The organism is Paenibacillus tritici (assembly GCF_018207515.1).
Lineage (GTDB): Bacteria > Bacillota > Bacilli > Paenibacillales > Paenibacillaceae > Paenibacillus_AQ > Paenibacillus_AQ tritici.
Genome location: NZ_CP073365.1, coordinates 1,556,806 through 1,614,476 on the forward strand (window position 1 = coordinate 1,556,806; position 57,671 = coordinate 1,614,476).

48 protein-coding genes and 2 pseudogenes (2 of these 50 only partly in view) are annotated in these 57,671 nt (G+C 54.5%); 42 read left to right on the top strand and 8 right to left on the bottom strand.

What is annotated here, in order from left to right; all coding sequences use genetic code 11:
- The 16 genes and pseudogenes from KDC22_RS06705 to KDC22_RS06780 form a co-directional block, all read left to right on the top strand.
- On the top strand, positions 1-86 hold the final stretch of the coding sequence (locus tag KDC22_RS06705) for a PH domain-containing protein (RefSeq protein WP_173130666.1). It extends 292 nt beyond the left edge of the window; the window shows 86 of its 378 coding nt (coding positions 293-378); its start codon lies off the left edge, out of view; its stop codon occupies positions 84-86.
- Between the two features lie 231 nt (positions 87-317).
- Positions 318-1,895, top strand: coding sequence for a gamma-glutamyltransferase (ggt, locus tag KDC22_RS06710; RefSeq protein WP_211722467.1), 1,578 nt, complete (start codon positions 318-320; stop codon positions 1,893-1,895).
- 76 nt (positions 1,896-1,971) lie between these two features.
- Positions 1,972-2,553 (top strand): annotated as a pseudogene (locus tag KDC22_RS06715) (amidase family protein); the annotation flags it as partial.
- 669 nt (positions 2,554-3,222) lie between these two features.
- On the top strand, positions 3,223-3,510 hold the full coding sequence (locus KDC22_RS33330) for an amidase family protein (RefSeq protein WP_281425109.1): 288 nt from the start codon (positions 3,223-3,225) through the stop codon (positions 3,508-3,510).
- 1,421 nt (positions 3,511-4,931) lie between these two features.
- Positions 4,932-6,506, top strand: a complete 1,575-nt coding sequence (locus KDC22_RS06725) for a PucR family transcriptional regulator (protein ID WP_211722468.1) — start codon at positions 4,932-4,934, stop codon at positions 6,504-6,506.
- A gap of 23 nt (positions 6,507-6,529) precedes the next feature.
- Complete coding sequence (locus KDC22_RS06730; RefSeq protein ID WP_211722469.1) at positions 6,530-7,153, top strand: NTP transferase domain-containing protein; 624 nt, start codon at positions 6,530-6,532, stop codon at positions 7,151-7,153.
- A gap of 243 nt (positions 7,154-7,396) precedes the next feature.
- A complete protein-coding gene (locus KDC22_RS06735; protein ID WP_246553337.1) occupies positions 7,397-8,575 on the top strand; it encodes a BMP family ABC transporter substrate-binding protein in 1,179 nt (392 codons plus the stop codon).
- 113 nt (positions 8,576-8,688) lie between these two features.
- Positions 8,689-10,221, top strand: coding sequence for an ABC transporter ATP-binding protein (locus KDC22_RS06740; protein WP_211722470.1), 1,533 nt, complete (start codon positions 8,689-8,691; stop codon positions 10,219-10,221).
- Between the two features lie 44 nt (positions 10,222-10,265).
- Positions 10,266-11,333 carry an ABC transporter permease gene (locus tag KDC22_RS06745; protein ID WP_246553670.1) on the top strand — a complete coding sequence of 356 codons (1,068 nt, stop codon included), beginning with the start codon at positions 10,266-10,268 and terminating at the stop codon, positions 11,331-11,333.
- Positions 11,334-11,372: 39 nt separating this feature from the next.
- Entirely contained in the window at positions 11,373-12,302 is a 930-nt protein-coding gene (locus KDC22_RS06750; RefSeq protein WP_173130690.1) for an ABC transporter permease, read from the top strand.
- 52 nt (positions 12,303-12,354) lie between these two features.
- Positions 12,355-12,873: a 2-oxo-4-hydroxy-4-carboxy-5-ureidoimidazoline decarboxylase gene (gene uraD, locus KDC22_RS06755; RefSeq protein ID WP_173130693.1), complete on the top strand. Its 519-nt coding sequence runs from the start codon at positions 12,355-12,357 to the stop codon at positions 12,871-12,873.
- A gap of 78 nt (positions 12,874-12,951) precedes the next feature.
- On the top strand, positions 12,952-13,404 hold the full coding sequence (locus KDC22_RS06760; RefSeq protein ID WP_211722471.1) for a hydroxyisourate hydrolase: 453 nt from the start codon (positions 12,952-12,954) through the stop codon (positions 13,402-13,404).
- Between the two features lie 38 nt (positions 13,405-13,442).
- Complete coding sequence (gene allB, locus KDC22_RS06765; RefSeq protein WP_211722472.1) at positions 13,443-14,840, top strand: allantoinase AllB; 1,398 nt, start codon at positions 13,443-13,445, stop codon at positions 14,838-14,840.
- Positions 14,804-16,132 (top strand): Zn-dependent hydrolase, encoded by a 1,329-nt coding sequence (locus KDC22_RS06770; protein WP_246553338.1) that lies wholly within the window; start codon positions 14,804-14,806, stop codon positions 16,130-16,132. The genes allB and KDC22_RS06770 overlap by 37 nt, the downstream gene beginning before the upstream one ends.
- A gap of 112 nt (positions 16,133-16,244) precedes the next feature.
- On the top strand, positions 16,245-17,477 hold the full coding sequence (locus KDC22_RS06775) for a pyridoxal-phosphate-dependent aminotransferase family protein (RefSeq protein WP_211722473.1): 1,233 nt from the start codon (positions 16,245-16,247) through the stop codon (positions 17,475-17,477).
- A 399-nt stretch (positions 17,478-17,876) separates the two neighbouring features.
- Entirely contained in the window at positions 17,877-19,685 is a 1,809-nt protein-coding gene (locus KDC22_RS06780; protein ID WP_211722474.1) for an adenine deaminase, read from the top strand.
- 132 nt (positions 19,686-19,817) lie between these two features.
- Here the strand turns inward: KDC22_RS06780 and KDC22_RS06785 are convergent, their stop codons facing one another.
- Positions 19,818-20,156, bottom strand: coding sequence for a hypothetical protein (locus KDC22_RS06785; RefSeq protein WP_211722475.1), 339 nt, complete (start codon positions 20,154-20,156; stop codon positions 19,818-19,820).
- A 442-nt stretch (positions 20,157-20,598) separates the two neighbouring features.
- Here KDC22_RS06785 and KDC22_RS06790 point away from each other — a divergent pair, with 442 nt between their 5' ends.
- On the top strand, positions 20,599-21,054 hold the full coding sequence (locus tag KDC22_RS06790; protein WP_173130714.1) for an IDEAL domain-containing protein: 456 nt from the start codon (positions 20,599-20,601) through the stop codon (positions 21,052-21,054).
- An 80-nt stretch (positions 21,055-21,134) separates the two neighbouring features.
- Here the strand turns inward: KDC22_RS06790 and hemH are convergent, their stop codons facing one another.
- The gene (hemH, locus tag KDC22_RS06795) at positions 21,135-22,187 is read right to left on the bottom strand and encodes a ferrochelatase (protein WP_211722476.1); all 1,053 of its coding nucleotides are present in this window, start codon (positions 22,185-22,187) and stop codon (positions 21,135-21,137) included.
- A gap of 483 nt (positions 22,188-22,670) precedes the next feature.
- Here hemH and KDC22_RS06800 point away from each other — a divergent pair, with 483 nt between their 5' ends.
- Complete coding sequence (locus KDC22_RS06800; RefSeq protein ID WP_211722477.1) at positions 22,671-24,950, top strand: FMN-binding protein; 2,280 nt, start codon at positions 22,671-22,673, stop codon at positions 24,948-24,950.
- 224 nt (positions 24,951-25,174) lie between these two features.
- Positions 25,175-26,131, top strand: coding sequence for a 3'-5' exoribonuclease YhaM family protein (locus tag KDC22_RS06805; RefSeq protein ID WP_211722478.1), 957 nt, complete (start codon positions 25,175-25,177; stop codon positions 26,129-26,131).
- Positions 26,132-26,343: 212 nt separating this feature from the next.
- Here the strand turns inward: KDC22_RS06805 and KDC22_RS06810 are convergent, their stop codons facing one another.
- Positions 26,344-27,774 (bottom strand): TerD family protein, encoded by a 1,431-nt coding sequence (locus KDC22_RS06810; RefSeq protein WP_211722479.1) that lies wholly within the window; start codon positions 27,772-27,774, stop codon positions 26,344-26,346.
- A 145-nt stretch (positions 27,775-27,919) separates the two neighbouring features.
- Between KDC22_RS06810 and KDC22_RS33335 the strand changes: the two are divergent.
- Together KDC22_RS33335 and KDC22_RS33340 are read left to right on the top strand one after the other, a co-directional pair.
- A pseudogene (locus KDC22_RS33335) lies at positions 27,920-28,393 on the top strand (TerD family protein); the annotation flags it as partial.
- Positions 28,394-28,618: 225 nt separating this feature from the next.
- The gene (locus KDC22_RS33340) at positions 28,619-29,284 is read left to right on the top strand and encodes a vWA domain-containing protein (RefSeq protein ID WP_246553672.1); all 666 of its coding nucleotides are present in this window, start codon (positions 28,619-28,621) and stop codon (positions 29,282-29,284) included.
- 510 nt (positions 29,285-29,794) lie between these two features.
- Here KDC22_RS33340 and KDC22_RS06820 read toward each other — a convergent pair.
- Complete coding sequence (locus KDC22_RS06820) at positions 29,795-30,334, bottom strand: GNAT family N-acetyltransferase (protein ID WP_211722480.1); 540 nt, start codon at positions 30,332-30,334, stop codon at positions 29,795-29,797.
- Positions 30,335-30,610: 276 nt separating this feature from the next.
- Between KDC22_RS06820 and KDC22_RS06825 the strand changes: the two genes are divergently transcribed.
- The 11 genes from KDC22_RS06825 (at position 30,611) to KDC22_RS06875 (ending at position 41,579) form a co-directional block, all read left to right on the top strand.
- Entirely contained in the window at positions 30,611-31,504 is an 894-nt protein-coding gene (locus KDC22_RS06825) for a LysR family transcriptional regulator (RefSeq protein WP_211722481.1), read from the top strand.
- A 109-nt stretch (positions 31,505-31,613) separates the two neighbouring features.
- On the top strand, positions 31,614-32,495 hold the full coding sequence (locus tag KDC22_RS06830; RefSeq protein ID WP_211722482.1) for a transporter substrate-binding domain-containing protein: 882 nt from the start codon (positions 31,614-31,616) through the stop codon (positions 32,493-32,495).
- A gap of 33 nt (positions 32,496-32,528) precedes the next feature.
- Positions 32,529-33,311, top strand: a complete 783-nt coding sequence (locus tag KDC22_RS06835) for an amino acid ABC transporter permease (protein ID WP_173130735.1) — start codon at positions 32,529-32,531, stop codon at positions 33,309-33,311.
- The gene (locus KDC22_RS06840) at positions 33,311-34,021 is read left to right on the top strand and encodes an amino acid ABC transporter permease (protein WP_173130737.1); all 711 of its coding nucleotides are present in this window, start codon (positions 33,311-33,313) and stop codon (positions 34,019-34,021) included. The genes KDC22_RS06835 and KDC22_RS06840 overlap by 1 nt, the downstream gene beginning before the upstream one ends.
- Positions 34,018-34,770, top strand: a complete 753-nt coding sequence (locus KDC22_RS06845; RefSeq protein WP_173130739.1) for an amino acid ABC transporter ATP-binding protein — start codon at positions 34,018-34,020, stop codon at positions 34,768-34,770. The genes KDC22_RS06840 and KDC22_RS06845 overlap by 4 nt, the downstream gene beginning before the upstream one ends.
- Positions 34,771-34,781: 11 nt before the next feature.
- Positions 34,782-35,804: an LLM class flavin-dependent oxidoreductase gene (locus tag KDC22_RS06850; RefSeq protein ID WP_211722483.1), complete on the top strand. Its 1,023-nt coding sequence runs from the start codon at positions 34,782-34,784 to the stop codon at positions 35,802-35,804.
- Positions 35,804-37,003, top strand: a complete 1,200-nt coding sequence (locus KDC22_RS06855) for an amidohydrolase (RefSeq protein ID WP_211722484.1) — start codon at positions 35,804-35,806, stop codon at positions 37,001-37,003. Before KDC22_RS06850 ends, KDC22_RS06855 begins: the two co-directional genes overlap by 1 nt.
- On the top strand, positions 36,969-38,150 hold the full coding sequence (solA, locus tag KDC22_RS06860) for an N-methyl-L-tryptophan oxidase (RefSeq protein ID WP_343222031.1): 1,182 nt from the start codon (positions 36,969-36,971) through the stop codon (positions 38,148-38,150). Before KDC22_RS06855 ends, solA begins: the two co-directional genes overlap by 35 nt.
- 261 nt (positions 38,151-38,411) lie before the next feature.
- Entirely contained in the window at positions 38,412-38,903 is a 492-nt protein-coding gene (locus KDC22_RS06865) for a DinB family protein (protein WP_173130745.1), read from the top strand.
- A gap of 79 nt (positions 38,904-38,982) precedes the next feature.
- Entirely contained in the window at positions 38,983-40,320 is a 1,338-nt protein-coding gene (locus tag KDC22_RS06870) for an LLM class flavin-dependent oxidoreductase (protein ID WP_211722485.1), read from the top strand.
- Positions 40,317-41,579: a M20 metallopeptidase family protein gene (locus KDC22_RS06875; RefSeq protein WP_246553340.1), complete on the top strand. Its 1,263-nt coding sequence runs from the start codon at positions 40,317-40,319 to the stop codon at positions 41,577-41,579. The genes KDC22_RS06870 and KDC22_RS06875 overlap by 4 nt, the downstream gene beginning before the upstream one ends.
- A gap of 76 nt (positions 41,580-41,655) precedes the next feature.
- Here KDC22_RS06875 and KDC22_RS06880 read toward each other — a convergent pair whose 3' ends face one another.
- Entirely contained in the window at positions 41,656-42,660 is a 1,005-nt protein-coding gene (locus KDC22_RS06880; RefSeq protein WP_211722486.1) for a LacI family DNA-binding transcriptional regulator, read from the bottom strand.
- A gap of 263 nt (positions 42,661-42,923) precedes the next feature.
- Here KDC22_RS06880 and KDC22_RS06885 point away from each other — a divergent pair, with 263 nt between their 5' ends.
- The 7 genes from KDC22_RS06885 (at position 42,924) to KDC22_RS06915 (ending at position 53,262) form a co-directional block, all read left to right on the top strand.
- Positions 42,924-44,678: a cache domain-containing sensor histidine kinase gene (locus KDC22_RS06885; protein WP_246553342.1), complete on the top strand. Its 1,755-nt coding sequence runs from the start codon at positions 42,924-42,926 to the stop codon at positions 44,676-44,678.
- Positions 44,679-44,681: 3 nt separating this feature from the next.
- Positions 44,682-46,307, top strand: a complete 1,626-nt coding sequence (locus KDC22_RS06890) for a helix-turn-helix domain-containing protein (protein WP_211722487.1) — start codon at positions 44,682-44,684, stop codon at positions 46,305-46,307.
- A 75-nt stretch (positions 46,308-46,382) separates the two neighbouring features.
- Positions 46,383-47,312 carry an ABC transporter permease gene (locus KDC22_RS06895; RefSeq protein ID WP_211722488.1) on the top strand — a complete coding sequence of 310 codons (930 nt, stop codon included), beginning with the start codon at positions 46,383-46,385 and terminating at the stop codon, positions 47,310-47,312.
- A gap of 12 nt (positions 47,313-47,324) precedes the next feature.
- Positions 47,325-48,203: a carbohydrate ABC transporter permease gene (locus KDC22_RS06900; protein WP_211722489.1), complete on the top strand. Its 879-nt coding sequence runs from the start codon at positions 47,325-47,327 to the stop codon at positions 48,201-48,203.
- 83 nt (positions 48,204-48,286) lie between these two features.
- A complete protein-coding gene (locus KDC22_RS06905) occupies positions 48,287-49,861 on the top strand; it encodes an ABC transporter substrate-binding protein (RefSeq protein ID WP_211722490.1) in 1,575 nt (524 codons plus the stop codon).
- A 24-nt stretch (positions 49,862-49,885) separates the two neighbouring features.
- A complete protein-coding gene (locus KDC22_RS06910) occupies positions 49,886-51,625 on the top strand; it encodes a glycoside hydrolase family 66 protein (protein ID WP_211722491.1) in 1,740 nt (579 codons plus the stop codon).
- A gap of 5 nt (positions 51,626-51,630) precedes the next feature.
- A complete protein-coding gene (locus KDC22_RS06915) occupies positions 51,631-53,262 on the top strand; it encodes a glycoside hydrolase family 13 protein (protein WP_211722492.1) in 1,632 nt (543 codons plus the stop codon).
- Positions 53,263-53,370: 108 nt separating this feature from the next.
- Here KDC22_RS06915 and KDC22_RS06920 read toward each other — a convergent pair whose 3' ends face one another.
- Together KDC22_RS06920 and KDC22_RS06925 are read right to left on the bottom strand one after the other, a co-directional pair.
- Positions 53,371-54,039, bottom strand: a complete 669-nt coding sequence (locus KDC22_RS06920) for a PspA/IM30 family protein (protein ID WP_173130751.1) — start codon at positions 54,037-54,039, stop codon at positions 53,371-53,373.
- Between the two features lie 54 nt (positions 54,040-54,093).
- A complete protein-coding gene (locus KDC22_RS06925) occupies positions 54,094-54,312 on the bottom strand; it encodes a PspC domain-containing protein (RefSeq protein WP_211722493.1) in 219 nt (72 codons plus the stop codon).
- A gap of 299 nt (positions 54,313-54,611) precedes the next feature.
- On the opposite strand from KDC22_RS06925, the gene KDC22_RS06930 reads away from it, so the two are divergent.
- Positions 54,612-55,241, top strand: coding sequence for a YfbR-like 5'-deoxynucleotidase (locus tag KDC22_RS06930; RefSeq protein ID WP_173130758.1), 630 nt, complete (start codon positions 54,612-54,614; stop codon positions 55,239-55,241).
- Between the two features lie 41 nt (positions 55,242-55,282).
- Here KDC22_RS06930 and KDC22_RS06935 read toward each other — a convergent pair whose 3' ends face one another.
- Positions 55,283-55,792: a CPBP family intramembrane glutamic endopeptidase gene (locus tag KDC22_RS06935; protein ID WP_211722494.1), complete on the bottom strand. Its 510-nt coding sequence runs from the start codon at positions 55,790-55,792 to the stop codon at positions 55,283-55,285.
- Between the two features lie 244 nt (positions 55,793-56,036).
- Here KDC22_RS06935 and KDC22_RS06940 point away from each other — a divergent pair, with 244 nt between their 5' ends.
- On the top strand, positions 56,037-56,774 hold the full coding sequence (locus KDC22_RS06940) for a hypothetical protein (protein ID WP_211722495.1): 738 nt from the start codon (positions 56,037-56,039) through the stop codon (positions 56,772-56,774).
- Positions 56,775-56,959: 185 nt separating this feature from the next.
- Positions 56,960-57,671, top strand: the 5' portion of a protein-coding gene (locus tag KDC22_RS06945; protein ID WP_211722496.1) for a PP2C family serine/threonine-protein phosphatase. The gene runs 98 nt beyond the window's last position; the window shows 712 of its 810 coding nt (coding positions 1-712); the start codon lies at positions 56,960-56,962; its stop codon lies beyond the right edge, outside the window.

Here is a 57,671-nt window from a genome sequence, read left to right on the forward strand (position 1 = left end):
CGGCGCTGCCGCTGAAGAAAACCTTCAACAAATCCGTCAATATCTATGAGGTCCAGGCTGTGCTGTCACAATATATCCTGAAGTAGCGGGGAGCGGACAGCCGGTCGGATATGAGAGGGAGGTCGTCGCAACTCTATATAACAGATGGATTGAATGGTTACCAGACCTGGAACTACTTCCATCCTGAAATTTGTGCATAGCTCACAAAAAAAGCAGCGGCAAATTTACGGTCCCGCTGAAGTGATTGACAGGGGTTTCGGGCGTGCTGTTAAATGACACTAACTTGAACGGCAGGGAAAGGGAAAGGCGGTGGCGGCATGACGAGAGGACCTGTGATCGGAACGGCAACCATGGTGGTCAGCCCGCACTATCTGGCATCTGCAGCGGGGGCGCGGATCTTGGAGAAAGGCGGCAACGCCTATGATGCGGCCGTTGCAGTCAGCGCTACGCTGGCTGTGGTCTACCCGCATATGACCGGGCTCGGCGGCGACGCCTTCTGGCTGACCTACAGCGCCGGTGAAGGGCGCGTGCGGGCCTACAACGGCAGCGGACGCTCGGGCTACGCCGTCCGCCGGGACTGCTATGCGGGGGAGGAGGCCATCCCGCGCCGGGGGGTACGCAGCGCCATTACGGTACCCGGAATGGCGGACAGCTGGGAGGCCGTCCAGCGGGAGTATGGACGGCTGACGCTCGCCGAGGTGCTGGAGCCGGCTATCGGCTACAGCGCCGGGGGATTCCCGCTGTCGCCGGACCAGCACGGGGGCAGCCTGCTGGCCGGAGCCGCGCTGACTCCCGAAGCGGCGGCGGTCTATCTTCCCGGCGGCCGGATTCCGGCGGCGGGCGCACGGTTCGTGCAGCGGCAGCTGGCCGGGACGCTGCGGACTTTGGCGGCGGGAGGCCGGGATGCTTTTTATAAAGGGAGCATTGCTGAAGAGATAAGTGAATATATGCTGGCTTCCGGCGGCTATCTGACCCGGGACGATTTCGCTGATCACCATGGGAGCTGGGTAGAGCCGCTCAGCACAGATTACCATGGATATACGGTCTATCAGGTTCCGCCCAACTCGCAGGGGTTCACGGCGCTTATGGCGCTTAACATATTGGAGCATTATGACTTCGCAGACATCGCGCATGGGTCGTATGAATATTATCATCTGCTTGTGGAGGCGCTGAAGCTGAGCTTCCGCGACCGGGACCGGGTGCTTACAGACCCGGACTTCAGCAGCATTCCGCTGGAACACTTGCTGGGCAAGCCCTATGCGGCTGAGCTGGCAGCAATGATCTCCCCCCGGCAGGCGTCTGTAATAAACAGTGAACCGGTCGGCCGGGATACGGCTTATGCTGCTGTGGTGGATGGGGAGGGCAATGCGGTTTCGTTTATTCAGAGTCTGTATTTTGAGTTCGGGTCAGGTGTGGTAGCCGGGGATACGGGCATTCTGCTGCAGAACAGAGGGTCCTTCTTCTCGCTTGATCCGGCCCACATCAATCGGCTGGAGCCGCATAAGCGCACATTCCATACGCTGATGCCGGCGATGGCCTGCCGGGAGGGCAAGCCTGCCTACCTCTATGGCACACAGGGCGGTGAAGGGCAGCCGCAGACCCAGACCCTGCTGCTCACGCGGATGCTTCACTACGGCATGGACCCGCAGACTGCGGTGAATGAACCCCGCTTCGTCTGGGGCAGAACCTGGGGAGATCCGACCCAGGAGCTGAGAGTCGAGAACCGGGTGGAGGCCACAGTGCGGGCGGAACTGACGGAAGCAGGGCATCTTGTCCGCGAGGCAGGGAGCTATGACGGTATAGTGGGTCATGCCCACGCCATCTCGGTGGATGACAACGGCTACCGCAGCGGAGGCACGGACCCGCGTTGTGACGGAGCGGCCATCGGGTGGTAGGCGGCTGGATTCGCTCGCAGCGAAGCGGGAGAGACAGAATAACCCGGCCCGGCCGGGAGGAAAGGCAGGGAGCAGCATGGCTCTTCATAATCTGCACGGTGCATTCCGGGTACCGGAGCTTGAGGTTCCCGGCAGCGGACACGGGGTTTTGCACGGTCTAACCTTCACGGTAAAAGACGTCTTCGCAGTAGCCGGGCACCGTTCTTCCGCCGGCAACCCGGACTGGCTGCGCAGCCATGAACCGGCGGCTGCACATGCAGCCGCTGTCCGCAAGCTGCTGGAAGCGGGAGCTACGCTGCGGGGGGCTGCCCACACCGATGAACTGATGTACAGCCTCGGCGGTGAGAATTATCATTACGGCACACCGGTGAATCCGCGCGGGGAGAACCGGATTCCCGGCGGTTCCTCCAGCGGGTCTGCGGTGGCGGTGGCCTGCGGAAGTGTGGATTTCGCCCTGGGTACGGATACCGGAGGATCGGTGCGTGTTCCTTCGGCTTATTGCGGCGTCTTCGGCTTTCGTCCGACACACGGCGCGGTGTCACTGGAGGGAGTGATTCCGCTGGCACCGGGTTTTGACACGGTGGGCTGGATCGCGGGAAGTACGGAGCTGCTGCTGAAGGCAGGCCTCGTTCTGCTCGGGCCTGTGGACAGCGGCGGAGCCGGGGCTGCCTGTAGCGGGGATAACCGCATGGAGCAGAGCAGGGGAAGGATGAACAAGTCTGCTGGTGAGTACATGGATGCGAAAGGAAGTGAGTACGCCGGTAATCGTACGAATGCGAATGGAAGTGAGTACGCTGGTAATCGTAAGAATGTGAATGGGAGTGAGTACGCCGGTAACCGTACGAATGAGAATGGAAGCGGGTATGCCGGTGACCATACGAATGAGAATGGAAGCGGGTATGCCGGTGACCATACGAATGCGAATGGAAGTGAGTGCGCCGGTAATCGTACGAATGCGAATGGAAGTGGGTGCGCCGGTAATCGTACGAATGCGAATGGAAGTGAGTGCGCCGGTAACCGCAGGCCCGCCCGTCTGTTCATCCCGCCGGAAGCATGGGCATTAGCTGAGCCGGACAGCGCGGCCTTCCTGAAGTCGGGCCTGGATAAGCTCCAGGAAGGGGCCTCCTTGCAGGCCACTGAAGCAGTGATTGCCCCCGAAGGCTTGAAGACCTGGATGGATGTCTTCCGGGAATTGCAGGGTGCCGAAATCTGGGCAACCCATGGCGAGTGGATCGGACGGGAGCAGCCGGTCTTCGGGCCGGATATTGCCGCCCGGTTCGCTTGGGCGGCGGGGCTGGCCCGGGCGGATCACGGCCCGGCCCATGCCATGCGCAGCCGGATGGCTCAGCGGCTGCGGGCGCTGCTCGGGAATGACGGCTGTCTCGTCATTCCGACTGTGCCAGGGCCGGCTCCGCTGCGCGGGGCTGCGCCGGAGCAGCTGGAGCGCAACCGCAGCGGAGCCATGATGCTTAGCTGCATGGCCGGACTGGCCGGGCTGCCACAGGTTACGCTTCCGGTGGCCGGACCCGGCGGATTGCCGCTGGGACTCTCGGTCATCGGCGGGCCTGGACAAGATCTTGAGCTCCTGTCGTGGATACAGGAGATATGGCGGTAGCTGCTGTGCAGGCAGCTTAAGGATCAGCGGGGCCTGAGCCAGGCGCTGCAAGTATTGTTGTTACAAGTGGATAACTTGTAAGGAATAATCATCTAAGCTCTAGTTCTCTGTACGCAGAGAATTAGGGCTTTTTATTGAAATATAAGAATTTATAGGTTGCACACGATGGTGAAGCCGTTTCTACTTGCACAGCACTCTTATTGTGGATGAGAATTGGAAATCCAAAAGATAAATGACTCGGAGCTGCTTAAAGTCGGCTCACATAGTGGGAACAAAGGGCTAATCCTTCTGATTCTTCCGAGTGTGGTTGGAGAGTGATGAAGAGCATTAATGCACCTGAATTCACCGGACGCGGGCCAAATGAGCCAATGAAGAGCATTAATGCACTAGAATTCACCGGACGCGGGCCAGATGAGCCAATGAAGAGCATTAATGCACTTGAATTTACCGGACGGGGCCCAAATGAGCCAATAAGGAGCATTAATGCACCTGAATTCCCCGGACGCGGGCCAGATGAGCCAATAAGGAGCATTAATGCACTTGAATTTACCGGACGGGGGCTAAATGAGCAAATGAAGAGCACTAGTGCCCCTTGTTAGGCGAAGACCGCCAGAAGTCGGCGAATGGAGAATGGTTTGGAAACGGCACCGTCCTTTAAGAGGACGGCGAAGCCGTTTCTGCTTGTGTGGGAAATTATAATATCTGTCTGTTGTGGATAAGAGGGGCATAGCGTGTGCCGGATGTATGCGGAAAACCGAATACAATGTGCGGGTGCGAGGGTGCGTGTGCCGGATGTATTCGAAAACAAACATGTCTTTCAAGGCACAAATCCAGCATGAAAATGAGCAGTGCGCCTAAAAACAGAACGTCGTCTGTTCATCTATTTAACAAATGTTAACGGAAAACTGAACACAATTAGACCGGGTGGGCAGCGTAAGCCAAATGTAATCGAAAAACCGAACACAATTGGACTGGGAGCACCGCGTAGGCCGAATGTACGAAAAACCGAACACAATTGGACTGGACTTGCCACGTAGGCCGTGCGTTTATCACAGGTTGTGCCAAATGTATGCGGAAAACCAAATACAATGTGCGGGTGCGAGTACGCGGTTTAGACTGTCTGCCCCGGAAAGGGGCAGACGGGTAGGGGCAGGTAGCCATACGAAAATGGTCGGGACCGCAGAGGTTCTTACATTATCTATCCGCAGGGTGATATGGTTCCTTAGCATTCATTCGGAATTGGTTATCCGATAACAGCCCATAAGCCGATAAATCCACCGTTAACGTAATATTACCTAACACCAATAAATAATAATCTAACATCCATCTTCCCAATGGGGTTCATTTTATCTATAATGTTACATAAAGTAACATTATAGACCGTAAGCAACATTATGAAACCACAAAAGGAGGGATGGCCTATGCATCTTACCGTTGAAGAAGCGTTGTCCATTTATCCTTTATCCGAAGCCAAGCTTATCGCAGGGTCCAGGGGGAAGCACCGGATTGTGAAGTCGATCAATGTGATGGATGCACCGGATATCTCCGACTGGATCAAAGAAGGGGAAATGCTGCTGACCACAGCCTATCTGATCAAGGATAGCCCGGGGGATGCCTCGGCACTGCTGCAGACGCTGAACCGCCGCGGCTCGGCGGGGCTGGGGATTAAGCTGGGCCGGTTCTGGGATGCCGTGCCGCAGTCGCTGATTGCCGAAGCGGAGCAGCTGAATTTCCCGCTCATCGAGCTGCCGTTCCAGTTCACGTTCTCCGATCAGATGAATGGCCTGTTCCGTGCGGAACTCTCACGCAGCGTGGGTGTCCTCCAGAGCATGATGGAGAAGCAGCGGCTGCTGATGCGCCTCGCTTTGCGTTCCGGACGCAGCCGTCCGCTGCCGGACTCCGTCTCTGAGGTGATCGGTTATCCGCTGGCAGTTATCAGCGCCCGGGGGACGGTGGTCTTCAACAATTCGGGATACTCCGAGAGCGAGCTGCTGGAGGGATGGCCCTGGCAGCCCCGCAACCAGCGCTTCCGGCTCGGCGGGGGCACGGGCTTCCGGATACCTCTGCTCCAGGCAGGGAAATGCCAGGGGTATCTTCACTACTGTGATATTGATCCCTTGCTGCTGCCTGTGGAGGAGAGTCTGTTCGTCCAGGGAGCGGAGCTGATCTCTTATCACATTCATGCCGGGCTGGAGGATTATTTCGAGCATGCCGGACACCGTGAATTCAGCGGGCTGCTGCGGCGTTACCTGAAGGACGGACTGAAATCTGCAGAGCTGTCGCAGGCAGCGCTCAAGCTCGATATTACGCTGCTTCAGTCCCCGTTTCAGCTTGTGCTTACCGAGGTGACCGCTGCGGGAGAGGCCCGGCAGGGAGAGCTGCTGCGTCTGAAGGAGGAGTATTCGGAGCACCCGGCGCTGCAAGGGCAGGGGGCGATTCACTGGATGATGGAAGAAGGGCTGCTCTCGCTGTATCCGGCCGGACCTTATCAGCCGGAGCAGTTCCGGGAGCTGATTCGTGAATGCTTCGGCAGCCTGAAGTCCGATCAGGGGGAGGGTCCGCGGGCTGCTGTCAGCAGCGTGAAGGTGAGGCCGGAAGAGCTGAAGGAAGCTTTTGCCGAGATTACAGAATGTATAGGAATGTCCCGGCAGTGGGGGGCGCACGGAAATGTGGTGCATTACCGCCAACTGGAGCTTGATTTGCTGCTCAGCAAGATTCCGGCAGCGACCATGGAGCGTTATTACAGTGGCAGCCTGCGCGGATTGCTTAGCAGGGAGCCGGAATACGTCAAGGAGATGCTCCATACACTGGAGGTTTATCTGGAGAATGACGGCCATGTGAACGAAACGGCCAAGAAGCTGTTTATTCACCGCAATACGGCGACTTACCGGATGGAGAAGCTTAGCGAGCTGCTGGATGTGGATTTCAAAAAAATCAATGATCTCATGAAGCTGAAGCTGGTATTCCTGTTCCGCAGCATGCTGGAGCGTGAATAACGGGCCATCCGCAGCAGAATGCCATGAAAAAGGAGTGGAGAACAATGAAGGTGGCCGGAATCTATCTGGCGGCAAGCCGGAGCATAGGTGCAAACGTCTCTGCAGGTTCTCTGAACCGGACGGGGGACAGTTCCCCCGGTGCAGCAATGCTCCGTGAGCTGGAGAACTGCGGGCTGGAGCCGCTGGTGGTGGTCGTCCGGGCCAATGATCCATTAAGCTGGCTGCCGCCTCCCGAGAACCTGGAGAACACCCGGCGCATTGAGACTTGTCTGACGGCACACCTGGGCTTGTCGTTCTCGCTTCGCTGCGGTCTGAATGCTGTCTCACCGTTTCAGCCTGATGCCGTAGTCATTGCGGATGCAGATCAGCCGCTAATCGAAGCGTCCTATGTCCGCCGGTTAATCCATACCTTTGAGCAGGAGCAGGGGCTTGATTATGTCGCAGGTACCCATGAAGGGCTTCAGATGGCGCCTGTTCTGTTCGCCAGATCGTTGTTTGGCGGACTTCAGGAGCTGGACGACGGGGACGGTATAGCGGCCATTATACGATCTCCGGAATACAAGGGCATGACATTGCAGGAGGAGGCTTCCCAGATGTTCACGGAGGCAGAGCTGCCGGGAAGCATCGGAGAGCTACGGTGGAAATAGGGTGCGCGTCGGGGCGGCAATGAGCAGTGAATTCTTTATTTTTCGAAAATGTTGTTAGGTAACCTCACTCATATTACGAATAATTTGAAGTAAATTCGTGCATCAAGCACAAAACCGGCCACGGTTCTTATCACGCAATACAAAGCTATGTTATATAAATTTACGTAACTGCTGCGCCTCAGTATAGTAGAGATACATTAATGGCTATAGCCATTAGGAGAGATCTTCTGGAGGAGGAGTATTATGAAAAAAAGGGGTCAGGGAGCATTTACATTCAGCTTGATAACCATGTTCCTGCTGGCGGTGATCTTAAGCGGGTGCGGCACGAACAATACAGCATCGAATACGAATGCAGCGGCAACGGAGGCGCCTGCGGCAAGTACGGCACCGGCAGACAGCGGGGCAGCGGCAACAACAGAGCCGGCAGCAGAGAAGCCGACGGTTGCTTTTGTCTATATCGGACCTCCGGGTGACGGCGGGTATACGTATCAGCATGATCAGGGCCGCCTGTATATGGAGAAGGAGCTGGGGATCAAAGCGGATTTCGTGGAGAATGTACCGGAAAGCGCCGACGCCGAGCGGATCATCACGGAACTCGCACAAAACCATGATATTGTGTTCACCACAAGCTTCGGCTATATGGACTTCACCTTGAACGTAGCCGGTAAATTTCCCAATGTGAAGTTCCTTCATGCCTCCGGTTACAAGACAGCCGAGAACATGGGAACTTACTTCGGCAAAAACTATCAGGCCAGTTATCTGTCCGGGATCGCGGCAGGCAAAATGACGAAGAAAAATCATCTGGGTTATGTAGGAGCCTTCCCGATCAGCGAAGTGATCTATAATCTGAACGCCTTCACCCTGGGGGCGCAAAGTGTAAACCCTGATATCAAGGTGGATGTGGTATGGACCAACACCTGGTATGATCCGGCGACTGAACGTCAGGCGGCTATCAGCTTGCTTGACAAAGGCGCAGATGTCCTGCTGGCCTACCAGGATTCACCGGCTACGCTTCAGGCGGCGGCGGAACGGGGCGCTTTTGCCGGAGGAAATGACTCGGATATGGGGAAATATGCACCGGATAACTATCTGACCAACCCTGTATGGAACTGGGGCCCTTATTACGTCAAAGCCGTTCAGTCCGTCATGGACGGAACCTGGAAGAGCGAGCAGTACTCCGGCGATATGGCGGACGGCATGGTTGAGCTTGCACCGTTCGGCAACAAGGTCCCGGAGGATGTGAAGCAGCTGGTGGAAGAGGCCAAGACGAGAATCATCAGCGGTGAGCTGGAGGTATTCACCGGCCCGATCTCGGACAACAAAGGCAAGGTCGTGGTTCAGGAGGGGCAGAAGCTGACGCTTGAAGAAGTGCTTGCCATGAACTGGCTGGTCCAGGGCGTGGAGGGCTCGATCCCGCAATAACCGCAGCTTCAGCTTCATATATTCATACAGCACAGCCTTACGGGTGGGGCGGGGTCCGCGGGTCGGAGCCTTCCCCACCCGTACTATAACTATCAGGAGAGGAGCGTCCCGCCATGCAGGACCCTTCGGTTGAAATGCGCGGAATCGTGAAGAAGTTCGGTGCTGTAACGGCCAGCGATCAAGTTGATTTTTCGGCAAATGCGGGTGAGATTCATGCGCTGCTTGGGGAGAACGGAGCAGGGAAAAGCACAGTCATGAGCATGCTGTCAGGGGTGTACAGGGCGGACGCCGGAGAGATTCTTATTCACGGCCAGCCGGCCAGAATCCGCTCTCCGAAGGATGCGGCACATCTTGGGATAGGCATGGTCTTTCAGAACTTCAGACTGGTGCAAAGCCTCACGGCAGCGGAGAATATCGTGCTTGGCGAAAAGTCGTCTTTCTGGCGTGGCAGCAAGTGGATGAGGAACAAGCGTGAAGAGATTGAGGCGCTCGGTGAACGGTTTGGATTGAAATTCCCTGTAGACCGTCCGATCTGGCAGTTGTCCGTCGGTGAGCAGCAGCGGGTTGAGATTGTCAAAACGCTGTACCGCGGCGCAGACATCATTATTCTGGATGAACCCACCTCGGTGCTGACGCCGGGAGAGGCGGAGCAGCTGTTCGCGACCCTCCGGGTTATGAAGCAGGCGGGGAAGACAGTCATCATGACCACGCATAAGATGAAGGAAGTCATGGCGTCCTCGGACCGTATCTCTGTTATGCGGAAGGGAAAAATGATTGCTGCGCTGAAGACGGGCGAGACGGATGAGCTGGAATTAGCCCGGCTTATGGTAGGGCGGGAGATCGCCATCAGCCGTCAGGAACGGGAGGCCACGGCGGGGCTGCCTCTGCTGGTTGTCCGGAATCTGGAGGTCGCTGCGGATCATGGACGCAACGCGCTGGACGCTCTGTCGCTTACCGTGCATGAAGGGGAGATTGTCGGTGTGGCCGGAGTAGCGGGCAACGGGCAGAAGGAGCTGGCGGAAGTGTTGACTGGACTTCGGACATGGAGGACAGGCGAGATTATATTTGACGGCAGTCCTGTAAAAACAGCCTCGGTCCGGGCGGCCATTGATTCAGGCATTTCGCATGTGCCGGAGAACCGGATGAAGAGCGGTCTGGCCGGACGGCTGGGTTCTGTTGATAACCTGCTGTTCAAGTCCTACCGCAGTGAGGAGCATTCCAGATTCGGCTTCCTGAAGGCGGCAAGGAACCGCTCCTGGTCGCAGGAGCTGGTCCGCCGCTTCAATGTGAAGACGCCGGAGCTGGATACTCCCGTACAGCAGCTGTCCGGCGGGAATCAGCAGAAGCTGCTGTTCGCCCGCGAGGTCAGCCATCAGCCGAAGCTGATGGTGGCCGTCCATCCGACCCAGGGGCTGGATGTCGGCGCAGCGGCCGGGGTCCATGAGCTGCTGATGGAGCTGCGCGGCTCCGGCAGCGGTGTGCTGCTGATCTCTGAGGATCTGGATGAGCTGCTGCAATTATCCGACCGTATTCTGGTGATGTACAGCGGATCAATTATAGGGGAGAGTGATCATGAGCATGCGGACCGGGAAGTAATCGGCCTGATGATGGCTGGTATCCGAAGCATGGAGGGGAGCGCCGTATGAGTCCGAAGCCTGGAAGTGATTCTGTAGTACTGAAGCCCTTGCCGATGCGCAGCGGGCGGTGGTATTCCCTCAGGCTGGAATACGATTCAAGCCGTACCCGCTCCCCCTGGTGGACACCGGTTCTGTCTGTTATTCTGGCACTTCTGCTCTGTGCAGGCTTCATTGCGGCGAATGGCATGAGTCCGCTGGTTGTGTATGAGAAAATGCTCCGCGGGGCGTTCGGAACCTCCTACGGCTTCACCGAAACAATGGTCAAAGCCATTCCGCTGCTGCTGTGCGGACTTGGCATCGCGGTGGCTTACCGGATCTCTGTCTGGAATATCGGGGCGGAAGGCCAGCTTACAGTAGGCGCTATGGCGGCTACTGCGGTAACGATCTATTTCCCTGATCTGCCCTCCTTCTGGTCCATTGTGCTGATGCTGGTCTTCGGCACAGCGGCCGGGGCGCTGTGGGGTCTTATGACGGCCGTCCCGCGAACCCATTTCGGAGTCAATGAGCTGATCACCTCGCTGATGCTGAACTATGTAGCTCTGCTGGCGCTGGATTATGTAGTGTTCGGCCCCTGGAAAGACCCGAAGGGCTTCAACTTCCCGGGTTCACCGGTGTTCACGGCGGCCCAGTCTCTGCCGGTGCTTGGCAGTACCCGGCTGCATATCGGGCTGGTGTTTGGTCTCGTGGCTGTCCTTCTCTATTATCTGATGATCCGGTTCACCCGCTGGGGATATGAGCTGCGCCTGATCGGGGCCAATCCTACAGCGGCCCGTTATGCGGGGATTCATCTCAAAAAGCATATTATCATCGTCATGCTGATCAGCGGCGGCCTTGCCGGGATCGCCGGAATGGCTGAGGTCTCCGGGGTTACCCATAAGCTGATGCAGGGCATCTCCCCGGGCTATGGCTATACGGCGATCATCGTCGCCTGGCTCGCCAAGCTGAACCCGCTGGGCCTCATTGTGACCTCGATCCTGTTCGGCGGCCTGATTGTCGGCGGCTACAGTGTTCAGACGATCGGACTGCCTTCGTCGATCTCGGAAATGCTGCAGGGCGCGATCCTGTTCTTCCTGATTGCCGGCGATATGATTCACCGTTTCCGTATCCGCCGGAGCGCATAACAGCATTCTCGTGCAGCTCGTACAGAAGGGGGTTCACTCATGGATTTCACAACACAGTTACTCATTGCCGCCATCTCCGCCGGAACGCCGCTTCTGCTGGCCACCTTGGGAGGCATTTTGACTGAACGGGCCGGAATTATCCAGCTCGGTGCCGAAGGGCTGATGCTGATGGGGGCAGTTACGACTTGTATCGTCTACATCCGCAGCGGAAATCTGCTGCTTGCCCTGCTCTCGGCTGTGGCTATTACCGCCCTTCTGGGCGTAGTCCATTCGTTCTTATGTGTCACGCTCCGGGCGAATCAGACGATGTCGGGCCTGGCGATGACTTTATTCGGCAGCGGGCTTAGCGCCTATATCGGCAAGCCCATCAGCGGAATTCCGCTTCCCGGCACATCGCCCAAGCTGGATCTGGGCGTGGTAAAGCAGGTGCCGGTGATCGGAGAGATTGTTGGACGGCTGGATGTTTTGACCTGGTTCAGTCTGCTGCTTGTGCTTGTGCTGCATCTGCTGATTCACCATACCTCATGGGGCCTGCATCTGCGGGCAGTCGGCGACAATCCGGCTACGGCAGACGTCATGGGTATCCGGGTGCAGCTGATCCGCTACAGCTATGTTACTGCCGGGGCTGCGCTGATTGGCCTGGCCGGTGCGGACATGGTGCTGGCCTATGCGCCGACCTGGAATGAAGGCCTTACCGCCGGGCGGGGCTGGATTGCTGTCGGTCTGGTTATTTTTGCCAGATGGAACCCGCTCCGCGCCCTCTTCTGCGCTTACTTTTTCGGAGCCCTTGACTCCATCGGCTTCCGTATTCAGCTCCTTGGGAGTGCGGTGCCGCCTTATTTTCTCAAAATGATTCCTTATGTCGTAACCATTCTTGTATTGATGTATCTGGGTTACCGCAACCGCAACAAGCCTTCCGGTACACCGGAATCGCTGGGAACGCCTTATATACGGGAACAGCGGTTCTAAGGACGGAGGGCGAGGGCGGTATGATGCAAATTAGACGGATGGAGGCGGGTCTATGAATACACCGGTGCACAGATTAACACTGCAACAGATTAACGCTATGGAAAAGCTGGAATTCGTAGAGAGTCTCGGCGGCATCTTCGAGCATTCTCCCTGGGTGGCGGAAGGTGTGTATGGGAGGCGGCCGTTCGAACACTTGCAGCATCTGCATACTGAGATGATGGATATAGCACAGAATGCGGAGCCGGACCGGCAGCTGGCCCTGCTGAAGGCCCACCCTGATCTGGCTACAAGACTTGCGGTCAGTCCGCTGTCGGCGGCAGAGCAGCAGGGGGCCGGACTGGACCGGCTGACGCCGGAGGAATTCAGGCAGCTTACAGAGCTGAATGCTGCATATACGGAACGATTCCGCTTCCCGTTCATTCTGGCTGTACGGGGCAAGGATAAAGACGATATCCTGAACGCCATCCGTGAGCGGGTAGGGCGTTCCTTGGAGGAAGAGCAGGCTCAGGCGCTGCGGGAGATCGGGAAGATTACCCGCTTCCGGCTGGAGGATCTGCTGGGAACGGGGTAGCTAGAGCCTGAGAGCATGAGCGATCATCTGATTTCACCTCTGCTGCATATTCTAAATCACTCACAGGAGGGATGCGCTATGAACGGGCAACTGACTACGCATGTGCTGGATCTGTCACGGGGCATACCTGCTGCGGGCTTATCGCTTCAGCTCTGGCGGCTGGGGGACGGGGAGCCAGAGCTGAAGCGTCAGGCGGTCACGAATGCGGACGGCAGGCTGGATGCCCCGCTGCTGGCCGGTGATGAACTGGAGGCCGGATGTTATGAGCTGCTGTTCATGGCCGGTGATTATTTCCGGGGCGCTGAGGCTGGGGCAGGAGCGGGTTCCGGTGCCGGTGTCGGTGTTGGTGTTGGTGTTGGTGCCAGTGCCAGTGCCAGTGCTAGTGCAAGTGCCGGAGAACGGGGTGCTGAGGCCGTGAGCCTGTTCCTGGAGCATATCCCGATCCGCTTCAACATTCTGGACCCGGCAGCGCATTATCATGTACCGCTGCTGGTTGCGCCAGGAGGATACAGCACTTACCGCGGCAGTTAAGCTGCTGCCTATATCCCTGGACCGGAGGTGATCTATTCATGAAGGAAGAAGTCTATGAGCTTATCATCAGGAACGGGGAGGTGGTCCTTCCCGGAGAGGTCCGCAGGCTGGATATCGGAGTGAAGGACGGCAGGATCGCTGCTCTGGGCGAAGCGCTTCAGGCTTCACCAGACACCAGAATCATCAATGCCGAGGGACAATATCTGTTGCCCGGCATGATTGATATGCATGTTCACTTCAATGAACCAGCGCTTGGACACTGGGAAGGCTTCCGCAGCGGATCGGCAGCCCTTGCGGCCGGCGGCTGTACCTGTTATGCCGATATGCCGCTGAACGGGAATCCGCCGACTGTGAATCTGGAGGCGTTACGGCTGAAGGCGGAAGCCGCAGCAGGGAACTCGGCGGTGGATTATGTCCTGTGGGGCGGGCTTGTGCCCGGCAATCTGGAGGAGCTGGACGGACTTGCGGCTGCGGGCGTTACGGGGTTCAAGGCTTTTATCTCGAACCCCGGAGGTGAGGGAGAGGGGCGGTTCCGTGAGGTGGACGATGGTACGCTGTACCAGGGAATGCTGCGGATTGCCGCAACCGGCGGAATCCTCGCCCTGCATGCGGAGAGCGAAGCTATAACCTCAGTGCTGGGAGCGGCTGCCATCCGTGAAGGACGCCGAAGTGCGCGTGATTTCGTGGCTTCGCGTCCCCCGGAAGCGGAGCTGGAGGCTGTGGCCCGGGCGCTGTTGTACAGTGAGCGGACCGGCTGCCGGCTGCATTTCGTCCATATCAGTACAGCGGCAGCCCTGGAGCTGATTCATGACGCCAAACTGCGCGGCCTGGATGTTACCGCTGAGACCTGCCCCCATTATCTGATTCTGGATGAGGGCAGCATGGAGACGCTGGGACCGCTGGCCAAATGCGCTCCGCCCCTGCGCAGCAGCACGGAGCGGGAGCGGCTGTGGGCAGCGCTGGCTGCGGGCCGGGTGGATCTGATTGCCTCAGATCATTCCCCCTGTCCGCCGGAGCTGAAGCTGGCGCCGGGGTTGTCGTTCATGGAAGCCTGGGGCGGAATTTCCGGTGCCCAGAGCAGTTTGGAATTGATGTTCCATGAAGGTGTCCGGGTGCGCGGCCTGCCGGTCACGCAGATATCCGCGCTGCTGTCCGGGCAGCCTGCCCGGCGGTTCGGGCTGGAAGAGCGCAAGGGCTCCATTGCTCCGGGGCTGGATGCCGATCTGGTGCTGCTTGATCCTGATGCAGCGTATACGCTGCGGGCGGAGGACTTATTGTACCGGCACCCGCATAGCCCCTATGTCGGAATGACCTTATCCTGCAAGGTAACCACAACGATCTGCCGAGGCAAGGTAGTCTACACAGCCGGGGAAGGAGTTGTTCAGGGCGGCGGGGGAGAATGGCTGCGTATTACCCGCAGCCGTCCGGGTCTATGATGCGCCAGGACCCGCCTGTTCCGGCAGGAGAGATGCTGAAGCTGCTGGATGAACTGGCAGCCTTCAGTGCTCCCGGTCCCGGAGTTACCCGGCTGCTGTATACACCGGAGTGGTGTGGGGTTCAGCATTTTTTGCAGGAAAGGATGACTGGACTCGGGCTTGAAGTCAGGATGGATCAGGTGGGGAATGTCTACGGTAGACTGGCCGGATCAGAAGCAAGTGACAAGGTCATTCTTACCGGTTCTCATATCGACACGGTGGTGAACGGCGGACGGTATGACGGTGCCTATGGAATCGCTGCTGCTGTTACCGCGCTGCATTACCTGCAGGCGACCTTCGGGCAGCCGCTGCGGACGCTGGAGGTGGTGTCCTTCTGTGAGGAAGAGGGCAGCCGCTTCCCTTTGACATTCTGGGGTTCAGGCCATGTGACAGGACTGTATAGCGGGAGCGAAGGTCTGGATTGCGCAGATGCTGAGGGGATAACGATGGGGGCGGCAATGGCTGCCTGCGGTCTGGGCGGGATAGCAGTGTCAGGCGCTGAAGCCGCCGCAGGCCTGGAAGGAAGCTATCGCTTCAAGGATAGTCCGGTACGCAGCGATGTCGCTGCTTATGTGGAGCTGCATATCGAACAGGGCATCATTCTGGAGCGGACATCCCGTAAGATTGGGGTGGTGCAGGCTATCGCCGGTCAGCGGAGATATCTGGTCAAGGTCTGCGGGACGGCGAATCATGCTGGGACAACACCCATGGGCTTAAGGCAGGATGCACTCGCGGGCAGTGCGGAGATGCTGCTGGCGCTGGAGCGGTCCGCTGTAGCGGAGGGTGATCCGCTGGTGGCGACAACCGGACGGCTCGAGGTATCTCCGGGTACGCCGAATGTGATTCCCGGGGAGGTGCAGTTCACACTGGATATCCGGCATAGCGAAGCCGGGACGCTGGAGCGCTTCTGCGCAGCTATCCTGGCGGAGTTCGCAGAGCTTAGCGGAAGACGCGGTCTGACGCTTGCGGTGCAGCAGCAGCTGGATACCACCCCTGTTCCCATGGATCAGGAGCTGTGCGCGACGCTTGAGGAGATCTGTCTCGGGCAGGATAAGCCGTACCGGTGTATGGTCAGCGGAGCAGGGCATGATGCCCAGCTGTTCGCTTCGCTCTGCCCGGCGGCAATGATCTTCGTGCCCAGCCGGGGAGGCATCAGCCATTCTCCCGGGGAGTATAGCTCGCCGGAGGAGCTGGCTGCTGGATTGGAAGTGCTAACGGCATTATTATATAGATTAGCTTATATAGAGAACTGAAGCTTGGTGGTTCTTAAGAGGCTGGAGCCTTACGGCTACTGAAGAGGTCGAGGCCTGAGAATTCAAGAGACGCCAGTCTCAGGAGATTGAATGTGACAAAGGGGAGAAAGTGATGAAGCGGTACGAAGATCTGTCGCCGTCCTTGCGGTGTATTATGACTCCCGGCCCCGTGGAGGTCGATCCGCGTGTGCTGCGGGCCATGTCTTATCCGGTGCTGGGACAATTCGATCCCGAATTCACAGAGCTCATGAATGAGACGATGGAGATGCTGCGGGGGCTGTTTGCCACAAGCAATAAGTGGGCCTATCCGGTGGACGGCACCTCGCGTTCCGGGATTGAAGCGGTGATGGTCAGTCTGATTGCACCGGGAGACCGGGTGCTGATTCCGGTCTTCGGCCGTTTCGGCCACCTGCTTCATGAGATAGCAGAACGCTGCGGCGCTGAGGTGTTCACGATCGAGCAGACCTGGGGCAGCGTCTTCCCGCCGGAGGAAGTGATCGCGGCGATCCGAAGCTTCAAGCCGGATGTGGTGGCGATGGTTCACGGGGAGACTTCTACGGGCCGTGTTCAGCCGCTGGCTGAGATCGGGCGGGCCTGCCGGGAGCAGGAGGCGCTGCTGATTGTGGATGCGGTGGCGACCATCGGCGGAGTGCCTGTGGAGACAGATGCCTGGATGCTGGATGCCGTGGTCGGCGGGACGCAGAAATGCCTGTCCATCCCTTCCGGCATGGCTCCGATCACGTATAATGACCGTGCCGAAGCCAAGCTGCTGAAGCGCAAGCAGGTGGAGCGCGGGCTCCGTTCCGGCGCCGGCACTGCAAGTGAGCTGCCGGTTGTGCGCAGCAATTACTTTGACCTTGGTATGTTACAGGATTACTGGAGCCCCCGGCGGCTGAATCATCATACGGAGATGACCTCCATGCTCTATGCCCTGCGGGAAGGCCTGCGGCTGGTTCTGGAGGAGGGGCTGGAAGCCCGGCATGACCGGCACCGGTTCCACGAGCGGGCGCTGGTCGCCGGTCTGACAGCTTTGGGCCTGGAGTTATACGGGGATGCGGAGAGTAAGCTGACTGTAGTCACCTGTGTCCGCATTCCTGCGGGAATCGACGGAGAGTCCGTCCGTTCCATGCTGCTGGGCCGCTTCGGGATTGAGATCGCCAGCTCCTTCGGTCCGTTGCAGGGCTTAATCTGGCGCATCGGTACCATGGGCTTCAGCTGCCGGGAGAATAATGTGCTGCGTCTGCTCGGTGCATTGGAGGCTGTGCTGGTGCGCCATGGATACGCAGTAGCTGCCGGAGAGGGCGTTCAGGCGGCACTTGACGTATATGAGTCAAACGTAAGATAATCATAAAATGTGGTTACCGGCCCCGGCGGCCGGACGGAGAACCCCGGGGAATAAGTTCTGGGCAACGGCTTGCGACCCGTGAGGGGCGTCAGGGCCGTTTTTGCTAAAATGATAAAAAACTATATAGATTGAACTTGAAAATTAACCAGACAGGGAAAAGTGGCGGAGGAGAATTTTGGCACTGTAGGAGCATCAGCGACCGCCTGAAAGCTTTCCGCAGGAAAGCTAGCATCGTAAGCATCAGCAGTCACCGGATTTCCACCGCGAACAGTGGTATTAATTAAGAAATCTGGGGACGGGCAGCGGCCGGAGGGCCAAACATTCTCTGGAGTCACGGCCATCCCGGAACGTAAAACTATCAAGTACAATCTATACAATAACCGGAAGGGAGTGCACATAATGACATTTACACGACAACCATTGGCTGACTGTGTGCCAGAGCTGGTAGCAACAGCGCGGGGCGACCAGGCGGCTACACTGGTGATTACGGGCGGCAAGCTGGTCAATGTATGCTCCGGGGAGATTCTGGACGGCATGTCTGTTGCGGTGCAGGGCGGACGTATTGCCTATGTCGGCAAGGATGTCTCGCATACGATTGGTGAAAATACGAAGGTGATTGATGCGGCAGGCAAATACATTGCCCCCGGCCTGATTGACGGCCATTGCCATATCGAGAGCACCCAACTGACGGTGACTGAGTTTGCCCGTGCCGTGCTGCCGCTGGGGACGACCGGAGGTTTTTTTGATGCCCATGAGATTGCTAATGTATTCGGGCTGAAGGGAATTAAGCTGATGCTGGACGAGATGCGGGGAACGCCGTTGGCTGCCTATATGCAGGTGGCCTCCTGTGTACCTTCAGCGGGTGCCGAATTTGAAACGACCGGAGCATCCATCGGACCGGAGGAAGTAGCAGAAGCATACACCTGGGGCGAGGATGTAATCGCACTCGGCGAGGTGATGAATTTCCCGGGCGTAGTCTACGGCGATGAGAAAATGCTCGGCGAGATCCAGGCAACGCTCCGGGCGGGACGTTATGTCGATGGGCATTTCACCTGGCCGGCGAGTGACTGGAGGCTTCCGGTTTATGCGGCAGCTGGCGTGACCGGTGATCATGAGTGTGTGACAGCGGAGGATGTAATCGAACGCGTACGTCTGGGGATGTATGCCAAAATGCGCCGCGGCTCCGCCTGGCATGACGTCGCCAAAACCATCACCGCGCATACCGAGCACGGGCTGGACCCGCGCCGGATGATGCTGGTGACGGATGACCGCAGCTCCGAATCGCTGCGCGATGAAGGCCATATGGATTTTGTCGTGCGTCACGCCATCTCCCAGGGCGTGAAGCCGGTCACTGCTTTTCAGATGGCAACGATCAATACAGCTGAACGCTTCGGAGTAGCCCGTGATATCGGCTCAATTACTCCAGGCTCCTGTGCGGATATCATTCTGCTGGACGGGAATCTGGCTGATGTCCATGTCGTCCTGACGATTGCGGCTGGAGAAGTCGTGGCGGAGAACGGAAGGATGACGGCGAAGCTGAATCCGTTCACGTACCCGGATGAAGTGCTGGCCTCGGTACATCTGCCGCAGCCTCCGGTACCCGCAGACTTCGTGATTCATGCGCCGGTTGCCGACGGCGTTCTGGCTACACGGGTCATTCAAGTCATGGAGAACCATGTGGAGACCGGGGAACAGATTATGCTGCTGCCGGTGGCCGATTCCAGGCTGGTGGTTGAAGACGGCCTGTGCAAAATCGCAGTTCTGGAGCGCCATAAGGGAACGGGGAATAAATCGGTTGGAGTGGTGCAGGGAATCGGCTTCCACGAGCCTGCGGCTATAGCGATGACAGTAGCCCACGACAGTCATAATGTGCTGGTCATCGGCAACGATGATACGCTGATGGCTGAAGCGGCGGCTGCGGTGGCGGAAGCGCAGGGCGGTGTTGCCGTGATCACCGCTTCCGGGACCACGCTGTTCCCGCTGGCGATTGCCGGACTAATGTCCGCAGAGCCGTTCGAGATTGCGGCCGCCCAGTCTGCTGCTATCAGCAAAGCATTATATGATGCGGGCTGTACACTGAACTATGCTTTTATGACCTTGTCCCTGCTTGCGCTGGCGGTCATCCCGACACTGCGGATCTCCGATAAGGGTCTGGTTCGGATCTCGCCGGAAGAGGGCATTCAACTGGTGCCGCTGTTCGTCAGCTAACAAAGCCTAATCCGGGATTCGTGCCGGGGGACATGTGCTTATTCACGGCAATGTACGGCAATACACAGCAATACACAGCAATACACAGCAATACACAGCAATACATGGCAATGCAGCGCAATGCACAGTCATTCAGTCTTTGAGACTGGATGGCTTTTTTGTGCAACTATAAGAATTTATAGGTTTCACATGATAACTTATCCTTATATTCTCGCTGAAACCCACACCTTCCTTATAAAAGGACGGCAAAGCCGTTTCCGCTTGGCCCATGCTCCGTAACCCACTGGAGACGATTGGAACAACCTGACCGGATGCAGGATGGAATTCGGAAGCAGTTGGATTTTGTCCACTTGCTGAAGAGTAAATGGTCGCTGCTATAACAGCAGTTGTATAAATGGCACTTAAATGATCACCTTTCACCCATAGCAGCGAAAATGAACGGCAGCAGATGCTGTTTTTCCACTTGTTCAATCATATTCCTCGGAAAACGACGAATTAAGATACGTTTATCCATTTGCTTCCTGCGGGAGGGGGCTCAGTGCCTCGAATCCTCGATTCTGGTGCCCTCGAATCCTCGAATCCTCGAGTCTGGTGCCTCGTGCCCTCGAGTCTCGTGCCTCGTGCCCTCGAATCCTCGAGTCTCGTGCCTCATGCCCTCGAATCCTCGAGTCTCGTGCCTCGTGCCCTCGAATCCTCCTGTCCTCAGTACCCATTACCTCAAAAAAATAAATAAATTAACCGATTTCCAGCAGCCTGAAACAGAATTTTTAAAATTTTAATTGAAAAGCATTAACAATAACTAAGAAAAAGTCGATAATACTATAAATTAGTTAAAATTATTGTCGAATCATGAAATCACAGCATATGCAGCATATAGAGGAAAGTCCGAATATGAGGAACGGGGTGCATGAGAATGATGAGATTAGAAACACAAGACATCTTGAATATCACCAGGAAGCAAATTGCCGGTATTTTTAAAATGGAGCCGGTTGAACTGAAATTTGTCAATGATTTTCAGGGTGAGCAGTATCTTCTGACCAATGATAAGCTGCATCTCAGCAACCAGCATTATTGGGCGAAGGTAATGGATTGTGTCTTCGATAGCCATGTCAGACCTGTCCTGATGTGCGAGGTGCTCTACTTCCTGCGGAATGAGTTCCTGGAGAGCGATATCAAGCTGATGTTCTCTTATGATTTTGCAGAAGGTGCGGATGGGGCGGCGGCTGCTTCGGCAGAGATCTGCTTCAATGATTCGCCGGAGCTGCAGCCTGAGGAAATTGCTGAATTGATTGATTTTGCCCTGACTTTGCAGGATAAGCAGTGGTTCGAGGAACTGACTGCCAAATATAAACAGCTGACTGTTCGATAATCATATACCAACAATAAACCGCCCGGTTCACAGGATCAAGATACCTGTAGACCGGGCGTTTTTTTTATAAAAATTCGTTATCAGACCGGTTGGACAGCCGTCTTCTCAGTTACTGCGGAAGGGAGCCAGCCCCGGGCAGTGCCGCTTATCAGTCCGGCGAGGAAGCTGATCCACTCTTCCGTGTCATTCAGGCACGGGGCCACCTCCAGATTCTCTGCGGCTCCGCCGCCTGCGGCGAAGAGTTCCCGGCCTTCTACAGCCAGCTCATGCAGCGTTTCGAGGCAGTCCGTGACCAGTCCCGGCGAGAAAATCAACGGCCGCCGGATTCCGCGTCCGCTAAGCTCTTTCAGGGTATCGGCGGTAGACGGGCCTACCCAGGTCTCCGGCCCGAAGCGGGACTGGAAGGAGAGCTGCCAGCGTTCCGGGGGCCATTTCATAGCCTCTGCCAGCAAACGGGCCGTCTCCTGGCACTGCTGCGGATACGGGTCTCCGGTCTCGGCATAGCGGCGGGGAATTCCGTGGAAAGACAGAACATAGTAATCAGGCTCTTCACTCATTGCACGGATCTGCCGCAGCAATAAGGATCTCATCGCTGCGATGTAGCCGGGCGCATCATGGTAGGCTTCTACATACCGCAGCGCCGGTACGAACCGCTTGGATACCTGACCGGAACGGCTGTGCCGTCCCAGGGCGGCGAAGCTTGCAGCTTCATAGACAGAAGCAGTTGTAGTCGAGGAATACTGCGGGAATAAAGGAAGTACAATGATCCGGGTAATGCCCGCAGCTTCCAGCTTGCGGAAGGCTTCAGACATACCCGGCTCACTGTACGCAAGTCCCAGCTCCACTTGATAGCTGCTGCCCAGCAGGATCTGTAGCGCATTCTGCTGGGCTCTGGAGTGGACGAGCAGAGGGGAGCCCTCTTCCATCCAGATCTCCTGATACAGCTTCGCGGACCGGCGCGGCCGGGTGCGCAGAATAATGCCCCGCAGCAGCGGCTGCCAGAGCAGCGGAGGATAATCAATAATTCTGCGGTCGGACAGAAAGCGCTTGAGATAGGGACGGACCGCCTTGGCACTAGGGGCGTCGGGGGTTCCGATCTGAGCGAGAATAACACCTATAAGCGACTGATTCATGAGTAGCTGCAGCCCCTTTCCGTGAACATGACATCGTTTAAAAGTATCATATATAAGCAGAAACATACAATATAATATATCGCACGAATATCATATGAAGGAGTAAATGGGAGATTATGAGAGGCAGAGGAAATATATATTTTAGTATAGTGCAAAAAAGTGATGTTTCTTATAGGGTATGTGATTTTATGTACAGAGAAAAGAGTTTCAATTTTGTTACCATCAAGCCAGAAATGTTCACCAGCCGCTTGAAGTCCACTTATGTGAATTAATTCACTTCACTATGTGAATTGTTTCACCTTTTGAAAGATTGTATATATAGATGAATCTTTTCTTACACGGGATGGGCCCAGCAGGAATGGCAAAGGGGGAATGTACTTGTCAGGAGGAGTCGGCTACTCTTCATAATGAGCAGGAATTGAACGAAAGCGAACGGGTTGAAAAATGCTACATATTACTGGGGATATAAAGGAGAATACGCATTTGAAAAAATTAATTTCTTTGACTGTAAGCGCAGCCTTGCTGCTCGCGCCACTAGCCTACACGATTAACGCACCGGCTTTGAACCTGAAGGTGGATGCGGTTTCAGCAGCCTCGGAAGAAGCTCCGGCAGCGACTGCGAAGCCCGCTCCGAAACCGGCAGCCACTCCGAAGGCAACAGCCAAACCGGCTCCTACTCCGAAGGCAACAGCCAAACCGGTACACACTCCGAAGGCAACAGCTAAACCGGCGGCTACTCCGAAAGCGACAGCCAAACCGGCAGCTACCCCGAAGGCAACAGCTAAGCCTGTAGCAACCACCGCCCCGGCGGCATCCCCCAAGGCAACAGCCAAACCGGCCGCAACAGCTAAGCCTGTAGCAACTGCAGCACCGGTTACTGTGCACGAAGCCGTATATCAGGATGGAGTATATGTAGCCTATGGAGATGCGTACTCCAAAGGTACAGAAGGTGCTAAAGTTACTATCAAAGACGGCAAGATCGCCGACATCGAGCTGCTGAGAACCAGTCCCAAAATCATCGACCGCAATGCCCGCGAGAATTACAGCGGAGTCTGGACGGCCTATGGCCTGATGAAAGACAGACTCGTAGGCAAAACCAGAGACGGCGCTGCTGCTGTTGACGCTGTATCCGGCGCCACCCGCACCAGCAACGGCTGGAAATTGTCGGTGGACAGAGCGTTCGCAAGATCGCTACAGGATAAGCCGGCTGCTGCCGCTTACTTCTCCGGTGTCCACATGGGTGTAGATCCTGAAGCCAAATATGCCGTGTTTGCTACTTATGAGGCCAACAAGCTTACGGATGTTAAGCTGTACCCGCTGAGTGCAAACGGTGATTTCGTGGATGAGAAGACTTATACTGCTGAACAGACAGCAGCGATTGCAGCTATCACACCTGCACTGCTGGCCAAAGGTTCTGCTGCACAGCCGGTAGCCGGTTTCGAGGCCGAATCCATAGCCGCAGTTAATGCTTTCTGGGATGCGGAGCAAAATGCCAGCGTCCATAACACGGCTGCTTATATCGACGGATTCTATTCTTCCTACGGTACGGCAAGAAGTGTAGGCGTGGAAAGAGCGGATGTTGTAATCCGCAACGGCAAGCTGGTTGATGTGAAGCTGTTCAGACTTGGCAACAACCTGATAGACAGAGGCGCAACCGCTTATGCGGAGGTTGTGAAGGCGAATGCCCCGATGACAGCCAAGCTGCTGGCTAACGGCTCTTATTTTGCCAAATATGACAAGAAGGTAGACGGAATCTCCGGTGCTACCGAGAGCAGCCACGGCTGGAACCAGGCGGTAGAGCGTGCTTTTGAGAAAGCCTTGAAGGTTCCGGGTGAAGGTCAGTACTTCGACGGCAAATTTGCCGGTGTAGATAATCAGTCGAAGGTTATGGTGCTGGTTGATGTCGAGGCTGACCAAGTAACGGGAATCAAGCTGAGCCTGTTCGGTACAGACGGCAAGCTGATTGCTGACGACAAGCGTACCGAAGCACAGAAATCCCTTGTAGACCAGCTGACTGCCGGTTTGCTTGCAAAAGGCGTAGACACTGCTGATATTGCCGGTCAAGAAGCGGTATCTGCCGCAGCAAAAGCAGCTCTGACTGATGCTTTGACCAATGCGTCCAAATTACAAGGCACTTATAAAGACGGTACCTTCACCGCTTACGGTAATGCTTATGATAAAGGCACCAACAAAGCTGATGTTACGCTGCGTAACGGCAAGATCGTAAACGTTGCTCTTTCCCGTGTGGGCATGAACATGGCCGATCTGGGCAAAGCTGCTTATGCTGAAGTTCAAAAGGCTATTCCGGTGTTGACCGCCAGCTTCCTTGCCGCAGGTACAAGAGAAGGTGCGCAAGGGGTTGATGCAGTATCGGGCGCTACCAGCAGCAGTGATGCACTGAAAGCTGCCGTTGACAGAGCTTATGGTAAAGCGGAAATTACAGAAACGGATAAAGCGGCTTACTTCGATGGCATTTTCATCGGTGCAAGTGCTGACAAGACTGTAAATGTTATGGTTACGACTGAATACAATGTGCCGGTAACTATGGCTGTGTACTACCTTGATGATAAAGGCAAAGTAAGATACGGCCTGAACGATGATGAGCTGCTCGTGAAATACGAGATCGAGAACACCTCGAATGGCAAAGGATTGCATAAGTACGGATACCGTGCAGCAGCCTTCGGAGTGAATGATGCCCAGAAAGCCATCTCCGCCAAAGTCATCGAAGCGATTAAGGCAGCGCTTGAAGCCGCAGGCAAATAATTAAATCCATTCACCAGGGGTTGTCCTTGACCATGCAAATGGCGGGGACGCCCCTTTTTCTGTTGTTAGATGAATTATAGAGACTTGGCAGCCGGAGCGGGACATAAATTGGATTGGTGATTGCATAGTAATTTAAAGGGATTTGGGAAGTGAATGTCTAAACCTTAATATACACACTAATATACACAGCAGGCCGAGACCTGTAAGTAATAGGAGGCTTCACAATGACATTAATCAAACAGCTATCCCCGCAGGATGAATTCACCGGCTTCTATCTGCTCAGAGAGCTGGGGCTGAAGCAGACCAACGGTACTCCTCCCAAGGATTATTTCGATATTGTACTCGGTGATTCCAGCGGTCAGATTTCGGCTAAATATTGGGACGTCAGTGTGACGGATAAGGAGACTTTTTTCCCGATGGCACTGGTGAAGGTCCGCGGTATTGCTCATACCTACCGGGAGAAGCTCCAGGTCAAGGTCACCAAGATTAGACTGGTGGATGAATCCGACGGCGTGTCGCTTACGGAATTCATCCGCTCGGCTCCTGTGCGTCCTGTAGACCTGGTCCATACGATCAAAAACGCGATGGCAAGCATAACCGACCCGGACATTGCGGCGGTTGTTAACTTCTGTGTCGGTAAGGTAGAGGAGAAGCTGATGCATTATCCGGCGGCCAAAACCCATCATCATGCTTATTTTGCCGGACTGGCTTATCATATGGTCAGAATGCTGGAGATTGGAGATTTCCTGTGCAAGCAGCGTCCGTTCCTGAATCCTGATCTGATGAGAGCGGGCATCATTCTTCATGATATCGCCAAGCCGGAAGAAATGATCTCCCAATACGGCATTGTGTCGGATTACAGTGTGCAGGGCAAGCTGATCGGGCATATCTCCATGGCTTCGAGCTGGATTACGGAAGCGGCCATCCGGACCGGGATTGATCTGAATTCGGAGAAAATCCTGGCGCTTCAGCATCTCGTATTGTCCCATCACAATCTGGGAGAGTGGGGAAGTCCGGTTCAGCCCCAGACGGCTGAGGCGGTGGCCCTGCATCATATTGATGCCATGGATGCCAAGCTGCAGATGGTGGAGGATGCCCTCGACACCACTCCGGAGACGGAGGAATGGACGCCATTCATTAGAGGACTGGAGAATAAGGCCGTGTACCGGCTGAAGATATAGGATACTCTGTATTGCTGAAAAGCAGATAATTGCAACTCTCTCAAAAGCTTCAAACGCTAAAAAGGCAGCGGCTCCCGTTATGGGGGAATCGCTGCTTTTTGTTGTTGCTCCATTGCTGCTTGCTTCAATAGTTCCGATCACTCAGCGCGTCCACCCGATGCTTAAGCTGATCCTGCTCAAAAACAAAGAGCTGCCGCCAGGGGTATTTGGCGCTATGAGTGGTAAGAGGCCGGAGGGAGCTTGTCCGCAAGTCTCCTATGATCCGTAGTTTCCGCCGAGGCTGCCGATTCAGCCGCAGGCTGATCTGCAGGACCCTCAGCTTCCACCTCAAGACCGTAGTGGCTGCATAGGGCACGGAGTCCGCCCGGGAATTCCTCACCAACCGCTGCAAATCTCCATTTGCCCTTATAGCGGTAGAACTCGCCAATGACGATGGCAGTCTCAAGACGGAAGTCCTGATCCAAGGAGAAGCGGGCAAGCCTCGCTCCCGATTGGGCATTCATTAGTGAGACGGAAGCGTTTTGAATCTGCTCTGCTCGCTGTCCTGCACGCTGGCTGGATATGTCCCCACCCAGCGTGCAGGTCAACACGATCCGCGTCGTGGCGGCTGACAGCTTCGATAGCTGAAGCTGCAGAATTCCCGTGTGCGGAGCAGGCTGGATATAGGAGACCGATCCGCTCGGGTCTTCCCTGTTCCCGTAGAAGACAAAGTCCTGGTCCTGTTCGCAGCGCCCTGACTCCCGGAGCAGACAGGCAGAGATCTCCGGTTCCAGCAAGGGAGCGGGAGAATCCCACTCCACAGCGACCAGAAGCCGGGAGGCGCTGAGCTTATCGCCGATGTCCACGCGCTGGCCGCGTACCAGCTCAGGAATAGGTGGTGAGGCAGGCGCAGGCGGAACAGGCGGAACGGCAAGCGGAGGAGTGACGGAAGCCGTGACATCCTGAACCCTATCTGCAGACGGCGTTTTCATGCCCGGTATACCGGATACTGCGGGCTTCGGCGTCTTCATAGCAGTTTTGGCAGCCGATTTCGGAGCTGCCGGCTTCTTCGCGGGCTTCTTGGGCGCTGCCTTGAAGGGCGTATATCCGCCTGCATACAGCGTCCCGGCCTTGTAGCCCTGGCTGTCCGCTAACAGCAGGGGATCGAACTGCTGCCACTGCTCCATTAATTTCAATAGAATGAGTGCCGACGCTCTGGCGTCATCCAGCGCATCGTGGTGCTTCAGCCGGATGCCGAAATGCGCTGAGACTATATTCAGCCTATGGGAGGGCAGCTCCTGGAGCATTTTTTTGCCGAGCAGATAGGTACATAAATATTGGAAATCCGGATAGCCAAGAGACGAGTCATCCAGGCAATACCGCAGTACACTCATATCGAAGGCAGCATTATGCGCGATCACAATTTCGCCTTGCAGCAGCGGCTTAAGGGTGGGCCACAGCTCAGCGAAGGTAGGCTCGCCCTTAACCATGGAGGGTGTAATGCCGTGAATGGCGATATTCATCCCGTCGAACCGCTGCCGCGGGTCAATCAGCCAGTCATATTCCGCTGTCACCACACCTGCCCGAACCTGAACAAGCCCGAGTGAGCAGGCGCTGGTGCGGCTGGAATTGGCTGTCTCAAAGTCTATTGCTGTGAAGTCCATCTGGGTTAGCCCCTTATCTATTATCTCTACTAAACTTCATATTAAAGGAGCAAACGGAGAAATACAAACGATGCAGGTTGTACAAAGAGTGCCGGGTATGGTATTCCTTATCTATGACTTCCGGATTCACTTCTATGAAGAGGAGATGAGAGATTTGCAGTTGTTAAAAGGGCAGAAGGTAGATATCACCAAAGGAACAGGCGTTCAAGATATAACCGTCCGGCTCTGCTGGGACACGAAGTATGGCGGAATTGGTGTCGATGCGGCAGCTTTTCTGTTGTCGGGTCAGAACCGGTGTGAACGGGATGAGGATTTCATTTTCTATGGGAATCCAGTATCAAGGGATGGGGCCGTAGCTCATGCTGCGGAGGGGGAGAGCGGGGAGAGTCTGACCATCTGCTTATCCAGAATTCCAGAGTCCTATGCCCGGATTGCGTTGACCTTGACAATCTACGAGGGCGAGCAGCGCAATCAGGGGATGAAAGATCTGTCCGGCTTGCAGCTGCGGCTAATGAACCGCAAGAACGGGGAAGAAATATACCGTTTTGATTACGGAGCAGATCTGTCAGAGGAGACAGCAGTCGTAGCCGGGGAGCTGTACCGCTATCAGGGGGATTGGAAGTTCAGCGCCATCGGCAGCGGTTATAACGGAGGACTGGCTGCACTCTGCAAGAGCTATGGGCTTGAGGTTGAGGAAGCGGCCGGGAATGAGGTGGCAGCAGCGGCAGAAGTGGCGGAAAGGGTGGAACGGGTAGAGGTGGCAGCAGCGGCAGAAGTGGCGGAGAGGGTGGAACAGGTAGAGCCTGCCCGGCCACAGGCGGAAGACAGCGCACCGGTTAATGTTCTGTCTTCTATCGACTTACGCAAAAAAATAGTAGAGCTTACCCTCATCAAAAAACAGTTAACGGATGTAACGGCCAGAGTGGGGATCGTGCTGGACATTACCGGCTCCATGAGAAGTCTGTATGCCAGAGGGGTTGTCCAGGAAGTAGTGGAACGTATTCTCGCTGTCGCCAGCAAGTTCGATGACAACGGCTCTTTGGATGTGTGGGTCTATGATACGGAATTCAGCAGACTGCCGCCGGTTACGGAACAGGAGCTGGGCAGCTATGTTGTCACTCATATCATGAATAACGATTCGATCCATAAGTTCGGCCGCAATAACGAACCGCCGGTCATGGAGGATGTGATCCAGAAATACACCCGGGAGGAGAAGGATTCAACCCCGGTATTCATTATATTTATTAACGACGGAGGTGTAGTTAAGCCTACCAAAAAAGTAATTATGGCCTCCTCCGCCCTGCCGGTCTTCTGGCAGTTCGTTGGGATCGGCGACTCCGACTTCGAGGTGCTGAAGCAGCTTGATACGATGAGCGGCAGACTGGTGGATAACGCAAGCTTCATCCATCTGGACCGTATCGAGGAAGTATCCGATGAGGAGCTGTATGATCAGCTGTTGAATGAATTCCCGCAGTGGCTGAAGGCGGCGAAGGCGAAGCGGATTCTGTAGCTTTGCGTTGTGTGTTCGTTCAACCCTATCTATTGTGCTTACGTTCGCAGTATAGGCATTTTCAAAGTATATAGACATGAATGTTGCACTATTTGCAGCTTGGATTCCTTGTTACCCGGGTGTAGGGAGGAATGTTGCAGGAAATGCAGGAATTGTGCTGCTAAGCCGTCCGTAGGGGGAAGATATCCTGCCTTTTATGCAACAATGTTGGATTCTGGCTGGGATGTTGAGGGGAATGTTGTATTTTGGGCAGGATTTTGCAAAAGCCTGCGGCCGAAGCGAAGCTTGTGGCAGATCGCCGGAAGGTTCTCAAATTTCTCAAAAGCTTCAAATGTTAAAAAAGCAGTGGTTCTCCCGTTAATTGGAGAATCATTGCTTTTTGTATTTGGCCAATACTTGACCAAAAAGGCGGTTTCTCCGTGTTCTTTGGAAAATGTGTTTTCGTATCCCGCGCAGCGTCCATCCAAGTGTTTACGTTGATCCTACTCAGAAACTAAGGGCTGCGGACGTTCATTTCGTCTGCAGACTAGCGGAGACCGGCAGCGCCAGGCAGTAGCCTTTGACCAGAGTATCCCCGTTCTTCAGATCTGTCTCATAAGCCCGCTTGAAGCCTAAGCCTTCATACAGCCTGACCGCAGACGCCATCATATCTGAAGTATGAAGATTTAAGCTGGCTGCCCCGAGGGAAATGGATCTTCCTGCCGCTTCAAGGATCAGAAGCCTGGCAACCCCGCGTCCCCGGACAGCCGGAGAGACAGCGAGCAGACGGATGATCGGCGTATGGATTCCCAGCTCGGGCCTGCCGTAAGCGGCCTCGGAAGAGGTGAACAGCAGCACGCTCCCTACGATTTGTCCATCCAGTTCGGCTACAATCCGGGAGACCGGTGCATCGCCATGGACGGAATCAAGAATGGAATCGCGGTAATCCGCCCACGAAGCCGCGGGCAGCACGGCTGAATATTCGCTGTAGGCTTCGAGTAATACTCCGGCAATGGCTTCACGGTCTGCGTCTGCGGCTTCACGGATTACAATCTCTGCGGAAATGTTCATCTGGCGCCTCCTGTTCGGAAATGGGGTGTGCCGCTTATTATAATCTATAAATCCGATGAGTATAAGAGGAATTTAACAATTTCGATTAACGGATAGAAAAGTTCTATCTGCAATTGTGATCCATGTAATGGTATTGGCTGTATATTAGAGGATAAGTCTGTTGACAAAAAAAGGGCCGGTGACTAAGATATAAACAAATTCTATAGAGAAGTGCGGCCCTAATTCATTGTTAGTCGATTGGAATAGTAAATTATAAACTGTGGAGGGGGACTACGCTTGAACATTGAGAATATTGAGGCCTTTGTCTACATCAACCACTACGGCAGCTTCAACAAAGCGGCAGATGTACTCTACATCTCGCAGCCGACAGTAACGGCCCGTATCCAGTCGCTTGAACGGGAGCTGGACTGCAAGGTATTCGACCGGCTGGGCAAACAGATTAACCTGACGGATAAAGGCCGTCAGTTCCTCCCCTACGCGCAGCAGATTCTGCAGGTCTATCAGAACGGCAAACATCAGCTGCAATCCAAAGGTCAAATCCCGGGCGAACTGAGAATCGGCAGTACGGTCTCGGTCTCTAATTATCTGATGCCGCATCTCTTGCTGCATTTGAAGCAGCGGTATCCCCACATCCGCATCAAGCTGACCACGGCTTCCACCGAACTATTAATTGAGAAGCTGAAGGCGAAGGAGATTGATCTCGCTTTTATCCGCAAGGTGGTTAATCCGGCCATCCAGTCGTTTCCCTTCTGTGAAGATCCCATCTCGCTGTATGTGTACGCCGGTCATCCGCTGGCCCGCAAGGGCCGTGCTTCCATCGAGGAGATCTCTGACGAGACACTGGTATTCTTCGAATGCGGCTCGCTGGACTGGATGCGCCTGCACCGTGTATTTGAGAGCATGGAGCAGCCGCCGGGCATTGTGTATCAGGTGGATAATCTGGAGACTGCCAAGAAGCTGGTGCTGAAGCAAGCGGGGATCTGTTTCCTTCCAGCGCTGAGTGTGCAGGAGGAGGTGGAGGCAGGAACACTGATCCGGATAGATATCGCTGAGACGGAAGGGATCTCTCTGCGAACCAGCCTGATCTCCCTGAACGGAGAGAATGCGGAATTCATTGAAGCCCTGCTGGAGTTGGGAACCCCGGGCAAGCTGAATCGACTTCTTGTATAGCTGTATTAAAAAACTCTATTAGCGCATGGCAACATGCAGTGATAAAGTTAACTGCATATAATCACCACTAAACATATAGGGATTGTCTAAATTGAAAGGGGACAGAGAGATGAAAAAGACCATTTCATTCGCATCAGCACTAGCATTAACCTTGGTGATTGCCGGATGCGGCAACAATAACAGCGCGAACAGCGGCAATGGCGGGAAAGTAGCAGAAGCAGCACCGCAGAGCAGTGCGGAGACAACAACTGCAGCCGCAGAACCGGCTGAGGTGACCAAGATTGTGATCGGCACGGGCACCGCTTTTCCAAATGTCTGCTTCATTGATGAGAACGGCAAGCTGACCGGGTTCGACGTAGAGCTGCTGAAGGAAATTGACCAGCGTCTGCCGGAGTATGAGTTTGAATTCCAGACGATGGATTTCAGTAATCTGCTGCTGAGTCTCGAGACGAAGAAGATTGATCTGGTAGCCCATGTTATGGAGAAGAACCCGGAGCGGGAGCAGAAGTATTCTTTTAACAAAGAAGCTTATGCCCACTGGAGAAACCGCATCGTTGTAGCCAAAGGTAACACCTCGATCCAGACACTGGATGATCTGAAGGGAAAGAAGGTACTGACCGGTGCCACCAGCGCGCAAGCGCAAATTCTTGAGAACTATAACAAGGAGCATGGCGCGGATTCGATCAAAATTGTCTATCAGAACGGTGCGGCCAACGATACGGTGAGCCAGGTTGACTCGGGCCGTGTGGATGCCACGCTGGCTGCGGATTTCGTACTGCCGATTATTGATCCGCAGAGCAAGCTGCAGGCAGTCGGTCCTGAGCTGTCTTCCGCTGACATTCTGTATGTGTTCCGCAAGGAGGATGCCCCCTCACAGAAGCTGTCGGATGCCATTGACGGAGTAGTTACAGAGCTGAAGGCAGACGGCACATTGGGCAAAATAAGCACGCAGTGGCTCGGAGCGGACGTGACCACATCAGCAGTTCAATAATGAACATGCTGTACAGCGGAGAGGAGGAGCAGAATGGGTGCACCGTTTGATCTTGGATTTATCTTCTCGTTCCTGCCCAAGCTGCTGACTACGCTGAGCACTACGCTGCTGATCGTAGCCTGTTCGCTGCTGGCAGGGATGGTGGTTGGATTTATCATTGCCCTTCCCCGCCTGTATAAGGTGCCGGTCCTGAAGACCTGCGCGGAGGTGTACATTTCTTTTTTTCGGGGGACGCCGATACTGATCCAATTATTCCTGTTCTATTACGGTCTGCCTGAGGTGCTGAAGCTGGTCAATCTTGATATGACGCGGACGCCGGTGCTGGTCTTCGTGATTCTGACTTACGGTCTGCATACGGGAGCTTTCATGTCGGAGATGATCCGCGCAGCGGTAACGGCAGTCGATAAAGGCCAGGTGGAAGCAGCGTACGCCACGGGAATGACCTCATATCAGGCTTTTACCCGGATCGTATTGCCGCAGGCGCTGGGAATTGCGATTCCCGTATTCTCGAACCTGGTCATTGCGCTGCTGAAGGATACCTCGCTGGCGTTCACGCTGGGAGTAATGGAGATGACGGGCAAGGCACAGACTTTGGGCAGCGCGACTCAGCATTTTATCGAAACCTATATTGCCCTTGCACTTATCTATCTCGTAATCAGCTTATGCGTGGAGAAGCTGCTGCTGGTGGCGGAACGGCGGTTACTGCGGCATGAAGACCAGGGCAGTCCGGTGAAGAAGAGGTTCACTCTGCACAAAAAATCGTCCTTCCGCACTATCGTCGCAGATCTAGGATCAGGCAAAGGAGGCGGCGCGTAATGAAGCTGGACCCATCATTTATCTGGACGGCGTTCGTGCAAATTCTGAGTGCCATCCCTACGACGCTGTATATCACGGTAGTCTCGGTATTGGCAGGATTCGTAATAGGCATTGTGGTAGCGCTGATCCGCATCTATAGAACACCCGGGCTGTATCCGCTGGCGGTGGGGTATGTCACCTTCATTCGCGGGACCCCGATGCTGACCCATCTGCTGCTGATCTATTTCGGGCTGCCGATGATCATCGACGGGCTTGCCGTACAGTTCGGCTGGAGCTTCCGCTCGGTATCCATTCCGATGATCGGCTTCGCTTATATCGCCTTCTCGATCACGGCTGGGGCATATATGTCCGAGGTGGTCCGTTCCGGCCTGCTGGCGGTGGACCGCGGTCAGATTGAAGCTGCGCATTCCATAGGGATGAGTACGCCCCAGGCGCTCCGGCGGATTGTGTTCCCCCAGGCGCTGGCGGCGAGCCTGCCCAACCTGTCGAATTCGGTGATTGGGATGCTGCACGGGTCTACGCTGGCTTTTACCGTGTCGGTCGTGGATATCAATGCCCAGGCGCAGATTGTAGCTTCAACGAACTGGAAATTCTTCGAGGCTTACTTAGCGGCGGCGCTGATCTTCTGGGGGCTGACGTTCCTCATTGAACGGGCCACCGCCCTGATCGAGAAGCGGATAAATCTGTATAACCGGGGGGGAGTCGCATGATTAAGCTGGAGCATATATCGAAGTCCTTCGGGCGCCATCAGGTGCTGAATAATATTGATCTCAAGGTATCCAAAGGGGAAGTAGTCGTCATTCTCGGCCCCAGCGGTTCCGGCAAAACCACTCTGCTGCGCTGCGTGAATTATCTGGAGAAGCCCAGCGGCGGCGAAATCTCGATCGGTGAGTTCAAGCTGGACTGCCGCCATGCCCGCAAGAAGGATATTCACCAGCTGCGGCAAAAGACGGCTATGGTCTTCCAGCAGTACAATCTGTTCCGGCATAAAACAGCGCTCGAGAACGTGATGGAGGGTCTGCTGATCGTCAAGAAGCTCCCGAAGGAAGCGGCCAGGGAGAAGAGTATTGCCCTGCTGGAAAAGGTCGGACTCGGCGCCAAGCTGGATGCCTATCCGAGCCAGCTCTCCGGCGGCCAGCAGCAGCGGGTCGGGATTGCCAGAGCACTTGCCCTGGAGCCGGAGGTCATTCTCTTCGATGAGCCTACCTCGGCACTGGACCCGGAGCTGGTGGGCGAAGTGCTTGAGGTGATCCGCAAAATCGCCAAGGAAGGGATCACGATGATTGTGGTGACGCATGAGATGGGCTTCGCCCGCGATGTGGCGAACCATGTGGTATTCATGGACGGCGGGGTGATTGTCGAGGAAGGGACACCAAGCGAGGTATTCAACCATCCACGCGAAGAACGCACGAAGCAGTTCCTGAAGCGGATCACGCCGGAGCTGAACTATTCCATCTAGGAGGCATATCTATGGCAATTACAATCAGCGTATTGGACCAAAGCCCGATCTATCCCGGGGAGACGCCGGAAGAGGCTTTTCAGCATACGATCGAGCTGGCGCAGCTATCTGAGCGGCTGGGCTTCCGCCGGTTCTGGGTATCCGAGCATCATGATTCCGAGCAGGTGGCGGGTTCTTCGCCCGAGGTGCTGATCTCTCATCTGCTCGCCAGGACGGAGCACATCCGTATCGGCTCGGGCGGAATTATGCTTCAGCACTATAGTCCTTACAAGGTGGCGGAGAACTTCAACGTGCTGGCTTCGCTGGCACCGGGACGGGTGGACCTTGGCGTCGGCCGCGCTCCCGGCGGATTGCCGCGCAGCACACAGGCCTTGCAGCAGGGAGGCGGCGAAGCCTCTTCGCTGACGGACAAGATTGTGGAGCTGGACCAATATGTCCATAACCGGCTGGAGGCGCATCATCCGCTCACCGGGCTGAAGGCAGGCCCGCTGCCGGGAACGCCGCCGCAGCTGTATGTGCTTGGCGCGAGTGTCGCCAGCGCCGGGATTGCGGCGGAACTTGGACTGTCGTATGTATTCTCTTTGTTCATCGGCGGCGATCAGGCCGTGGCCCTGGACGCGGTGCGGACGTACCGCAGCGCCTTCAACACGAGCGGCGGGAAGCAGCCGCAGGTCATTATCGCGCTGGCTGTTATCGTGGCGGATACGGAGGAGGAGGCCGGGGAGCTTGCGGGAGCGCAGAAGCTGATCCGCATCCGCTTCGCCAGCGGCAAGACGCTGACGCTGGCCAGCCGGGAACAGGCGGAGGAGTTCACCCGCCAGAGTGAAGAATCCTATACGCTGGAGGAGCGGGAACCTGAGATTACCAAGGGAACGAAGGAGAGCGTCCGTGAGCAGCTGCTGGCATTAGCCGAAGCCTCCGGGGTAGAGGAGTTCATCGTCACGACGAATGTGCAGCCCTTCGGCAAGCGGCAGCGTTCCTTCGAGCTGCTCAGCGAAGCACTGGCTGAAGTGCCGGCGGAGGCATCCCGCTAATGACAAATTCAGCCACGGAAGCTGCGGCACAGGAAGTACAGGCGTTATCTTTCAAGGAGCGGCTGGCCCAGATCCGCCGTCATCTGCACCGGCATCCTGAACTCTCCAATGAAGAAGTTGAAACTACAAGATATATCACCTCACTGCTCAAGCAGGCAGAGGTGAAGATAGTGGATTACGGGCTGAAGACCGGAGTGATTGCCGAGATCGGCGGCTTGCAGGACGGTCCGGTGATTGCCCTGCGGGCGGATATTGATGCTCTGCCGATTCAGGAAGAGACCGGACTGCCTTATGCTTCACAGGCTCCCGGCAGAAGCCATGCCTGCGGTCATGACTTCCATACGGCGGCGCTGCTTGGGGCGGTCTATCAGTTGAAGGAGCAGGAGGACAACCTCAAGGGAACGGTCCGCTTTTTGTTCCAGCCTGCCGAGGAGAAGGCGCAAGGCGCGCAGCAGATCATCGCTGCCGGAGGGCTGGAGAAGGTCCGCGCTGTCATCGGGATGCACAATAAGCCCGATCTGCCGGTAGGGACCATCGGCATTAAGGAAGGCCCGCTGATGGCAGCCGCTGACGGATTCAGAGTGGAGATCCGCGGGTTCGGAACCCATGCGGCGGTGCCGGAAGCCGGGATAGATCCTATCGTGGCAGCCTCGCATATCGTAACGGCGCTGCAATCCGTCGTCAGCCGCAATGTGAGCAGCCTGAGCAGTGCTGTCATCAGTGTTACGCAGATTCACAGCGGGAACTCGTGGAATATCATCCCGGAGAAGGCGGTGCTGGAAGGGACGATCCGTTCCTTCGATGAAGCGGTACGCGCCAGGGTGCTGAGGCGGTTCGAAGAAGTGGTATTGGGTGTTGCAGCCGCCTTGGGGGCCGAGGCCAGCGTGCGCTGGATTGGCGGACCTCCGCCGGTCATCAATGATCCGCTGCTGGCCCGGCTGGGAGAAGAAACGGCTGCGAATCTGGGTTATACCTCCGTGAAGCCGGTGCCCTCACCGGCCGGGGAGGATTTCGCCTTCTATCAGCAGGAGATTCCCGGTTTGTTTGTCTTCACCGGCACAGCGGGGAGACAGGAATGGCATCACCCGGCGTTCGATCTGGACGAAGCGGCGCTGCCTGTAGGCGCCGGGTTCTTCAGCGGTCTGGCGGTACGTGTACTTGAGCATCTCTCGGCTGAAGGGGGTACAGATCATCGCTGACACTCCCATATATGATGTGATTATTGTCGGCGCAGGCTCAATGGGGATGAGCACGGGCTATCATCTGGCCCGGCGCGGTGTGAAGACGCTGCTGATGGATGCTTTTGATCCGCCGCATACCGAAGGAAGCCATCACGGGGATACCCGGCTGATCCGGCATGCCTACAGCGGTGACCCGGCTTATATTGACCTGGCACTCCGTGCCCAGGTGTTGTGGGAAGAGGCCGAAGCGGAGAGTGACCTGGAGCTGCTTGTCCCTTCGGGCGTGCTCAATCTGGCGGACAGCGGCGTGTATTCCTTCTCCGGCCGCCTGGCGGAAGCGCACAAGCGGAAGGTCCGTGCCGAGCAATTGGATGCGGAGGAGATCCGCCGCCGCTGGCCGGCCCTGAACCTTCCGGAATCCTTCGAAGCGATGTATGAGCCGGATGCCGGTTACCTCTACAGCGAGCGCTGCATTACCGCCTACCGGCAGCTTGCGCTGGCTCACGGTGCGGAGCTGCTGACGAATACACCCGTGCAGCATGTGACCGCCCGTGAAGGGAGTGTCACCGTTCACACGAAGCACGGCGATTATCACGGAGCGGCTGCTGTTCTCAGCGCCGGTGCCTGGTTCAGTTCATTGTCCTCCTTCATCAGCCTGCCGATTAAGGCGGTCCGCAAGGTAGTGGGCTGGTTTGGGAGTACGCCGGACTTCGATGCCGGGAGGTTCCCCGGCTTCACGCTCGGTTCAGAGGAAGGCGGGTTCTACGGCTTCCCAGGTATTGGCGGAGCAGGGCTGAAGATCGGCCGCCATGACATAGGCGAGGAGTGGAAGCCCGGCGAACCGCTGGCACCGTTCGGCAGTCTGGAGAGCGATGAAGGCGACCTTCGCCGCGTGCTGGAAGCCTATATGCCCGGAGCAGCCGGGCGGCTGCTGAAGGGCTCCGTCTGCAAATATGAGCATACGCCGGATGAAGATTTCATTATTGACCGCCACCCGGCTTACCGCCACGTGCTGCTGGCAGGAGGCTTTTCGGGACATGGCTTCAAATTCTCCAGCGTGGTCGGAGAGATCCTTGCGGATCTGGCTGTGCAGGGACATACCAGGCAGAATATAGCTCCGTTTGCATTGTCACGCTTCAATAGCAGCGCATCCGATTTGAGATAGTAGTGTAACACACCTCAATTCAGGGATAGTTGTAAAATGTACACTTAAAAACAGCAAAAAGACGTACGTGCAACGTATAAGTGTAGCCTGTACAACTATATTTGCCCGAATGGTTGAAAATCAGAAGCAAAAAACTTTTAATTGTACGAACTACAATTAAACAGATAATGGGTTGTAAATCAGACGTTTTAGATGTACAAAGTGCAATTAAACATAGTGACCTGAACAACGGTAATTAAAACCTATACTGGGGGAATAGCAATGAGCAGCGTGGAGCTAACGGAGTACTTGAATACGCACGGGCAATTAGTGCAGGCGCTGGAAGGCTTATCCGATGAGCTGCTGAAGTGGAAGGCGGAGCCGTCAAGCTGGAGCGTAACCGAGGTGCTGGCGCACCTGGCTGATCACAGTATCGTGGTATCCTTCCGCATCCGTGACATTCTGGCAGATACGAAGGTACAGCTCCCGGCGTTCCAGCAGGATGCCTGGGTCAGCGGACAGCACAGTAATCAGGGCCGGGCGGCTGACAGCCTGGAGCTGTTCCGCAGCCTGCTGCATTACAACAGTCTCCTGCTGGGAAGGTTGAGCGATGCAGAATGGGAGAAAAGCGGGATTAACCCTAAGGGAGAGAGTGTGCGGATTGCCGATATCGTCCGCAGCTTCACCGCTCATGTCCAGAACCATCTGGCCCAGATCGAACGGATCAAGCGCGGAGCGGAGGCGGGTGTATCTACGCAGCAAGCAGCACTATGAACCTGCAGTAAACCTGCTATAAGGCTGCTCTGAACAGCCGCAAGTGAACGGTAATACACCATCTTGAGGAGGAATGATCATGACTACACCGAGACAATTGAAGCTGGGAGCACTGCTGCACGGCGTGGGGGGAAGCACCTCCATGTGGCGTCATCCCGATGCGAAGCCTGATGCCAGTGTGAATTTTGAGTTATACAAGGAATGGGTACGCAAGGCGGAGGAAGGTAAGCTGGATCTGATCTTCATTGCAGATGGTCTGTTTATTAATGAGAAATCCATTCCTCATTTCCTGAACCGCTTCGAGCCGCTGACGATTCTTAGTGCGCTGGCAGCAGTCAGCAGCCGGATCGGTCTGGTCGGCACCTTGTCCACTTCCTACAGTGAGCCGTTCACAGTGGCCCGGCAATTCGGCTCGCTGGATGTCATCAGCGGCGGACGGGCCGGCTGGAATGTGGTAACCTCACCGCTTGAAGGCTCTGCGCTCAATTACAGCAAGCAGGAGCACCCGGACCATGGCAAGCGTTACCGCATCGCCGCTGAATATCTGGAGGTGGCACGCGGGCTGTGGGATTCCTGGGAGGACGATGCCTTTGTCCGCAATAAGGAGACGGGCGTCTTCTTCGATCCGCAGAAAATGCACACGCTGGATCACCAAGGTGAGTTCTTCTCGGTGAAGGGTCCGCTGAATATCGCCCGCTCGAAGCAGGGACAGCCGGTTATTTTCCAGGCAGGCTCCTCCGAGGTCGGCAAGAATTATGCTTCAAGCGTAGCGGACGCCATCTTCACGGGTCATGACTCGCTGGAGTCTGCCCAGGCGTTCTATAAGGATGTGAAGACCCGGGTAGCTTCATTCGGTCGCAATCCCGAGGAAGTGCTGATCTTTCCGGGCATCGCACCGATACTGGGGGCTACCACAGAGGAGGCAGAACGCAAATACCAGGAGGTTGCCGGTCTGGTGACGATAGAGAATGCGCTGAACTACCTGGGCCGGTTCTTCGAGCATCATGATTTCTCCCAGTATCCGCTGGATGAGCCGTTCCCGGATGTCGGCGACCTGGGCCGAAACAGCTTCCAGAGCGGCACGGACAAAATCAAAAAGGATGCCAAAGAGCAGGGCCTGACCCTGCGGCAGGTTGCCCTGCAATCGGCAACGCCGCGCAGCAGCTTCATCGGGACGCCGGAGCAGGTGGCCGATCAGCTTCAGGCCTGGTTCGAGGGCGGAGCTGCCGACGGCTTCATGCTGGCCGCCGCCGTACCGGATGGTCTGGAGGAATTCGTGGATCAGGTCGTTCCGATTCTCCAGGAGCGCGGGCTGTTCCGCACCGAATACGAAAGCGATACCCTGCGGGGGAACCTTGGGCTGCCGGTACCGGAGAACCGTTATTCCAAGGCTTCTGAACCGGCCGGGCAAGTGTGACACAAGCACGGTCAGGTGCAGAGAGTCTGAACCCGGATCTTGAAGCCATGATGAAGTATGCTGGCGGGCTGGAGGCAGAGCTGATTGCGATCCGCCGTGATCTGCACAGCCACCCGGAGCTGCTCTACGATGTGGCCCGCACTTCCGGCAAGGTTGCTGCGCACCTGGAGTTATGGGGAATTGAGGTGCGGCGGAATGTGGGCCGGCATTTCGGGATGGGAGTTACCGGGACGCTCCGGGGAACGGCAGGGAGCGGGCCGGTGATTCTGCTGCGGGCGGATATGGACGCGCTGCCGATTAGTGAGCTGAATGAGCTGGACTATAAGTCCAGGAATCCCGGCGTAATGCATGCCTGCGGACATGATGCCCATACGGCGATGCTGCTCGGGGCCGCGCAGACACTAGCGGCATTCCGGCATCAGCTGAGCGGCACGGTGATCTTCGTCTTTCAGCCGGCGGAGGAAGGCGCAAGCCGCAGTCCGCTGGACGGGCGCCTGCTCTCCGGCGGCAGGGATATGATCGAAGACGGCATTCTGGAAGGGGTGGACCAGTGTTATGCGCTGCATGTGATGCCGGAGCTTGCCATTGGAACGCTGGGTATACATCCCCGGTATGCCATGGCGGCCTCCAGCCATTTCACCGTGACATTCCAGGGCACCGCCGGACATCACAGCGCACCGCATGAAGCGGTAGACGCTATCCAGATGGCGGCACGGTTTGTTACCGAGGTGAACGGGCTGATGGCGAGTGGGATTAATCCGTCGGAAGCAGCGGTGCTGTCCTTCGGGACATTGCGGGCCGGTACGGCGATCAATGTCATTGCTGAGCACAGTGAGCTGACCGGCACCTTCAGGGCTTTCTCGAAATCAACCGTCAGCCGGATTACGGAAGGGCTGAAGCGTCACGCGGCAGCGATTGCTGAAGCCTATGGCGGCAGCAGCAGCCTGGAGCTACGCGAAGGTATCGCTGTGGTGAACGATGCCCTCTCAGTTCAGCAGATGCTTGTGGCAGCGCGCAAAGTGCTGGGAGATGAGCAGGCGTATCTGCTGGAGCAGCCGAGCCTGGCCGGGGAAGATTTCGGCTGGTATCTCGATCAGGTGCCTGGAGCGTTTGCCTTTATCGGCTGTGGCAATGCGGAACAGGGAAATACACATGCGCTCCACCAGCCCCTGTTCAACATTGATGAGGCCGTGCTGGTACATGGCGCCAGAGTATTGGTGAGGCTTGCTGCACAGGACTATAAAGCGGAAATAGTATAGAAAAGGTTGTTCCCCGGCCAGTAATGGCACCGGGAACAACCTTTTGTGTTCAGGAAGAACAGTTATGCGTCCCTGTTCACGTAATTGCCCGGACCGTTTGTCTTTCCACAATGGAGTGGGTGCAGATTTGACTCTCCGCAGGCTCCCCCGTTTCAATCATGCCGATCAGCTTCTCGGAAGCGAGCATTCCAATGTCATACAGCGGCTGGCGCACCGTAGTCAATGGCGGATTGGCCATCCGGGCTAACCGGAGATCATCGTATCCCATGATGGAGATATCTTCAGGGACATTCATTCCATGCTTCGTAACGACCGACAGGGCACCAATCGCCATTTCGTCACTGGCTGCGAAGACAGCAGTAGCCTCGGGCGTTCTCCGTAATAAGGCTTCCATGGCTCTGCAGCCGCTGTCGTATGAAAAGTCTCCATATACGAGATAACGGCTGTCGAAGGCGATGCCGTGTGCTTCCAGCGCTTTGCGGTATCCTTCGACCCGTGGAGTTCCGGCGATGGGATCTCCCTTGGTTCCGCTGATCATGCCGATGCTGCGGTGGCCTTTGGTGATCAGATAATGGACAGCGTCATAGGCCGCCTGATAATCATCGACCTTCACATAAGGGACATTGGCATAATCCGTTCGGGAAGAGACCAGCACCACTGGAACGTTCATGCTCTCCAGCATGTCATAATACTCTTGCTTAAGCACTTCACTGGAAAAAATAATTCCGTCAACCTGCTTCTCGCGCAGAAGCTGCAGATACTTCAGCGTACGTTTGCCGTCCTGATCGGTGTTACAGACTATCACACTGTAATTGTGCTCATGGACGAATTCGCTGATCCCGTGGAGCAGATCGGAGGAGAAGCTGCTCGACACATCAGGAAATAAGACGCCGATGGTCTGGGTGCGTTTGTTAATCAGTCCGCGGGCGATTGCGTTCGGCTGATATTTAAGCTCTTTGATGGTCTGATCTACCTTTTGCTTCGTTTTATCTGAATATCCGCCTAAGTTATGCAGAACCCGTGAGACAGTGGCAATGGATACGTTTGCCTTTTGAGCAACATCTTTAATTGTGGGCTTCATGGACTCTCCTACCTGCCGTTTAGCAGTAAACGTTTACTGAAAATATAAGTCCTTGCTTTTTCTTTGTCAATTGAAATTAATATTCCGGGGGAATTGAGCATTGACAAGGAAAAATAAACAGGATACCTTTTAGGTGAACGTTTACGTTAACGTATGAAATTACACTTAAAGAGTTGCTCTTTGCACGTTTGAGTAAACGTTTACTCAAACGTGGTAGTATCCCTGCGGTGACTCTATCTTATGTTCTGGTGTAGAAAGGATACATGATGAAGAACAGGAAAAACTCACTGGGTGTGCGACTGATTCAGCTGTCTGCTGCAATAACGATTCCGCTCCTCGCCGTTCTTTTTGCCGGGGGATATTATGCCAAGGGAATTGTACTCGATCAGGTATCCAGATCCTATCAGAATCTGGTCAACTCCAATCTTAAGATGATGGAGAGCAGCCTGAATGACATTACGATTAATCTGGTCGATATTGTCGATCATGATGTGAATTTTCTTCAATTGAATCAGCCGGGGCTGACAGAGTCCGAATATTATTTTGCCCGCATGGGGATTATGCAGAGAAATCAGGCCTACCAGGCCTACTACCATAGCGTGGACATGTTCTATCTCTACTCCGGAGTTACTGATACTCTGACACTATCCAATGTACTGGGAACGACAGAGGATGATATGGACCAGATAAGGGATTGGATCACGGCTAAGGTTCAGAATGAAGATCATCTGGAGTCGCTCCAGTACAAATGGACGATCGTTAAAATTGCCGGAGAGTACTATTTAAACCGGACCGTCAGCAATAATCTGGGCAATACCGCTTGTATTGGCGCTCTGATCCGAATCGACTCTATGCGTTCACCGCTGGGCAATCTGAACCTGCAATCGGGCGGTGATGTGCTGATTGTGGATAATGAAGGGAATATCTTAACCCGTCCTTCCGCATCCATGGGCTACGACTTCAAGCTGCCGGGTGAGAAGATGAATCTGAATTCTTCCTTTTCGTTTACGCATGACGGCCTGAAGTGGTTTGTAGTGTCCAGCCAGTCCTCCGCCCTGGGAATCAATCTGTCTGTGGTCATCCCCGCTTCCGAGCTGCTCCAGGGACTCAATACCTTCCAGACGATTATTAATGTCCTGCCTTTTATTATTTTGCTCATTTTACTGGTTTACTTATATTATTTCCGCCGTATGGTTATCCGTCCGATTCTGGATTTGCTGAGCGGCATCCACCGGATTCGCAACGGCGCCATGGAAACCAAGCTTCCCGGTTCTAACCTCGTGGAGTTCCAGGCGCTGAATCAGGCCTTTAATAACATGGTTGTGGAAATTCAAGATCTGAGAATTGATATCTACGAGGAACGGATAAATGCGCAAAAGGCAGAAATGAAGCACTTGCAAATGCAAATTAATCCGCACTTCTTCTTGAATACGCTCAATATTATTTTTCAGCTTGCCGATCTGAAGCGTTTCGAATTGGTCAAAAAGACCGTACGGCATCTCGTGCAGTATTTCCGCTTTATGCTTCAGGTCAAGGATAACCGCATTACATTGGGCCAAGAGCTGGAACATCTCCGCAATTACCTTGAAATTCAAAAGATGCGCTACCAGCAGTCGTTTGAGTTTCAGATCACCATAGCCGAAGAGCTTAGCTGCGCCTCCATACCCTCCTTGATCGTACAGCCCTTTGTAGAAAATGCCATGCTTCACGGCATAAGTCTGAAGGCTGAGATCTTTCATCTGGAGATTTCGGCGGGTCTCTCAGAAGAAGCGGCCGATACCATGATTATTGAAATCTCGGATAACGGAAAAGGCAGCAGTGCAGAGAAGCTGCAGGAGCTGAATTCACCGGATTACAACCCGGCCACAGATGAAGGGCATATCGGGATCTGGAATGTGAAGCAAAGGCTGGCAATGATCTATCCGGGGAGAGCCGGAATTCACTTCAGCGGTAATCAGCCGTCCGGATTTCGTGTGCGGCTTAGCCTGCCTATTGAATATATAGAAGGAGAACTTTGAGAGATGCGATTATTGATTGTAGATGATGAACAATTCGCTGTGGAGGGGCTGCTCTACTGCTGCGACTGGAAGGCGTATGGGATTGAAGAGGTGTTGACGGCAAACAGGGCCGACAAGGCCAGGGAGCTGCTGAATAACGACAGAATAGAATTGCTGATTTGCGATATTGAGATGCCGGATGAAGACGGACTTTCACTGGTTGGCTGGGTGAGGGAGCATTCTCCCTGGACGGAGTCGATCTTTCTGACCTGCCATTCCGAATTCTCCTATGCCAAGAAAGCCGTTAACCTCGGTAGCTTTGATTACTTGCTGAAGCCGGTTGACACGGATGAGCTGTTGTCTGCCGTATCGGGGATGATGGCGGCTATCCGCGAGAAGGAAGAGTATGCGTCCTACAACCGAATGTATCATAAGTATCTGAATCTGTGGCAACAGGAAAAGCCGAAGCGGGTAGAACGTTTCTGGCAGGATTTGCTGTCCCGCAGCATTCTGTCGTTCGGGGATTTTTTTGACCGGGAGCTGGCGGGTGCGGGAGTAGGATTAACGCCTGATGATCAGGTGCTCCCGATTCTGATCAGTATTGAGGAGTGGTCCAAACCGCTCAGCCCGCGTGATCAGGAAATCATGGAATATGCGGTGAAGAAAGCGGCGAAGGAATGTTTCACAGCAGAGCATCCGGGGGAGGCCGTCACCGATAAAAGCGGGGTGCTGTTCATTCTGCTGTATGCCGGAGGTGTAGAGGGGGAACATGCAGCTAAGAAGGTTAGCCTTCAGCAGCTCACGGCCATAGGTAAACGTTTCATCCAAGCTTGCCAGGAGTTGTTCTACAGCATTGTAACCTGCTATGTCGGTTCATTCAAACCCCTTCAGGAGCTGCCGGGAATGTGTGAAAGTCTAAAGACCATGGAGCGTGACAATATTTCCCGGACCCAATCCGTGCTCTTATACTTACCGCAGGACCAGATGTTGTCCGCTAATTCTAATTCGGAGGATATCCTGCTGGGTGATCTGATCTCTTATATGCTGAACGGCAAACGGGAGTCCGCTGTGCAGTTCATTCATCATCTGACAGCGAAGCTGGAGGCCAATCCTTGCTTTCAGGGAAGACATCTGGACGCCCTGCATCAGGATACCCTGCAGATTATATATCACTTCCTGCAGGTCAGAGGAATCAATGCGGGAAGCATCGCCCTGTTTACAGATTGGACAACCGCCCGGATACGAGGACTGCTTCAATACAGGCATTGGGCGGAAGGGATCGTGTCGGCAGTCATGGAAGCGGAATTCGAGCGGCAGGAGAAGGGCGGAATGATTGAGCGGTCCATCCGCTACATCCGGCAGCATGTGGAGGAAGAGATCTCCAGGGCCAGTGTCGCTGATTATGTGGGCTTGAACCCGGCTTACCTCTCCAGGCTGTTCAAGAAAGAGACCGGCCAGAACCTGATTGATTTCCTGATTTCGGTGAAGCTGGACCGCACCCGCGAGCTTTTGGACACCACGGATATGCCGGTCAGCGCGATCGCGCAGCAGGTAGGCTACAGCAATTTCTCCCATTTCACCAAAATGTTCCGCAAGCAGTTCGACGTCAATCCCCAGGAATACCGCAAGGTCACAAAACGAATAGACTAAGGTTACAAAAACGGCAGAGCAGCTGCAGGCAACTCCTTATAATGAAGCCATAACCCAATAAGAAGGTGTGGAACTATGGCTTCGGAAACCAGCTCAAAATGGAAAAGCATATGGAAGTACAGGGCCTTGGCCGTGCTGGCATTGCCCGGTGTGCTGCTGATGCTGATCAATAACTACCTGCCCATGTTCGGTATTTTCCTGGCCTTCAAGGACCTGAATTATACGGCAGGAATCTGGGGCAGCAAATGGATCGGACTGGATAACTTCAAGTTTCTGTTTGCTTCGAACGACGCTTGGCTGATCATCAGGAATACCTTACTGTACAACCTTAGCTTCCTGATCATCAATACGATACTCGCTGTGATGCTGGCACTGCTCCTTAACGAGGTCAAAAATAAATTCGCCTCCAAGTTCTTTCAGAGCACAGTAATCCTGCCCAATTTCATCTCCATGGTCATTGTCGGCTACATCGTGTATGGATTTCTCAATCCGGAGCTGGGCTTCATCAACAAATTCATTCTGGAGCCCTTCGGGATCGATCCCAGGAACTGGTATGCGGAAGCAGAGCATTGGCCTTACATCCTGACCCTTGTTAACACCTGGAAGGGTGTGGGTTACTCGGCCGTTGTCTATCTGGCAGCCATTGTCGGCATAGACTCTGAATATTATGAAGCGGCCGTCATTGACGGGGCCACACGCTGGAAGCAAATGACGAAAATTACGATTCCGCTGATTGCTCCGATCATCATCATCATGACACTGCTGGCGATCGGCCGGATATTTAACGCTGACTTCGGTCTGTTCTATCAGGCTACTATGGCCTCCGGCATGATCAAAGAGACAACGGATGTTATCGATACCTATGTCTACAGGGCGTTAATGGTTACCGGTGATACGGGACTTGCCTCCTCGGCAGGGCTGCTGCAATCGGTGGTTGGCTTTACACTTGTCATTACCGTCAACCTGGCCGTCCGTAAATTCAGCAAAGAAAATGCTTTGTTCTAGAAGGAGAACATCATGGAGAAAAAACGAACGAATCCCTTTATCCTTATTGTCCTGTCCTTGTTCAGCCTTGCCTGCCTGATTCCGTTCTGGCTTATATTTATGATCTCGGTCGCCGACGAAGACTGGGTAACGGCGAATGGATACAGCTTCTGGCCAGGTAAATTCAGTCTTGTCGCTTATCAGTATCTGTTTGAAGATGCCGGAAAAATATTGCGGGCTTACGGTGTGTCTGCCTCAGTAACGCTCATTGGAGTTGCCGTCAGCCTGTTTGTGACTTCGGCCATGGCTTATGCATTATCGCGGAAAGAGTTTCCCCTCAGAGGTGCTCTTAGCTTCTACATTCTGATCACGATGCTGTTCTCAGGCGGCTTGCTGCCCTGGTATCTGGTCTACACCCGGTTCCTGCATGTTCAGGATACGCTGATGGCGCTTATCATTCCGGGTCTGATCGGCGGCTTCAATGTGATCATCATGCGGACCTTCTTCACGAACAGCATACCGCCTTCCCTGATTGATTCCTCTCAGATCGACGGGGCAGGTGAATTCCGGACCTACTTCAGCATTATTCTGCCGCTGTCCTTGCCCGTAATGGCCACCATCGGGTTATTCACCACTGTATCCTACTGGAACGACTGGTTTACAAGCCTGGTCTTCATCCAGAATGAGAAGCTGTTCTCGCTGCAATATCTTTTGACCAAAACCTTAATGAACGCTTCGTTCCTGCAGACGATTGCCAATAAGGCTTACAGTTCAACCGCACAGGTCACAACGCCGCTTGAATCCATCCGGATGGCGATGGCGATGATTGCCATTGGACCGCTGGTGCTGGTATTCCCGTTCCTGCAAAAGTATTTCGTCAAAGGCCTTACCGTAGGCGCTGTGAAGGGCTGATCCCGGTAAACGGCCGGATTAGTATAGGCAAGTTCAGAAGGAAGAGGCAATAATACAGAAGAATTCCAGGGAGGTCTATTATTATGAAGTGGTTGAAAAAAAGTTCTGTTGTATTGTCATCGCTTGTGCTGACTTCAGCTCTAGTAACCGGCTGCGGCGGGAATAATGCTGCCAATTCACCGGCGGGCACAGCCCAGCCTGGAGGCGCGGCCAGCTCCGGATTGAAGCCTTACGAAGTGGTAATGGTATTCCCCGATGCGCCGCAAAACGATAGTCAGCGGGTACAGGATGCGATGAATGATTATCTGGCAAAGGCCTATCCGGAAATGAACATGACGGTCAAGCTGAATCCTATCGACTGGGGCGCGTGGAGTGATAAAACGAACCTGATGATGGCCTCCGGCGACAAAATGGACCTGCTGTTTACGGCGGATTGGCTCGGGTTCCAGCAACAGGTGACCAAAGGGGGCTTGCTGCCGCTGGATGAGTTGCTCGCTAAATACGGCCCGGACATCGAAGCTGTAGAGAAGGACTATCATGGGCCGGCTAAGCGCGGCGGCAAGCTGTACGGTATTCATACCCACCAGGAGCTGGGAGGTGCGCAAGGGGTCTACTTGAACAAAGAGCTTGTAGATAAGTATAACTTTGATCTGACTGGACTGAAGTCCGGTAAAGTCGAGGAGCTGGAGCCGATGCTCCAGACCATCAAGGAGAACGAACCGGGGATTACGCCGCTGGTCGCACCGAGCTTTCCTCTCGAAGCGTACTATTCATCCACGAATTTGGATTCTATTGTGAGTATTGCAGCGATTAACACCGTGGGAACAGCGGCAGATGATTATACAGTCATCAATTCCTACACGACTCCGCGGTATATGGAGCTTGCCAAGCTTACCAACAAATGGTACAAGGCAGGGTACATTAACAAGGATGCACTGACACCTGGTCTGGACGCCTGGAAGAAGATTCAAGCGGGGAAAGGCTTCGCCTTTGTCTCTGATATGGATATTATCGCGGATATGGAGATCGGCACAGCAGCCGTATCACCCAATGGTTCGATTAAAGCAGGCCGTGAGATGCTGCAGGTTCCGCTTAATATTGACCGTTTGCAGACAGGCAAGATGACAGCAACCATGTATGCGATTGCAAAAAGCTCCGGTGATCCGGAACGTGCCATGATGCTGCTTAACCTGTTCTATAAGGACAAGGAATTGCTGACCCTGTTCAACTTCGGGATTGAAGGAACCCATTATGTGCTCAAAGACGGGCAAATTACGCTGCCGGAAGGCAAAACGACAGATAATGTCGGCTACTACCATGATATTATGTGGCAGCTCGGGAATCAAATGATCAACTATACCCGTGTAGGCGAAGATCCGAATAAATATAAGAACTACGAGAAGTTCAACGAACAGGTGTCTTCTAATCCTTCGCGGATCTTTGGATTTGTCTTCGATCCGGAGCCGGTAAAAAATGAATTGATCTCGATCGACAACGCCAACAAAACCTTTGTTGACGGTCTGAAGTCCGGCCAGCTCGATCCGGAGGAGTCGCTTCCTAAAATGCTGGACAAACAAAAAGCGGCGGGAGCAGACAAAGTACTCGCGGAGGTGCAAAAGCAGCTGGATGCCTGGCTCGCTGAAAACGGAAAGAAATAAGCGGAATAACTAAGCTCAATTTACATGGAATGGAGTATTCATATGGACAATGGCGTATTGACGCATATAGATATCTATCCCGATCAGGCCCAGTACAAAACCGGTCAATCCGGCAGCGTGATCATTGAAGTAGAAACCCGGGAGAAAGTAGTTCTGGAGCTGGTTGTCGGCTTCTATAAGCTGGAGCAGCAGGTTGCTGAAGAAAGACTTGGTATCCGTACGGAACCAGGCGTGAGACAAAGAGTATCCGTTCCCTTGTTCACTGAAGCTACAGAGTGGGCAGGTTACGGGGTCAAGGCTACAGTGCTGTGCAATGAAGCTGTAGTGTCAACCGCCTACACCTCCTACGATATTGCCGACCATTGGAGCCGGGCGCCACGGTATGGATTTCTAAGCGATTTCCGGAGTGAAGAATCAGGAGACACGCGTGACGTTGACAGCATGAACAAATTCCACTTAAATGTCATACAGTTCTATGACTGGATGTACCGGCATGATGAGCTGGTTCCGGCAGAGGATGAATTTACCGATCCGATGGGCCGGACGATGTCCTATAAGGTAGTCCGTGAAAAAGTCGCAGCTGTACACGATAAAGGGATGGCCGCCATGGCCTATGGAGCGGTATATGCAAGTCTTAAGGATTTCTTGCAGGCGCGTCCGGAATGGGGACTGTATAACCGCCAGGGAGATCCGTTTCACTTAATAGATCTGTTCTATATTATGGACATTACCCCGGATTCACCTTGGACCGATCATATTGTTGAACAGTTCCGTCAGGCCGTACAGGCCGGATTCGACGGAATTCATATGGACCAATACGGCTTTCCCAAGAAAGCTGTGCGCCGGATCGCCGGAAAAGAAGAGCTGGTCGATTTGGCGGAATGTTATCCGGCACTGATTAACCGGACCCAGGCGGCCGTGAAGGAAATCAAGGCAGAGGCCGGGGTTATCTTCAATAATGTGGGTAATTATCCTATACACAAGACGGCCTCGGCGGATCAGGAGGCGCTTTATATTGAAGTGTGGCCGCCGGTAGTCCGGTTGCGGGAGCTTAAAGGACTGATTGATCATGCGCGTTCACTCGACCCGCACAAGCCGGTGATCCTCTCCGCCTATCTGCCCTCCTTCTACCCGGAAGCCGGACATGACAAGGAATGGGCGGAGAACGGGGCGCTGCTGACGATGGCCTCCATATTCGCCAGCGGGGGATATCACCTCTTGCTGGGTGAGGATCATGGAATGCTGACGATGCCCTACTATCCCGATTATGCAGTGATGCGGCCTGAATTTGCCATTGAGGTCAGACGCTACTATGATTTCATCGTGCGTTTTGGAGTGCTGATACATGATGCTCAATTGGAGGATGTGTCTTATACCTATACCGCCGGGGTTAACACCGAGATTACCTTTGAGGGCCATGTGCCTTTTGCCCCGAACGGAGATATTGACTCTGTCTGGACGATCATTAAGCGCAAGCCGGGCTATCAGATCCTGCAGCTGATTAACCTTGCCGGGCTTGAAGATGACTATTGGGAGCATGGCAAGAAACAGCGGCCGGAAGCTCAAAATGATGTGGTGTGCACGCTGCTGATCGAACAGCCGATTGAATGCATCTACACGGCCAGCCCGGATGATCAGGCCCAGGAAGTGATTGTTCTGGATTACGAGGTGGTTCCTCACGGGCAAGGGCTTGCGGCCAGATTCACTTTGCCGTCCCTGCGCATCTGGTCCATGGTTGTAGTTAAATTTAGCTTACAGGAGTGAATGGGTTGAACAATACAAAATGGTGGCAGACCGCTGTAATATATCAGATATATCCCAGAAGCTTTCAAGACAGCGACGGGGATGGAATCGGCGATCTCCGGGGGATTATCAGCAGGCTGGACTATCTGGAGCAGCTTGGCATTACCGCAATCTGGCTTAGTCCGGTGTACAAATCACCCAATGACGATAACGGCTATGATATCAGCGATTACCAGGATATTATGACCGAATTCGGAACGATGGATGACATGGATGAATTAATTGAACAGGCCAAGCGGCGCAATATCCGGATGATTATGGATCTGGTCGTCAATCATACCTCGGACGAGCATCCATGGTTCATTGAAGCCCGCAAAGGAAAGGAGAACCCGTACCGTGACTATTATATCTGGCGTGATCCGGTCAACTGCGGCGTTCCCAACTCCCTGCGTTCCACCTTCAGCGGGTCTGCCTGGGAGCTTGACGAAGTCAGCGGCCAGTACTTTCTGCACTTATTCAGCCGCAGACAGCCGGATCTGAACTGGGAGAACCCCAAGGTCCGCCAAGAGGTATGGGACATGATGAATTTCTGGCTGGATAAGGGCGTCGGCGGATTCCGCATGGACGTCATTGATCTGGTCGGCAAAATTCCTGATCAGGAGATCACAGGAAATGGTCCGAAGCTGCATGAATATCTGCAGGAGATGAACCGGGAGACCTTCGGAGCCCATGATGTTCTAACGGTGGGAGAGACCTGGGGGGCGACGCCGGAGGTAGCCAAGCTCTATTCCAACCCGGACCGCAAGGAGCTGTCGATGGTGTTCCAGTTCGAGCACATCGGTCTGGATCAGCAGGACGGGGGAGAGAAGTGGGATCTGAAGCCCCTGGATGTGAGCGAATTGAAGCGTGTGCTGGCGAAATGGCAGACTGAGCTGGGGAACGAGGGCTGGAACAGCCTGTTCTGGAACAATCATGATTTGCCGAGAATTGTATCGCGCTGGGGCAATGACAGGCAGTACCGTGTACAGAGCGCCAAGATGTTCGCCATTCTCCTGCACCTGATGAAGGGCACGCCATACATTTATCAGGGCGAGGAGCTTGGAATGACCAATTATCCGATTCAGGATATCAGCGAAGCGCAGGATATTGAGGCGATCAATATGTATCATGAACGGATCGGGCAAGGCTATGCCAGGGAAGCTATCCTTCAGTCCATTAATGCCAAGGGAAGAGATAACGCCCGTACCCCGATGCAGTGGGATGCTACCCATAACGGAGGATTTACAACCGGAGAGCCATGGCTGCCTGTCCATACGAATTATAAGGAAATTAATATGGAGGCGAATCTGAAGGACCCGGATTCGGTGTTCCATTGCTACCGTAAGCTGATTGAACTGCGGAAGAACAACCCGGTTGTGGTATGGGGCGAGTTCGAACTGGTGACCGGCGTGCCGGATCAGGTGTTCATGTACTTCCGCCGCTATGAAGGGCAGACCTGGCTGGTAACGGCCAACTTCAGCGGGGAGCCCATCAAGCTGGAATTGCCGGAGCTGGGTCAGGCTGGGGAATTCGTCATCGGCAACTATTCCAGAGATCATGTGGACTTCAAGCAACTGCAATTACAGCCTTATGAAGCCTTTGCTGTCATAATCGCATAGGCTAACCTGTCTAGCCCTATTTGGAACAAAGTACATTGCACAACAAGGATGCCTCCCTGATGAAAGGGGAGGCATCCTTATTGTGATTGCTGGCTTCACACCGCCAGCTTATTTGCGGTTGCGGAGGCGTTCAAGCTCGGCCTCAACGGCGCTATTCAGCGGAGCGTCAGGTGCGGCTGCGGCCGCCAGCCCGGATTGCTCGGCCAGTGCTTCCTGCATGGCGATCTTGTCTTCCATCCGTTCGAAGCCGCGGGCTGCGGAACCGGCGTTCAGCACGTGGCCGCCGTATCCTGCCGGGAAGCTTGAGGCGCTGGCTTGTGCAGCCTGCTTGATCTCCGCAGCTTTGCGGGCACGTTCAGCCAGCTCGGCTCTTTTGGCTTTGAGGCGCGTATGTTCTTCCTTAACACCGGCAAGCTGTACTTCCAGCGAGGCAAGTGCTGCCTGCGTCTCTTGAAGTCCGGCGGTGCATTCCTGTCCGCTCTCCGTGTAGCGGAGCTTAGCCATTACCGCCAGGCGGGCAGCAGGTTCATTGCCCTCGCTCATGAACTGCACTGCTTCCGCTTCACTGCGCTCTGCGAGCACCTTGTATTCGTAGATCCGGCGCTCCAGCACACTGGCTGCTGCCTTGAGTTCACGCTGTTTGCCTTCGGCGCCTGCGATTTTATCATCCAGATCCCGCAGGTATTGGCCGGTCAGCAGGATCGGATCTTCCAGCTTGTTCAGTCCTTCATGAATGGCAGCCTTGGTTAACGTGGTGATTCTTTGGAATATACTCATTATAATAATCTCCTTTAATGTTGGTTTAGTTGGTTTGGTTATTGTGGCAAGTAATTAGTAGTTGAAGCTGTCATCGAATCCGCCGTAGGATTCCTGAGGGATAAGGAGACTGCCGATGATATAGAGAAAAACAACAGTACCGAAGCTGAAAAACGTAGCGGCAACAACAAGCAATCTTACAAGGGTCGTATCAACGCCCAAATAGCGTGCCAGTCCTCCGCATAAACCTGTGAGCTTCTTGTCTTGTACGGAGCGGGTTAATTTTTTTGTCATAGTGATATCTTCCTCTCTTATATGGTGATCGCCGGTTCGCGGCGTGTTCACTGCGTTGTCTATGTATGTATTGTACGAATATTTCCGGCTTGGCAAAACGGCCTGCAGACTGTTCTTTGTTCCCGACCTTAGTCGGGGATGCTGTCCGCAATAGGGCGGGGAGAGGCTGGGAAATAACGTTAGATGCGCGCAGCCGTGCGGATTTTACACAATGGTGTGCTGAGGTTCATCCGGGGATAACACTGGAGGATTACACTCTAATCTAGAGCATATTCAAACATACGGGAGGACAAGGCCTCATGGGAATTCACAAGTATTTTCGCTCGCTGAATGAACTGGAACGTATTATCCGTTGTCCGGGCAAATTCAAATTCGAGGAGCATAGCGTAGCGGCCCATTCCTGGAAGGTCGTACAGTATGCCAAAACGCTGGCGGATATTGAAGAGAAGCACGGCGCGGTGATCGACTGGAAGAAGCTGTACGAGATTACGAGCAGCCATGATTATGGAGAGATATTTATCGGGGATATCAAAACACCGGTGAAGCACTCCTCGCTCCAGCTAAGGTCGCTCATTCAGCAGGTGGAGGAGGGCATGATCGACAACTTCATCAAGGAGCATATTCCGGACGAGTTCAAAAGCATCTTCTACCATCAACTGCGCGAAGGCAAGGACGAGTCGATCGAAGGCTTGATTCTGGAGGTTGCCGATAAGATGGATCAGGTGTACGAAGCTTTTGCCGAGCTGCAAAGGGGAAACACAGAGAAGGAATTTGTGGTGATGTACCGCAATGCCCTGATCAAGATCAAGAATATTGACCTGAACTGTGTGGATTATTTCCTGGCAGAGATTCTGCCGGATATGGTGAATGAGGAGACGCTGTCTCCGATTGATATCAGACAGATTACGGAAGAGGCGCTGGCTCTGTAGATGAGCTGTGGCTCTTTTTTCATACATATATAGAGTTATAGTCAGGCCTGAAGGTGCTTCCTTGCGGAGGCGGCCCGGGCATACAGCACGGCTGATCCGTTAAAAGCGATATGGAGCGGAATCGTCAGCAGGATGGAACCGGTAACCTGTGCGATCAGCCCAAAGAATATTCCTCCGCTAAAAGCAAACAGCATAAACCTGACGCTCTCGCGGTTCAGCCTGTAATACTGCAAATGGGACACCGCAAACAGCAGTGAGGTAAGGAGGATCGCCCCGCTGACATCAATGACTGAAGTGGAATGCAGTTGACCGAGTACCGGATGGCTCGCAAGTATCGGCAGGACAAGTCCCCGGAAGGCGATCTCCTCAAAGACAGGGAAGCACAGCACGAAGTTGACCGTATTATAAGTTCCCGCAGGAGAATACCCTGAGGATCTGGAGATGATCAGGTTCACAAGCAGAATAATAAGGAACAGCGGGAGCACTCTCATTACATCTTGTGGAGCGTTGAAGGTGTAACTGCTGCTCCAGAGAAGACTCCCACCAATCATGGCGGCTCCCCAATAATAAATCGTATTCCGTTCTTGCGGTTTAGAGATAACCCTGAGTATCCTCTCGAATATTCTGTATGAAAAAGAAAGCAGTACAGCAATAACGCATAATTTCAGCAACAGCATGAGTGATTAGCCTCCATATATATGTTGAAGTGTAAGGAAATGAAGGAGATGAATGTTACGGCGGGCAGGTCGGCGGAAATGCTACAATAAAAGGAAAAATAAGGATGGTGTATCACTTTTGCAGTATTTTACTCTTATCCCGTTCTCCACTACGGTGGTCTGGTTCAGCGTTCTGCTCCTGTTCGTCTGGATCGTAGACTTCCTCCAGGGAGGGGCTTCGGCTCAGCTTCCGGCGTACAGCTTTAGAGAAAGAACCAAATTCATAATGGCGGATATTCTGATCTTTGCCGGGATTAACGGCTTGCTTATGTATGTGCTTCATCCGATGGATAATCTGCTGCTGATTTCGCTGGCTGCTGCGGGACTGCTCGTTACATACTACTTGTCTTCAAAAGCGGACAGGAAGCGCTTACCCTTCCGACCCTGGATCTTGCTGATCCATGTGCTGCTGGGCATAAGCTTCTACCTGCTGTTTGGTATGCTGCTGATGAGCAGGCTGATTGTCACCTATAACCTTAACATGACGGATCAATTCGATATACTCTTTTATGTCAATGGACAGGACCGTGGGGTGGTGTACGCAGTGCTGCTGATTATGCTTGTCCTCTACTTCGTGATCGGCAAGCTGCTGATGCGGCCGCTGTATAGCTGGTATAGAGCGCATGTGTATCAGGCCTCCAGGGTGAACATCAAGCTGGTTGGGGGAGAGCTTCTGAGCGGACTGTATATTCTGCGGGACACGGATAGAGGATTCCTGTCTGCAAGCGACAGCCTGAATCCGGGGCCGGATGCCAGGCTCTACAGAATCAGCCGGGAGAAGATAGAGTATATGGAGAGAACCGGCAGTGTAAGCTAATCTGAATAGGTGATGCGAAGATAGCCCCCAGGCCGTATGGACGGTCCGGGGGATATTTGCTGTGATTATATTTGCTTGTAGCTAATGACGGCTGCTTGGGTGCAGGCTTAACACTTAACGTAGGAAGCGTATAAGTATATAATACTAGAAATACAAAACCAGGTAATTACGGCAGGAGGAGCAGGATGGAACAGGGGATTCATAAATTCAGCTGGGTAGGCAGTGATGAGATGTATTTGGATCATCCAACTACATATGCGCATAAAAGTATGGTGATCGGCCGTTACGGCGGCAACACTGCGGCCGGTGCCGACAAAAATGAAGACGGCGCCTACGTATTAAGCGAGCCGGGCGGCGGCTGGGAGTGGGTAATGCTTCTGGATGCGCACCATACAGCAGAAAGCGCGGAGCTGCTGATCCGCACAATCGACAATGAAGCTGATGAGATCATCAGGCTGCTGGCGCTGCCGGTTCAGCAGGCGTTCCGGGCGCTGGAGGAATTCCTGTTGTCTATTTTCACATCTGAGGCGTTCATCAGCGAGTGCAAGCAGGTAACAGGGGAGACCGCATGTCTGATCTGTGTTCGGATGGAGAATTATCTCTGGTGGTTCTCGGTAGGGGATAACTCGCTCTATGTACTCCATCCTGAGCTGGCTGCCCGTGGGCAATATCTGCTGAATCAGCGCAATTACTACGAATGGATCGGCTTCGTGAACACCTTCGCGCAGCCTGTTGCCTGTTACTCCTCAGGCATCCGTGAGCTGCGGCAGGGCCGTAACGTGATTGTGTTAACGACGGACGGTCTTTTGGAGGTTGGAGCAAGGGTAATGGAGGACCCGCGCAGGCTTTATCTTGCTTTTACAGGGGAAGAGGATCTGGAGAAATGTGTGGACAAGG

Bases quoted from the DNA above. Each gene is read 5' to 3' on its own strand.
- KDC22_RS06735 (WP_246553337.1), top strand. From the start codon at position 7,397: ATGAAAAAAAGGGGTCAGGGAGCATTTACATTCAGCTTGATAACCATG.
- KDC22_RS06880 (WP_211722486.1), bottom strand. From the start codon at position 42,660: ATGAAGCCCACAATTAAAGATGTTGCTCAAAAGGCAAACGTATCCATT.
- KDC22_RS06790 (WP_173130714.1), top strand. From the start codon at position 20,599: ATGATGAGATTAGAAACACAAGACATCTTGAATATCACCAGGAAGCAA.
- KDC22_RS06830 (WP_211722482.1), top strand. From the start codon at position 31,614: ATGAAAAAGACCATTTCATTCGCATCAGCACTAGCATTAACCTTGGTG.
- KDC22_RS06935 (WP_211722494.1), bottom strand. From the start codon at position 55,792: ATGATTGGTGGGAGTCTTCTCTGGAGCAGCAGTTACACCTTCAACGCT.
- KDC22_RS06885 (WP_246553342.1), top strand. From the start codon at position 42,924: ATGATGAAGAACAGGAAAAACTCACTGGGTGTGCGACTGATTCAGCTG.
- allB (WP_211722472.1), top strand. From the start codon at position 13,443: ATGAAGGAAGAAGTCTATGAGCTTATCATCAGGAACGGGGAGGTGGTC.
- uraD (WP_173130693.1), top strand. From the start codon at position 12,355: ATGAATACACCGGTGCACAGATTAACACTGCAACAGATTAACGCTATG.
- KDC22_RS06855 (WP_211722484.1), top strand. From the start codon at position 35,804: ATGACAAATTCAGCCACGGAAGCTGCGGCACAGGAAGTACAGGCGTTA.
- KDC22_RS06840 (WP_173130737.1), top strand. From the start codon at position 33,311: ATGAAGCTGGACCCATCATTTATCTGGACGGCGTTCGTGCAAATTCTG.
- KDC22_RS06900 (WP_211722489.1), top strand. From the start codon at position 47,325: ATGGAGAAAAAACGAACGAATCCCTTTATCCTTATTGTCCTGTCCTTG.
- KDC22_RS06925 (WP_211722493.1), bottom strand. From the start codon at position 54,312: ATGACAAAAAAATTAACCCGCTCCGTACAAGACAAGAAGCTCACAGGT.
- KDC22_RS06905 (WP_211722490.1), top strand. From the start codon at position 48,287: ATGAAGTGGTTGAAAAAAAGTTCTGTTGTATTGTCATCGCTTGTGCTG.
- KDC22_RS06780 (WP_211722474.1), top strand. From the start codon at position 17,877: ATGACATTTACACGACAACCATTGGCTGACTGTGTGCCAGAGCTGGTA.
- KDC22_RS06750 (WP_173130690.1), top strand. From the start codon at position 11,373: ATGGATTTCACAACACAGTTACTCATTGCCGCCATCTCCGCCGGAACG.
- KDC22_RS06760 (WP_211722471.1), top strand. From the start codon at position 12,952: ATGAACGGGCAACTGACTACGCATGTGCTGGATCTGTCACGGGGCATA.
- ggt (WP_211722467.1), top strand. From the start codon at position 318: ATGACGAGAGGACCTGTGATCGGAACGGCAACCATGGTGGTCAGCCCG.
- KDC22_RS06850 (WP_211722483.1), top strand. From the start codon at position 34,782: ATGGCAATTACAATCAGCGTATTGGACCAAAGCCCGATCTATCCCGGG.
- KDC22_RS06870 (WP_211722485.1), top strand. From the start codon at position 38,983: ATGACTACACCGAGACAATTGAAGCTGGGAGCACTGCTGCACGGCGTG.
- KDC22_RS06730 (WP_211722469.1), top strand. From the start codon at position 6,530: ATGAAAAAGGAGTGGAGAACAATGAAGGTGGCCGGAATCTATCTGGCG.
- KDC22_RS06810 (WP_211722479.1), bottom strand. From the start codon at position 27,774: ATGGACTTCACAGCAATAGACTTTGAGACAGCCAATTCCAGCCGCACC.
- KDC22_RS06725 (WP_211722468.1), top strand. From the start codon at position 4,932: ATGCATCTTACCGTTGAAGAAGCGTTGTCCATTTATCCTTTATCCGAA.
- KDC22_RS06910 (WP_211722491.1), top strand. From the start codon at position 49,886: ATGGAATGGAGTATTCATATGGACAATGGCGTATTGACGCATATAGAT.
- KDC22_RS06805 (WP_211722478.1), top strand. From the start codon at position 25,175: ATGACATTAATCAAACAGCTATCCCCGCAGGATGAATTCACCGGCTTC.
- KDC22_RS06770 (WP_246553338.1), top strand. From the start codon at position 14,804: ATGGCTGCGTATTACCCGCAGCCGTCCGGGTCTATGATGCGCCAGGAC.
- KDC22_RS06890 (WP_211722487.1), top strand. From the start codon at position 44,682: ATGCGATTATTGATTGTAGATGATGAACAATTCGCTGTGGAGGGGCTG.
- KDC22_RS33330 (WP_281425109.1), top strand. From the start codon at position 3,223: ATGCGCAGCCGGATGGCTCAGCGGCTGCGGGCGCTGCTCGGGAATGAC.
- hemH (WP_211722476.1), bottom strand. From the start codon at position 22,187: ATGAATCAGTCGCTTATAGGTGTTATTCTCGCTCAGATCGGAACCCCC.
- KDC22_RS06865 (WP_173130745.1), top strand. From the start codon at position 38,412: ATGAGCAGCGTGGAGCTAACGGAGTACTTGAATACGCACGGGCAATTA.
- KDC22_RS06920 (WP_173130751.1), bottom strand. From the start codon at position 54,039: ATGAGTATATTCCAAAGAATCACCACGTTAACCAAGGCTGCCATTCAT.
- KDC22_RS06740 (WP_211722470.1), top strand. From the start codon at position 8,689: ATGCAGGACCCTTCGGTTGAAATGCGCGGAATCGTGAAGAAGTTCGGT.
- KDC22_RS06835 (WP_173130735.1), top strand. From the start codon at position 32,529: ATGGGTGCACCGTTTGATCTTGGATTTATCTTCTCGTTCCTGCCCAAG.
- KDC22_RS06845 (WP_173130739.1), top strand. From the start codon at position 34,018: ATGATTAAGCTGGAGCATATATCGAAGTCCTTCGGGCGCCATCAGGTG.
- KDC22_RS06745 (WP_246553670.1), top strand. From the start codon at position 10,266: ATGCGCAGCGGGCGGTGGTATTCCCTCAGGCTGGAATACGATTCAAGC.
- KDC22_RS06820 (WP_211722480.1), bottom strand. From the start codon at position 30,334: ATGAACATTTCCGCAGAGATTGTAATCCGTGAAGCCGCAGACGCAGAC.
- KDC22_RS06930 (WP_173130758.1), top strand. From the start codon at position 54,612: ATGGGAATTCACAAGTATTTTCGCTCGCTGAATGAACTGGAACGTATT.
- KDC22_RS06775 (WP_211722473.1), top strand. From the start codon at position 16,245: ATGAAGCGGTACGAAGATCTGTCGCCGTCCTTGCGGTGTATTATGACT.
- KDC22_RS06895 (WP_211722488.1), top strand. From the start codon at position 46,383: ATGGCTTCGGAAACCAGCTCAAAATGGAAAAGCATATGGAAGTACAGG.